A 45465-nucleotide genomic window follows, 5' to 3' on the forward strand; every position below is an offset into this window, starting at 1 on the left:
GCGTAGGAAGTCGGCCCGGCCGACTTCCTACGCCGCGCAGTGGTCGAGGCAAGGGGCGCCGGCGCCTGCACCGCCCCGGCCGGGATACTGCGACGCGCACGAACCCTTTCGGGGGAACCGATCGCCGAACCACCCACCGCCGTACGGCATCTGCGCTTTCCTGGCGCGCATGCCCATGCGCCCTCACGACGCGACGGCGACCGCAGCCGCCGTCGCGTCCCTGCTCCTGCTCCCGCTCGCGACCCCGGCCGCCGCCCGCACGGCGGCCGAGCCGACGACGTACACGCTGCGCAACACCAACACCGGGACCTGCCTGCAGCACATCTTCGGCACCATGCAGGTACGGCTCGAACCGTGCGAGGCGGTGCCCGAACAGCAGTGGGAGCTACGGCCGGAGGGGACGTCGCTGAATGTCGCGGTGTTCGACCCGGAGAAGAACACCCGGGGATGCGTGGCCATCGGCGACAACTGGAGCATCCACTACGGGCAGTGTCGCACCACCGAGGCCGCGTGGAGGATCGCCGACGGTGCTCACTCCCGGGTCCGGTCAGCGTCGGGCCTCAACGACAACGACCTCTATCTCACGGAAACCCGGTCAGGACACCTCCGCGCCACGCCCGGCGGCACCACGCCCTCCGCCGACTGGATCGTCACCGAGGTGCGCTGACCGGTCTTCCCGGCGCCCGGCGGGTCGCCCGGGCGCGCAGGACGCCGCCGTCGATCATGGGCAGAAGGCCGGAAGGCCGACACCGCCGCCTCGCCGGTCATCACCGGCCGGTGAAACCGCCCCCTGACTCCGCCCTCGTGCTCCGCCTCACCCACGGACCGCTCCAACACCCACACCCGAAGGAAGACCCGACATGACCCTCCCCCGGACCGCACCACAGGCGCCCCCGACCGACCCCATCACCCCGAAGGCCCGCATCTACGCGATGCTGGACACCGACGGAGACGGAGTCGCCTCCCGGCACGACTACTTCGTCCGGATCGAAAAGGCCCGGCAGGCGACCGGACGCGGCCACGACGACCCGCTGGTCATCGCCGCACTCGCCACGGGCGAACGTGCCTGGGCCGCGATGGACGCCAACGGCGACGGCGTGATGACCTACCAGGAGTACATCTCCTGGGTCGACGCCGAGAAGTTCGACAACATCTGCCAGTACGCCCTGGGCGCGCTGTTCGACCTCGCCGACGCCGACCAGGACGGCGCCCTGGACCGGCCACAGTTCACCATGCTGCGCCAGGCCCTGGGCAACCGGGCCGACAACGCCGACGCGGCGTTCGACGCGCTGGACAGCGACGGTGACGGGCGCGTCGGCCGCGGGGAGTACCTGGCATCGATCCGCGCGTACGTCACGGGTGACGGCTCCCCCATGGGCGACGCCCTGTACTGACCGCCCCCTCCCGCCCGGGGCCGGACCTGGCGGCAGGTCCGGCCCCGGTTTCTCGGGCGGCGCGCCGGCCGTGGAGGAGGACGGGCAGGGTGCGGTTGGCCAACGCCTCGGTGATGCGGGCGTATTGGGAGGGGGACGTGACGTCGGGGAGTTCGCGCACGGGGACGAAGCGCGCACCGAGCAGGCCGCTCTTGTACTGGGGCGGGACGGTGAGGGGGGTGTCGTCGCGGACGGTGCCGCCGTCGAAGACGGGGTTGAGGCGTTCCAGGTGGCGGTCGGCGGGGGTGAAGTCGACCACGACGATGTGGGTGAGCCGCAGGTTGAGGCCGGTCTCGGCGTGGAGGTGTCGGGCGGCGGCGCGGTGCGGGGGCTCGTTGGTGTTCGCGGCGCCGCCGGGCAGGATCATCCCGTCCATGTAGTCGGGGTTCACCAGCAGGACGTCGCCGCACCGGTTGCGCACGAGGACGAGACAGCCGAGCCGGGTCACCGGCGGCTTGGCGAGCAGGCGGGGGTCGCGCATCGGGGGAGCTCATTTCCTCAGTACGGCAAGGAGAAGGAGGGCGAGGCCCGCCCACCACAGCAGGCGGGCGAGGAGTTCAGTCGTCATACGTCAGGCGCTCGTAGCGCAGGCCCTTGCGCAGCAGGTCGACGATCCGCAGGAGGTCGACCGGGCGGGCGGTGGCGTGGAGGAGGTACTCGCACGTCAAACGTCCGCCCGCCCAGTCGACTTCGAGGGTGGGGAGGGTGACGCCGCCGAGGGCGAGGACGGTGGTCATTCACCCACATGGCAGTCCTCCTTACCATGCCGAACCGCAAGCTTCTCGCTTACGGCGAGATTGAGCAGCGTGGCTACATCGACCGCGATACCAAGTCAACTGCCGCGCTGGCCAACAGCTACGATCGGCTTGCGATCGAGGCCCTTGGTCAGGCCGAATCGCGAGCTTTCATTCGTGCGGCGAGGAGGGACTTGGAGTGGATGTCGACCTGACTGGCGCTTCCTGGCGGAAGAGTTCGTACAGCGGCGGGGGCGGCGGGAACTGCATCGAGGTCGCTGACGGCTTCGCCGCCGTCATGCCCGTCCGCGACTCCAAGGACCCCTCCGGCCCCGCTCTCCTCTTCTCCGCCGACGCCTGGCAGTCCTTCGTCGTCGCCGTCCGCGCGGGCGAATTCGACGCCCGCTGAGCGCAGTTACCGGCCCACCTCCCGCCCGCCGTCCCGAGGTGCCGGCCGCCCGACGGGCAGGTGGACATCACGGACGAGCGGCTACCAGCAGATCAACGACGTAGATCTCTTCCACGACCTCAGCGGGGAAAGCCTCCCTCAGGAGCCTGCGTTCCTCGGGGAGAAAGGCCCGGTTCGCGGCCTGGCCGAGGACAAGGAACGCCGAGCGACTGCTGATGTTGGCGAGGTGCGTGTCGAGGGAGACCTTGCGCTGCCAGCGGATCTGTCGGCGCGTGACCCGCAATCCGCTCAGCCCCGCGAGCCGGATGGCCTCGTTGTCATCAGGACGCACCGCGGAACGCGCGGGAACTCCACAGTGGTGCGCGATGCGCTCGTGCTGGGCGCGGATCCACGGCACGTCGAAGGCGGTGGTGTTCCACCAGATGGCCAGCGCGCCACCCGAGCACAGAACGCGCAGCGCCTCGGGGACCGAACGGCTGGTGTCGGTCCACTGCCATGACTGCGCGTACGTGAGGAGGTCACGCGAGGAATCGGCAAGCGGCAGGGCGTTGCCGTCACCCCGGACGACCGGCACATCCGGGAGCACCCGACGAAACTCGGCCGCCATCGCGTCACCGGGCTCGACGGCGATCACGTCAGCACCCCGCTCACACAGGAGCCTGGTCGCGATTCCCGTGCCCGCACCGATGTCCGCGACGCGGACGCCCACCAGCGAACGGCTCATGAACTCCTCGACGGCATCGAAGAGCGCGGGCGGATACGACGGGCGGCTCGCCTCGTACTGGACGGCCGCCGAGTTGAACGAACGAGCACGTGAGCTGGCAGTCATCTCCTCATCATGGTTCACGGACCAGGTGTTGGGCACCGAGCACTCATGCCGGTGATCGTTTCCGGTCACAGCGCCGGCGATCGCTCGTGCGTGGGAAGTCGGCGGGGCCGACTTCCCACGCACGGCAACGCCGGGCACTCCTCGGGCACGTCGGGGTGGTCCATCACCGGAACCACGCGTGGTGCCGTTCCTGCCATACCCGCACCGCCGCGCCGGCGGAGGCCACCGGCAGCTCCACCACGGCCTCCTCGCCCTCCCAACGCCCGTGCTGCTGGAGCGCGATGCCGATGAGCGCCAGCTCCGCCGCGTGGTTGCGCAGGACGTACTGCTCGGGTGTCTCCTCCCCCGACTCCCCCGGCTCCTCGCGTTCCCAGGCCGCCACGGCCGCCTCGGCCACCGCCCTCGGCAGCCGGACGGTGACGGGGGCCGTCTGGGCGTCGACGCACCGCCCGATCGCGGCCAGCACCTTGGTGTCCGCGCGGTACCTGTCGTAGTCCGCTCGCTCCTCTTGCCTCTCCTGGTCGTTCACCCTGCGAGGGTACGACGCCCGGCGTGGATCCGCTGGCGCAGGAAGAGGGCTGCCCGCTCCAGCGCCTCGTCCGCCTCGTCGAGGACGCCGGCGAAGGCCTGGAACACGTGCGGCACGTCGGCGGTGACGTCCAGGACGACGTCCACGCCGGCCGCGCTCGCGCGGGCGGCCATGCGGGTGGAGTCGTCCAGCAGCACCTCGTTGGTGCCGACCTGGATCAGCATCGGGGGGAAGCCGGTGAGGTCGGCGAGGACGGCCGGGCTGAGCAGGGGTTGGTGCGGGTCGGCTCCGGCGAGGTACATGGCTCCGGTGTGTTCGAGGGCCGCGCGGGTGAAGATCGGGTCGATGCCCTCCTTGGTGTCCGTGCTCTCGCCGGTGCGGGTCGCGTCCAGGCCCGGGGAGAAGGCCAGGATCGCGGCGGGCAGCGGCAGGCCGGCGTCCCGGGCGGCGAGACAGGTGGTGACGGCGAGACCCCCGCCGGCGGAGTCGCCGGCGAACACGATGGCCGCAGGGTTCTCGCCTCGGTCGAGGAGGGCGCGGTAGGCGCTCAGGGTGTCCTCGATCGCGGCCGGGAAGGGGTGTTCGGGGGCGAGCCGGTAGTCCAGCGAGTACGCGCCGAGGCCGGTCCTGGCCACGAGGTTGCCGGTGAGCGAGAGGGCGGTCTCGGGGGAGCCGAAGACCCAGGCGCCGCCGTGGAAGTACAGGATCGTCCCGGCGTTCGGGCCGCTTTCCTGCCCTTGCTTCGGCTCGACGCGCAGGGCGGGCCGGTCGCCGAGCGTCGTCGGTGCGGTGCGGATGCTGTCGTGGGGCACGATCATCTGGGCCATCAGCGCCCTGAATCCGGACCGGATCTCCTCGACGGACAGGGGCCCGTCGGGGCTCGGCTGTCGCAGGATCCCGTCGATGTGGATGCGCTGTTCCCTGCTCATGGGCACACTCCCGCCGCAAGTAGCTTCCCGTACACTATCTGCCGTGGAATATATATTGGACGACGACGGCCCCGCACCCGAATTCGACGCCGACTCCGGTCCCAGCCTCGGCCTCCCGGACCTCTTCGCCGACCTGGTCCGGTGCGAGACGCGCCTGTACAACGCCCTCAACGACCGCCTGCGCGAGGGGCACGGGATCGTCACCTCGCAGTACGAGTTCCTGAGCTACCTGCGCGACCACCCCGGGTGCCGGGTGGCGGACCTCGCCGCCGAGTTCGCCATCGGCGTCGGGGCGACCAGCAAGGGCATCGACCGCCTGGAGAAGCAGGGTTGGGCCGCCCGCCAGCCGAACCCCTCGGACCGCCGGTCCTCGCTGCTGGCCCTGACCGACGACGGTACGCGGCTCGTCGACGCGGCGGAGCGCACCTTCACCGGCGCCCTGGCCGAACTGCTCGGCGCCGCCCTCGACGGCCCGTCGGCGTCGGCGCTCGCGCGGGCCCTCGCGACCCTGCGGTCCGCGCTCGAACACGACCAGGTCGGCACGCCCACCGGCTGACCGCCACCCGGCCGAACCTCCAGGCCCGCTACCGGGACGAGTCGATGCGACGGGTCTCCTTGGGAATTCCTGATGCGCGCCGGATCCTTGATCGGGACGCGCCGCTCCTACCCCAGGCCCCAGCGGGGGCCTTCCATGGCGACCGGGAGTGATCGATCTCGACTGATCACTTTCTGACTTCACGTCAGACAGGACAGAGTTGACCGAACTTGCGGGCCTTTGGAGCCGGTGCCCGGCTCTCACGTGCCGTCGGCCACCGGCGTTCCCGCCGTCTGCCGGACGCCGGTTGTCAGACCCTGGCGCTAGCGTGCGGTCATGACGACCTCCCCCACCCTCGCGCCGTGGTCCGAGCAGGGCCTGGACCTGCTGCACCGCCAGAACACCCCCGAGCTGACCGAGCACCTCGGCGGGGTGGAGAGCGCCGAGCAGATCCAGCGCCGACACGAGCGCTACCTCACGCTCACCGGCGGGCAGATGTTCCTGCTCCTGCTCGACGGCGAGATCGCCGGCTCGGTCGGGTACTGGACGCACGCCTGGGAGGGCCAGGACGTCTACGAGACGGGGTACGCCGTGCTGCCCGGGCTCCAGGGCCGGGGCCTGGCGGTGCGGGCGCTGATGCTGTGCGCCGAGCGGGCCGGGCGCGAGGGCGCGCTGCCCTGGCTGCACGCCTTCCCCTCCGTACACCACGGCGCCTCCAACGCGGTGTGCCGCAAGGCGGGCTTCGAACTGGTCGGCGAGGTCGCCTTCGAGTACCCGCCGGGCCACCACATCCGCTCCAACAACTGGCGCCTGGCGCTGGCCGGCTGACGGCTGACGCAGGCGGGCCGCCGAGGCCTACGCCGCCGCGAGCAGCGGTGCGAGGTCGGCGGCCCACTGCGGGTACAGCGCGACCTTCTCCTCGTGCAGGGCGAGGATCTCGGCGGCCAGGGTGGGTGTCATGTCGTCGGACAGGTCCGGGCCGATGGCGATCCTGGACAGGTACGGCGTGATCTGCGGGTCCCCGGCCAGGTGCACCGGGTCGTGCAGGTAGCGCCGCAGGGCGTCCAGGTCGGCGATGCCCACGCAGTAGGCGTGGGTGAAGCCGTCCTGCTCCCCCAGGCTCTGGCCGACCGTCCCGAACGAGACCGACTCCACCGAGGCCGTACGGCGCATCACCGCGAGCACGTGCTCGCGCTGCTCCTCGGTGGGCACCGGCCGGGCCGCGCCACCGGCGCAAGGTCGCGGCCCGGGACACCCTCCTCGACGGCGACCGGCGGGTCTGCGCCGCCCGGCTGTGCCCGTGCGCTGCTATCGGTACCGCTTGCCTGCGCCCGGGTCCGTCGGTGTCGAGCGCCGGCGGGCCGTCAGGGCGCCCCGGGCGGGGCGCTGGGGTCGGGGGCGGGGCCGTCGGCGAGTGCGGCGAGGAGTACCACCGGCAGTTCCTTGTCCTCCTGGCCGACCGCCAGGCCCAGCCACCGCCCGCCGCCGGGCAGCGGCCAGACCCGCAGGGTGATCGCCGTGCCGCTGAGCAGGCCGAGCGGGACCGGGGACGGGTGGTTCGGGTGGTCCGGGCCGTAACCGGCGACCAGGTAGGACCACAGGTCGACGTCGTACGGCGACCCCCAGCGCGCCGTCAGTGGGGCGGCGAGGGCCTCCAGGTGGGCGTCGGCCACGTCGTGGGCCCGGTCGGCGGCCCGCCCGTCCTCGTCGTCCCAGAAGTCCTCGCTGGCGTGCAGCTCCAGCACCCGGTAACCCGGCCCGCCGTACCCGTCGTCGTCGATGACCTCCCGCTCCGGGTACGGATGCTCCCGGGCGAGTAGCTCGTCGATCCGCGCGAGGTGTCCGGGCCCGTCCGTGGTCATGGGCGCGAGTTCAGGGCCCGGCGCCGACAACGCCGGGGGCGTTCGGGGGTGTCGGGTTCACGAGGCCCTCTCGACGGGGGCGGGCGGTCGGGCCATCCTCGTGCCGAGCGAACCCCGCCCCCGTGTGAAGGAGCCCTTGTGGAGCCTCAGTTCGAGCACCCCACGCACTGCCCGCGGCTCGTCCTGGACCCCGCCGGGCGGGGGCGTGACGCCGAGAGCGCCGAGCTGGTCGCGCGCGGGCCGGCCACGCCCGTGGACATCCTGGGGGTGCAGGCGTGGGCGGTGGCCGACCCGGTGCTGCTGGAGGAACTGCTCAAGGATCCGCGGGTCTCCAAGGACGGCCGGCAGCACTGGCCGCGGTTCGCGCAGGTGGTGCCGAACTGGCCGCTGGCGCTGTGGGTGACGGCGCGCAACATGTTCACCGCGCACGGCGCCGACCACCGCCGGTTGCGGCGCCTGGTGGGCGCGGCGTTCGCGGCCCGTCAGGTCGCGGCGCTGGCCGAGCGGATCGAGGAGCTGACGGCCGCGCTGCTCGACGAGCTGGCGACGGCCCCGCCCGGGACGGCGGTGGACCTGCGCGAACGCCTGGCCCACCCGCTGCCGATCCAGGTGATCGCCCAGCTGCTGGGCCTGCCGGACGCGCTGCGGGACCGCTTCCGCGACACCGTCGACCGGGTCTTCGACACCACCCTCACCCCGCAGGAGTCCGCGGCCAACGCGGCGGCGTTCTACGCGATGCTGGACCAGCTGACAGCGGCCAAGCGCGAGCGGCCCGGGCAGGACATGACCTCGCTGCTGATCGCCGTGCGCGACACCGAGGGCGACGGCAGCGCGCTGACCGAGGAGGAGCTGCGCGACACCCTGCTGCTGATCGTCTCGGCGGGCTACGAGACCACCGTCAACCTGATCGACAACGCGGTGGCGCTGCTGCTCACCCACCCCGACCAGCTCGACGTGGTGCGGGCGGGCAAGGTCGGCTGGGACGACGTGGTGGAGGAGGCGCTGCGCCGCGAGGCGCCGGTGGCGCACCTGCCGTTGCGCTACGCGGTCGAGGACATCGCGCTGCCGGGCGGGGTGGTGATCCGTCAGGGCGAGGCGATCCTGGCCTCCTACGCGGCGGCCGGGCGCCATCCGGTGCGCTACGGGGACAGCGGCGGCGACTTCGACGTCACCCGGCCGGTCAAGGACCACCTGGCGTTCGGGCACGGCCCGCACTTCTGCCTCGGCGCGCCGTTGGCCCGGCTGGAGGCACGGACGGCGCTGCGGGCGCTGTTCGAACGCTTCCCGCGCCTGGCGCTGCTGCCGGGGGTGGAGCTGGAGCCGGTGGAGTCGCTGATCTCCAACGGGCACCGCTCGCTGCCGGTACTGCTGGGCGGGGAGGCGGCGGGCGCCTGAGGCCAGCGGCCGCACGGCGTGGGACTGCACGGCGCGTACCGCGCCGCGGCCTCACGGCTGGTCGCCGGCGCGCGCTTCGGTGGCGAGGCGGCGCCGCCCGGCGGCCCTACCGGCCCTCGTGGGCCACCCGGCCGAAGTCGGCGACGAAGGCGGTGATCAGGCGGGCGAACTCGGTGCGGTCCGAATCGGGCCAGTTCGCCATCGTGCGGGCGAAGACCTCGCGGCGGAACCGGTGGGTGCGCTCCACCTGTTCGCGGCCGGCGGGGGTGAGGGCGAGCAGGGTGCGGCGGGCGTCGCGCGGGTCGCTGCCGCGTTCCAGCCAGCCCTCCTCGACGGTGCGCAGCACCAGGCGGCTGGCGCGGGGCTGGTCGACGCCGAGGGCGGCGGCGACGTCGGTGACCGCGCAGGGGCCGTCGTGGGCCTCGACGGCGTCGAGCACGCCGAACAGCGTGGGGTCGATGCCCCGGGCGCCGCCGGGTGGGGCGATGCGGCCCAGGGAGCGGCGGGTCTGGCTGCGGCGGATGGCGACCATGGCGCGCTCGACGGCGGCGACGGCGTCCTGTTGCTGTTCCCGTGGGCTCTTCTCCTGCTTCGACATGCATGCCAGGTTACAACTGTTGTAAAAAGACATGCATTGAGGGGGATCACCATCATGGCCACCGACGTCTCCACCGCCCTGCCCAACGTCCGTGAGCAGCGCCCGCTCGGCTACTGGCTGCGGCACATCGACGGCGCCATCGAGCAGTGCATGGCCCGTCTGTTCGCCGCCGACGGCCTGCGCCGGCGCGACTGGCAGGTGCTCAACACCGTGGCCTGCGGACCGCTGACCGCCGCCGAGGTCGACGAGGCCATGGCCGCCTTCCTCACCGCCGACGAGCCCACCATGCGCCCTTACCTGGACGGCCTCGCCACCCGCGGCTGGGTGCGCATCGACCCCGGCGCCGTCGCCCTGACCGACGAGGGCCGCGCCGCCCACCAGCGCATCAGCGCCCAGGCCGCCGCGCTGCGCAAGCAGCTGACGGCCTGCGTGACACCGGAGGAGTTCACCACCCTGATGACCCTCCTGCAGCGCCTCGCCGCGCACCTCGACACCCTCACCGAAGCGGCGTAGCGCCGCCCACCGCGGCGAACCGGACCCACCGCGCGGGAAGTCGGCCCCGTCGACTTCCCGCATCCGTCGCGGTCTTTCGGCGGGAATCCCGCGTTTCTCCCGCCACCGGCGGTCGGTCATGCACGGTGGGGTCCGGGGGCCCGCGCGCGGCGGGCCGGAGCGGGAGGAGCGGACCGTGGCGTTCGCGGACTACCAGAACGAGATCTACCTCGACGGGCTGCGCGGGGTCGTGCCGCGGCTGCCGATGACGTACGCGGAGCTGGAGGCGCCGGCCCTGGCCGCGCTGCCCACCGCCGTCCGCTCGTACGTCGCGGGCGGCGCCGGGGACGAGCGGACCCAGCGGGCCAATGTCGCCGCGTTCGGGCGGTGGGGCCTGGTACCGCGGATGCTGGTCGGCGCGAAGGAGCGGGACCTGTCGGTCGACCTGTTCGGCCTGCGCCTGCCCTCACCGCTGTTCATGGCCCCGGTCGGGGTGATCGGGCTGTGCGCCCAGGACGGCCACGGCGACCTGGCCACCGCGCGGGCCGCCGCCCGCACCGGCGTGCCGATGGTCGCCTCCACGCTGACGGTCGACCCGATGGAGGAGGTGGCCGCCGAATTCGGCGACACCCCCGGCTTCTTCCAGCTCTACACGCCCACCGACCGGGAGCTGGCCGAGAGCCTGGTCCGCCGCGCCGAGGCCGCCGGGTTCAAGGGCATCGTGGTCACCCTGGACACCTGGATCACCGGCTGGCGCCCGCGCGACCTGGCCACCGCCAACTTCCCCCAGCTGCGCGGGAACTGCCTGGCCAACTACACGAGCGACCCCGTTTTCCGCTCCCGCCTCGCCGCGTCCTCCGAGGATGATCCGGGAGCCGCCGTGCTGCTCTGGGCGCAGCTCTTCGGCAACCCCCTCACCTGGGAGGACCTGCCGTGGCTGCGCTCGCTCACCGACCTGCCGCTGATCCTCAAGGGCATCTGCCACCCGGACGACGCGCGCCGCGCCAAGGACGGGGGCGTGGACGGCATCTACTGCTCCAACCACGGCGGCCGGCAGGCCGACGGCGGACTGCCGGCACTGGAATGCCTGCCCGGCGTGGTCGAGGCGGCCGACGGCCTGCCGGTCCTGTTCGACTCGGGCGTGCGCACCGGCGCCGACATCGTCAAGGCGCTCGCCCTGGGCGCCACCGCCGTCGGCGTCGGCCGCCCGTACGCCTACGGGCTGGCGCTGGGCGGGGCCGACGGCGTCGTTCACGTGCTGCGCTCCGTGCTGGCCGAGGCCGACCTCCTGATGGCCGTCGACGGTTACCCGGCCCTGGCCGACCTCACGCCGCAGGCCCTGCGCCGCCTCGGCTAGCGCGCCGACGCCCGGCAGGCGGGAGGCGGGAAGTCGGCCGCGCGGGAAGTCGGACGGGCAGACTTCCCGCGCGCCGGCCGGCGCTGGTCATGGTCGCCGAGGGCAAGCCCGCCCTCGGCCTGTTCCTGCCCGAGCTGGTCGGCGAGGCCGCCGGCCTGCCACTGCCGTGGCACAGGAGCGGCGCCCGCGGGCGGTGGCGCGCCCCTGTCGGATGTCAGGGACCGCCGCCGCGCCCGCGTTCCTAGGCTGGCGAGCACTGGCCCCGACCACACGTCAGGGCCGTCCCACCAGCAAGGGAGAACCACCCATGCGCAGGATCACCCGCGCCCTGGCCGTCCTCGGGATCGCCGCCGCCGCGCTCACCACCCTGGGCACCGGCGGCGCCGGCGCCGCCGACGGCTCCTGGGCGGGCTGCCCGTACGGCGCCGTGTGCGTCTACCCGCAGAACCAGAACCCGGCCTCCGCGCCCAGCGACGTGTACTGGAGCTACGGCGCCCACAACCTGAGCAACCAGAACGGCAACCACTGGGTGCTCAACAACCAGTCCGGCGGCGCCCACGCCCACCTGTGCCGCGGCTCGGGCGGCTCCGACTGCGTGTACGACATCCCCGCCCAGAAGGGCGTCTACTACGACCTGGGCCCGATCAACTCCCTCACCCTCGACCGGCCCTGACGGTCGGGGTCCGTCCGACAGGCCGGGGTGCCCGCCGTCCTCGGGGGAACGGCGGGCACCCCCGCACGTGCGGTCACCGCGCCCAGTGCGCGGTGAACCCCGCCCCCGTGCGGGAGACGTGCGCGGCGCCGGGCCCGGCGAAGTGCGCGGGGAGCACCAACTCGCCCTGGTCGGCGGCGCGTTCCAGCACCCGCAGCCGGGTGGCCGCCGCCTGCGCCTGGTCCAGGCAGAAGCAGCTGTTGCACGAGGGGTGCGCCAGCTGGACCGGCGAGTGCAGCAGGTCCCCCACGAACACCGCGCGCCGGCCCTGCGATTCCAGGCGCAGCACCGAGGAGCCGGGGGTGTGGCCGGGGGCCTCCTCCAGGACCAGGCCCGCGCCGATGCTGCGGGTGCCCGACCATGGGTCGCCCTGCCCGGCCGCCAGGACCGGGGCGACGCTGTCCGCGAAGACCTGGTCCCACTCGGCCCACCGTGCGGGGTCCACCGTGGCGTCGGTGCGGGCGGGGTGGGCGGCGGCCGGGTCGAAGAAGGCCCGGTCGGCGGCGGGCAGGTAGTAGACCGCGTTGGGGAAGGTCGGCACCCAGTCCCCGCCCTGGCTGCGGGTGTTCCAGCCGACGTGGTCGGCGTGCAGGTGGGTGTTGACCACCGCGTCCACGTCCTGCGGTCGCACCCCCGCCTCGGCGAGCAGTTCCAGGAAGCGGCCCCGGCGCTGGTGGAACATCGGTGTGGCGGGCCGCTCGCGGCCGTCGCCGACGCCGGTGTCCACCAGGACGGTCCGGCCGCCGCCGCGCACCACCCAGGTCTGCAGGGCGCCGACGTACGAACCCGAGGCGACGTCGTAGTGCTCGGGCGCCAGGTCGCCCACTCCGCCGCCGTGCCAGGCGTGTTCGGCGAGGTCGGGCACGATCCCCGCGGCCGGCCCGAACGGGCCCTGCCACTCCAGCACCCGGACGATCTCCAGGTCCCCCAGCTCGATCCGCTCCACGGTCGCCCCTCCAGCACTCGTCTGCCCGGCTCGTTGCCTACGCGTCGAGCCTAGGAAGCCGGGATGAGCCGCTCAATGCGCCAGCGGCTTGGCGGGATACGCGATCGGCTCACTACGATGGCCGGCATGGACGTGGTCAGTGACGCGATCGCCGCCGTACGGGTGGGCCGGCCCTCCTCCAACCGGCTGCGCACGGCAGGGCGCTGGGGCGCGTGGATCCCCGCCTACGCGGGCGCGGGCTTCCATGTGGTGCTGGCCGGCTCCTGCTGGCTGCTGGCCGAGGGCGGCCAGGCGGTGCGGCTGGGGGCGGGGGACGCGGTGCTGCTGCCACACGGCACCGGACACGCCCTGTCCAGTGGTGAACTGACGCCACGCCAGGCGAGGCGACTGCCCGTACTGGACGCGCTCCTCGACCGGCCGACCGGCACCGGCCCCGGCACCGGGCCCCAGGGGGACAGCACCCAGGGGGACGGCGCCGAGCTGCTGTGCGGCAAGTACCGCCTGGACCACGGCCTGGGCCACCCGCTGATGCGCGAGCTTCCGACGGTCCTCCACCTGCCCACCCGCACCGGCGAGCACCCCGAACTACGCGCGGCCGTGGACCTGTTGGGCGCCGAGCTGGCCGCCGAGCGCCCCGGCGGACGCCTGGCCGTGCCCGCGCTGATCGACCTGCTGCTGGTCTACCTGGTACGTATCTGGACCTCCAGGCCCGGCGCGGGCGGCTGGGGCGCGGCGCTGGCCGACCCGGTGGTGGCCGCGGCGCTGGCCGCCGTGCACGGGGACCCGGCCCGCCCGTGGACCACCGCCACCCTGGCCCGGCGCGCCGGCGTCTCCCGCGCCACCCTCACCCGCCGCTTCACCGCCCTGGCCGGCCGCCCGCCGATGGCGTACCTGACCTGGTGGCGGATGACCCGGGCCGCGGCCCTGCTGCGCCGCGGCTCCGAACCTTTGGAGACGATCGCCCGCCAGGTCGGCTACGGCAGCCCGTACGCGCTCTCGCACGCCTTCGCCCGCGAGTTCGGCACCACCCCCGGCCGCTACCGCGCCACCGAGGCCGCGCGCGGGAGCGCACCGGTCAGCGTTCACGAAGATGACGGGTAGCGGAGGATTCCCCCAAGGCTGGTTTTGCTTGGAGCAGGGTTCGGCCGACGAGAACTCGGCAGCGGCAACGTCCTGATGATGGCCATCGCCGCCGTCATCGGCGGCACCAGCCTCTTCGGCTGCCGCGGCAGCACCTGGTCGGCGCTGCTGGGCATCCTGGCCATCCAGTACATCACCACCGGCGCGATGCTGCTGGCGGCCGTCGTCCTCGACTCCCTGACCCGGCACACCCGGGGCGGGCGCCGGCCGCACCTGAGCCCGCCCATGCCCCGCTGCCCCGCCGCCTGAACGAGGCGACGGGGCCGGCGCGATCGCGGAGCTGATCAGCGCGGGCCTGGGCATCGGTCTGGTGCCCGGCCTGGTCCGGCGCACCGCCACCCGCCTGCCGCTGGTGTGGGTCGACGTCGGCAGTCCCCGCTGCCGCCGCACGCTGACCCTGTTCTGGCGCGTGGGCGATCAGCTGCCCGCCGCCGCCCGCCTGCTGTGCGAGGCGATCACCGACTGGGACTGGCCGGCGGGCGCGGACGCGGACGGAACCCGCCCGTGAGCGCGGGAAGTCGGCGGGGTCGACTTCCTGCGCTCACGGGCGGGCTGCCTGGGCGGCGCGGGCACGGCAGCCGACGAGGGCGTACTTGATCCGGGGGTCGGTTCCGGGTTCGGCGGCGAGGAGTTCACCGGCGCAGACGAGAGCGGTCCAGTACCGGGCCGGGTCGCCGACGGCGGGACGGGGGTGGGCGGCGGCGAGGGAGAGGTAGGCGGCGGTGAGGTTGCCGGTGGTGAACCAGCGGGCCAGGCCGTGCTGGTGGCCGGCGCGGATGCCGCCCATGGCGTCGACGGCGGTGAGGAAGAGGTCGATGACGCCCTGGTCGGTGGGGGTGGGGGTCTTGGGGATGTCGAAGACGCCGAGGGCTTCGAGGAGTTCGCCGGTGTCGGCCTCGGCGCCGGGGCGGGGGACGGCGAGGAGGGCGTCGTAGCAGTCGTCGAGGCGGCGGGTGGTTTCGGCGTGGGGGATGTCGAGGGCGAGGCACACGGCCCGCGCGGCGGGGAGGGGCTCGCGGGTGCGGCGGGCGAGGATCGCGTAGGTGGCGGCGGGGGTGTGACCGCGGTCGAGGGCGTGGCGGGCGAGGGTGGGAAGGGGAGGCAGCATCAGGGGGCGCGCTTTCAGACAGTGGCGGGGGTGAGGGTGGGGGCGATGAGGGCCCAGACGAACTTGCCGATGCCGCCGGCCCGGGGGCAGCAACCCCAGCGCTCGGCGAGTTCGTTGACGAGGAACAGCCCGCGGCCGCGCTCGTCGGAGGGGGTGGCGGAGCGGATGGAGGGCCGCCCGGTTCCGGCGTCGTGGACCTCGATGCGGAGGCGGTCCCCGCTGACGGCGAACCGGATCTCGATCAGGCGGTCGGCGGGCGCGCCGGAGTGCTGGACGGCGTTCGCGAAGAGCTCACCGAGGAGGAGTTCCGCGGCGTCGTGATAGCGGTCGCCGGTGGGCAGGGCGGCGAGGTAGGCGCGGAGCAAGTGCCGGGCGATGGGGGTGGATTCGGTCCGCGAGTCGAGGCGGGCGGCGAACGTACGGGGGCGGCGGGAGACGAGCATGAATGTGCACCTCAGGGGGCGGAAGGGGGGCGCGCAAAGGGAGCGCCTATTTGTGCTGCGCGCACAGCACCGCTCCGATGCGTAATGACTCGACTACTCAGGGAGCCCACTGTGACCTAGCATTGGCCATGCCTTCAACCTTTCGGACCAGAAGGGAAAGTCGCCAGCGATCATGAACCGCAAGGAACTTGACCCCGACTCCTCGCCCACCGCGAAGTTCGGCGTGCTACTCCGCGAGGCCAGAGAGGCGAGAGGATGGACGCAGGACCACCTGGGAGGGCTCATCGGCTACTCCGCCGTCCACATCTCCGCCGTGGAAACTGGGAGGAAGCCTCCAACCAGTCGGTTCGCGAAGAGAATTGACGGAGCCTTCGAGAGTGACAAGTTCGAACGCGAGTGGCGCCAGTCCGGACAGCGGATTCTGTTCGAGGGTTTCGATCAGTACGCGGCCAAGGAACGGGAGTCTGTGACCATTCGGATCTTCGAACTGGACATGGTGCCTGGCATACTCCAGCACCCGGACTACAGCACTGCGTACGAGATGGCGCCGGTTCTACGTGGTGAGGCCACACGGGAAGAGGCGGACAAGCGGCTCAACGTTCTGGCCGGACGCCAACGGCTGCTCGACCGTCCTGCGACGGTCCACGCGATTCTCGACGAGTCGGTTCTGCGGCGCCGGATCGGCGGATCGGAGGTCATGGCCCGTCAGCTCCAACATCTGGAGGAGCTGGCAGCCCGGCCCCACCTCATCCTGCAAATCGCCCCGTACACGCTTGGCGAGTCGCGCCCCTTCTCTCACTCCGTCACGTTGTTGACCCTGCCAACTCGCACGATGGTTGGGTACACCGAAACGCTGGGGCGGAGCATTCTGGAACGAGACTCCGAAGTCGTGGCCAGATGGGCTGGCCAGTACGATCGCCTTCAGGTCGATGCCCTCACGCGGCCGGACAGCGTGACCATGATCCGGGAGGCACGGAAGGACTATGAACGGCATGCACGGTGACCACCCGGCTGACGCCGCGTGGCGGAAGAGTTCCTACAGCAACGGGCAAGGCGGGTGTGTCGAGGTCGATGACTCGCGCCCCGGAACAGTACGCGACTCGAAGGACCCCCAGGGGCCGGCTCTGGTCTTCCCGGCCGAGGCCTGGATGTCGTTCGTCGCCGCCGTCCGCAGCGGCGAGTTCGGCGACGTCTGAACCGGAACCGGAGGTGGCAGGCCATGGCCAGACGTGACTACGTCGACGACCCGGACGCCCCCGAGGCGAACTCGCTCGTTCCCGTCGCGTCCGTCGTCGTGGTCGACGGCGCGGGCCGCGTCCTGCTCCGGCGGTGAACGCCCGGGCCGTTGACGGCCCGGGCGCGTAACGGAGTCGGTCAGGCGGGGCGGTGCGTCAGATCTTCCCGGAGAAGGTGTCGCACTGGGCCAGGTCGCCGCTGCGGTAGCCGGTGGTGAACCAGGCCTTGCGCTGGTCGGAGGAGCCGTGCGTCCACGCCTCCGGGTTGATCTTCCCACTCGCCTGCTTCTGGATCCGGTCGTCGCCCACCGCCGCGGCCGCGTCCAGGCCCTGGGCGATGTCCTGGTCGGTGAGGGCGGCGATCAGCGGACGGCCGGTGGAGGCCTGCGGGGTGGTGGTGGCGTGGTGCGCCCACACCCCCGCGTAGCAGTCGGCCTGCAGCTCCAGGCGCACCGAGGCGCTGGTGGCGCCCTGGCGGTCGTTGCCGACCTTCTGCATCTGGCCGGTGAGGGTCTGGATGTGGTGGCCGTACTCGTGGGCGACGACGTAGGACTCGGCGAACGGGCCGCCCTTGGCGCCGAAGCGGGTGGACAGCTCGTCGAAGAAGCCGAGGTCGAAGTAGGCCTTCTGGTCGCCGGGGCAGTAGAACGGGCCCACCGCCGAGGTCGCCGGCCCGCAGGCGGTGGAGACCCGGTCGGTGAACAGCACGGTCTGGGCGGGCTTGTACGCCATCTTGGTGCGGCGCGGCAGTTCGGCGCTCCAGAACTCCTGCAGGCTGTTGGTGACCGCCGTGATCCGGCAGTCCTGGCGCTTGTTGGCGTCCGCGCCGCTCTTGCAGGCCTGCTGCACCTCGCCGTCGGTGCGGGCGCCGGAGGAGGAGGTGGTGCCACCGCCGGAGGACAGGCCCAGCAGCTTGGGGTCCACGCCGAGCAGGACCGCGACCAGCACCGCGATCAGGCCCACGGCCCCGCCGCCGATGGCGACCTTCCCGCCCGGGATGCCGCGCCGGTCGTCCACCTGGGAGGTGTCGAGGTCGCCCTGGTCGTCGAACTGCATGCCCCTGCCTGCCCGCCTCTGTCGCTTTGCTGACGTTCTGTGCCGCCCCTGCGGCCCGCCCAGCCTACGGGCAGCGGCCCCTGACACGCCGCAGCCGAAACGTCACACCGAGGCGTCACACCGAGGCGCCGACCACCCGCAGCAGCTCCAGCCGCGAGGCGCTCTCGCTGCCGGCGGCGGCGGTGTGCACCAGCAGCAGCTGGTCCTGCCCGCCCGCGGCCAGCACCTCGCACTCCAGCTCCAGCTCCCCCACCACCGGATGCAGCACCCGCTTGCCCCCGCTGCGCCGCACCGCGACCTCGTGACGCTCCCAGTACGCGGCGAACTCCTCCACGGTGGCGAGGAGTTCGACGAGCAGCTCGGCCGCGCGCCGGTCCCCCGGGCGGGCCGCGTGCACCGCGCGCAGGGACGCCACGTGGGCGCGGGCCAGCGCCTCGTGGTCCTCGGGCGGGAACAGGGCGCGGCTCGCCGGGTCGGTGAACCAGCGCAGCAGCAGGTTGCGCCGATCGGGCGCCGGCGCGGCGAGGTCCCCGAACACGGCGGCGGCCATCGCGTTCTGCGCCAGCACGTCCCCGAGGTCGGAGACCACCTGCGCGGGCACATCGTGCAACCGGTCCAGGACCAGCAGCAGCCCCGGGCGCACATGCGTCAGCACGCTGTGACGGCGCGGCGGCTCGTGCCCGGCCAGGTGGAACAGGTGGTCGCGCTCGTCCTCGCTCAGCCGCAGCGCCCGGGCCAGCGCGGCCAACAGCTGCGGCGAGGGCTGCGGCCCGCGCCGCTGCTCCAGGCGCGCGTAGTAGTCCACGGACAGCCCCGCCAGCTGCGCCACCTCCTCCCGGCGCAGCCCGGGGGTGCGGCGCCGGGCCCCGGGGGCGAGGGCGACGTCGGCGGGGGTCAGGCGGGCGCGGGAGCGGCTGAGGAAGTCGGCGAGGGCGTCTCGGTCGATCATGCGTCCCAGCATGGCGCGGCCGGGGCGGTGGAGGCCAGGGATGACCGGTCCCCGGGTCGTACGGGGCCGTCCCGGACCGAGCTGACGGATGGTCTAGACATCCCACCGGGCTGAGGAGTCAAGCCCAGCAGCCGGTCGTCAGGCCTGGTGTGTAGGTTGCACGCATGGTCATGTACGGAGAGCCGGGAGCGGTCACGTGGGTGGAGTCCCTGGGAGGGCCGCTCATCGTGGTTCCCGAGGTCGTGTTGGAGACGTGGTCGGGATCGGCCGGGAACGGCGATGCCGTTGACGACTACGACAGGGCCTGCGCCGTCGAGGGCCACATCGGCTTGGTCCGGGTCGGCTCAGCCGAGGGTTTGGTCCTGGGAGACGAGCCCGCCTCGACGGCGTACCTGCCAGCGCGGGGCGTGTTCGTGCGTTGGTCGGCGGCGGAGTCCGAGGAGGCCATGCTCGGCAGAGTGGACGCGGCGATGCGTGCCGCGTCATGGGAACCGGAGCTGACCTGGCAGGTGCCGGGACCGGTCGTTCTGTTCGATTCGGCCTGGGCGGGTGAAGAGTGTCGCCAGCAAGATCACGTACGGGTCGACCTGGATGCCGGGGCCTATGCCGTTCGTGCGGCCTACGTCGAACCCGATCCGCAAACCTGGCTCACGCTGGTCGAGTTGCGCCGCCTCCTTGAATGATGTGTCCACTGAGGCGCCGGGGGCTCCGGTCTGGACAAAGGCCTCAAGGGCCGTAGGGTCGCTGGAGTCGCACCCGATGCCCACCAGGCCGCCACGCTTGCTCGGCTCCGCTGACTACGCACTAGGGTCGTCCCCCGTGTCTGATTCATCGTCGTATCTCACGACTACGGCCGACGCCTACGATTCCGTGGCCGTCCGCTACGCCGCACTCGTCCGGGACGGGCTCGCTGGCCTGCCGCTGGACCGCTCCTTCGTCACCGCGTTCGCCGACCTCGTGGCCGCCGCCAGCCCCGGCCCGGTGGCGGACCTCGGCTGCGGGCCCGGCTACCTGAGCGCGTTCCTGCGCGAGTCGGGGCTGGACGTCTTCGGCGTCGACCTGTCCCCGGCGCTGATCGACATCGCCCGCCGGACGTACCCGCACCTGCGCTTCGAGGTCGGCTCGATGGACGCGCTGGAGGCGGCCGACGGCGAGCTGGGCGGCGTGGTGTCCTGGTACTCGCTGATCCACACCCCGCCAGCCGAACTGCCCGCCTACCTCGCCGAGTTCCGCCGGGTGCTGGCACCGGGCGGGCACGCGCTGCTGGGCTTCTTCGAGTCCGAGGGCGCCCCGGTCACGCCCTTCGACCACAAGGTGGCGACCGCCTACCGCTGGCCGATCAACGCCCTCGCCGAGCTCGCGAACGGGGCCGGCTTCGCCGAGGTCGGCCGCATGCTGCGCGAACCCGGCGACGGCGAGCGCTACCGGCGCGGGCACCTGATACTGCGCGCCCGGTAGCTGGCCGGTCCGGCCGCGGCCGCGGGCCCGTCGGCCCCCCGGCCGGCGGGCCCGTGCGTGTCCGGGGTGCGGGGCGCCGGGCCGCCAACCGGGCGAGGCGGTGGGCGCGGCGGCATGGTGGCGGGGCCCGCGGGGTGCCGCGGCCGGACACTGGTGGGCCCGGCTACTGGCAGGAGTGAGCATGGACGAGCGCAGCCGCCCGAGTGCCGAGGGGGCCGCGGCCGCCGGTGCGGGGCGGGGGGCCGGTGATCGGCCCGGGGTGCTGGGCATCGCGCTCGCGGCCGTGCTGGCGTTCGCGCTCGCGTCGGGCTCGTGGCAGTGGTTCTCCACGTATTTGGGCGTGACGCTGCTCGCGGTGATCTTCTCCCTCGCCGGGGTGCCGGTTCGCACGCCCGGTGCGGGGTCCGCTTACGTGCGGAACCTGACGGCCTACTCGCTGGTCGTGGGCCTGTGCGCGGCCATCGCCGTGGCCCCCGCGATGCAGCGCTGGGCCTGGCTGTTCCCGATGCCGGAAACCCGCAGCGCGTGCGCCCACCTGGGCGACTACGCGGCGCTCCGCGCGCAGGCCGCGTTGGGGGACCTCGCGGGCCGTGGCGGCGCCGCGCTGGTGTACGCGCAAAATGAGCAGAGTCGGCAGGCCGTCGACGGCTGTCTGTCGTCCACGACGACGCTGTGGCTGCCGGTGTACGGGTTCGGGGCGGCGCTGCTGACCGCGTTCGGTGTCTGGCTGGTGGGCCGGGCCCGCGCGGGGCGCGGGGCGGCCGCGAACCGGTGACCCGGGGCGCGTCCGGGGGGCGGCCCGGCCGCGGGCCGGTGGCGGTAACCAGGGATCGGCGATCCCTGGTTCGACGGGTCTCTGCCGCCCCCGCCCCGGCGCGGGCAGGCTGGTGGGCGTCGACGAGGGCAACACCCACAAGGGGGACGGGAATCATGACGCGGATTCTGGTGACGGGCGCGACCGGTTCGGTGGGGCGGCGCCTGGTGCCGCGCCTGGTGCGGTGGGCCGGGGCCGAGGGCGCTTCGGTGCGGGTGCTGGTGCGCGACGCGAAGCGGGCGCGGGGCCTGGGCGAGGTGGAGACGGTGGTCGGGGACCTGTGCGAACAGGCGGACCGGGCACGGGCGTTGGACGGCGTCGAGGTGGTTCTCAACGTGGCGGCGGCGCTGCGCGGGGTGGCGGACGAGCAGGCCTGGGCGGTCAACCGGGACGCGGCGGTGGCGTTGGGCCGTGAGGCGGCGAAGGCCGGGGTGGCCAGGTTCGTGCACACCAGCACCAACCTGGTGTACGGGCGGGGCCTGGGCCGCCCGGCGGTGGAGCGGGACCGGCTCGCGCCGCACGAGGCGTGGGGCGCGTACGCGCAGTCCAAGGCGCAGGCCGAGGCGGGTCTGCGCGAGATCGGGGAAGAACTGCCGCTGGTCATCGCCCGGTTGGCGTTCGTGTACGGCGAGGGCGACCCGCATCTGGCGCAGTCGCTGCACTGGGCCGGGAACTGGCCCGCGCACCAGCGTCTGGCGGTGGTGCACCACGCGGACGTGGCGCAGGCGCTGTGGCGGGCGGTGGTGACCCCGGGTATCGAGGGCCGCACCTACAACGTGTCGGACGACGCCCCGCTGACCGCCTGGGACCTGCACGCGCTCAACGGCCTTCGCCACCCGGGCGGTTCGCAGCAGGTGGAGTTCGACCCGTGGGAGGGCCAGGTGTCCACCGCGGCCGCGCGCCGGGACCTGGGCTGGCGCCCGCTGTACCCGTCGGCGTGGGCGGCGGCGGAGGCCGGCGCCCTGTAGGCGCCCGGCCCGGCCCCGCCGCCCGGGAGGACGGCGGGGCCGGGCGGTGGGGCTCACCCGAGCGAGGGCGCGGGCGCGTAGCCGGCCGGGCGGGTGGTGAAGGTGCCGCGGCCCTGGGTGCGTCCGCGCAGGCGGCCCGCGTAGCCGAACAGTTCGGCCAGCGGCACCAGCGCGCTCACCTGCGCCGCGCCGTCGCGGCCCAGGGCGGTGCCCTGGACCTGGCCGCGGCGGGCGGCCAGGTCCCCCAGCACCGCGCCGAGGGCGTCCTCGGGCACGGTGACGCTCACCTCGGCGAGCGGCTCCAGCAGCTGCAGCCGCGCCGAGCGCAGCGCCTCGCGCAGGCCCAGGCGGGCGGCGGTGCGGAAGGCGAGCTCCGAGGAGTCCTTCGGGTGGTTGACTGCTCCCCCGGCTGAAGCCGGGGGATTCCGGCTTCCGTCGGGAGGATTCCTGACTCAGGCTGCCCTTCGGGACAGCGTCCCGGCGGGTCTTCTACCATCAACGTCAGCCGGGTTCAGACCTGCCCGGACGAGTATCACGTGGGCGGAGTTCTTGTCCCGTGGGGACGTGGCTCCGCACGCGGTACAGGTGTAGGTGCGCTCTCCCAGCGGCAGTGCGTGCTTGGCTCTCGCTCCGCAGTGCCCGCAGTCCATCGTGGTGTGCGCGGGGTGGACCAAATGCACGGCCCTGCCGTGCTTGCGGCCCATCTCGATCAGGGCCGTCTTCGTTGCGCCGATGGCGGCGTCAGCGGCCTTCTTGGCCATGGTGGACTTGGCGAGGAACTTCGGCCGGAAGTCCTCAATGGCGAGTGTGTCATGGTCGCGGACAACGTTCTTCGCCCACTTGCGGGCGGTGTCCTGACGTTGCCGGGACACCTTCTTGTGGAGCTTCGCGGCCTGCCGCTTCGCCTTCCGGTAGCCCTTCGACCCGGGCTGCCCCATCTTCGGCTTCCGACGTGACATCCGCCGCTGATACTTCGCCAGCTTCTCAGCGGCCTTCTTCCCGTGACCGGGGTGCGGAAGATCGTGCAGGTCGCTGGTGGTGGTCGCGGTCTCCTTCACGCCCCAGTCGATACCTATCGCCCGACCCGTGGCCGGCAGCGGCTCGATGGTCGCGGGAGCGACGAAGCTCGCATACCAGTGGCCGATGCTGTCGCGGTACACCCGCACCGCCGTCGGATCGGCCGGCATCCCGCGCGACCACACCACCGTCAGCACGATTCCGCCCGCGAGGTGCAGGCGCGCCCGTCCTTGATCCGGAAGCCTCGCCGCGTGTAGTTCAGCGAGGGTGGGGATTCGCGATGCCGCCCCGGCCTGAAAGCCGGGGGCATCCTCCAGCCTCTCTGGTGAGGCGGCCCGTGGAGGCCGCGCTCGCCTTGAACGCCAAGGCGGTGAGCGACTGCTGCGGGTCGGCGCCGCGCTGCCCGCCCTGGCCGGCGACCGCCCAAGTGGGCGCGTGATCGGCATCGCCGACTGACCATCAGATTTGGTCCGATGAAGGGCTTGTACGAGCGCGCAGCGAGTCCGGGTTCAGACGGTGGCGGCACTGTTCCGGTGCCGGCCGCGCAGCGGGCACCGGAAGGGCGGGGACACCAGGATCACCTCGTAGCGCGACGCAGGAGAGGGGGCGGCGGCGCTGTGCTTCGGCATGGCCGCCCTCCCCCTCTCGCCTTGCTGTCGTCGTCACGGTCGTCCGCGCGTCGGGCGCGGCTGCGTGGCGAGTGCAGGGAAGGCGGGTCCGGGGCCGCGAAGGGTTTTTCGGCGCGGCTTTTTACGGCGTGTGGAAGCGCAGGACCGGCTGCGACCAGCCGTCGTCGCGCAGCCCGGCGTCGAGGGCGGTGCCGATGGCGCGTTCCTCGTAGCGGAAGTGGGACTCGATGATGGCGGCCAGTCCGTCGAGTTCGCGTCCGATCGCCTCCAGGTCGGCGCCGGGTGTTTCGGCGGCCTGTTCGGCGAGTTCGCGCACCCGGGCGAGGATGTGGGCGATGAAGCCGTGGTCCTCGACGAGTTTGGCCACGGTCGGTGCGAGGTCGGGCCGTTCGCGTACCAGGGCGGTGAACAGGCCGTCGTCCTCGCCCTGGTGATGGTTGGTCAGGGCGGCGCAGAAGGCCAGGCAGTGGGTGAGGAGGGTGTCGTCGGCGTGTGTGCGGCGGCCGAGTGCGGCGCGGACGTCGGTGAGGCGGCGGCGCAGTTCCCGGTGGGCTTGGGAGAGTTGGAGACCGAGGGCGGCGGTTCGGCCGTCGAGGGGGGAGGCCACGGGTGGGCGGTCCCTTCGGTTGCGCACCTCCATGCCTGGCGCGGTCCGCCACCGGCACGCGATGCTGCCCGCCATCCGATCACGGCACCCGCCGGCGCGGCAAGCCCGGCCGCCCTGCCGTGGCGGCCGCCTCGGCCCGGCGCGGGGGGCGTGCGGGGCGTGGGCGCCCGAGCAGGATCCCGGCCGCCACCAGCGCCAGCCCCGCCCCCTGGCGCGCCCCGAAGGCGTCCCCGTCCAGCGCGGCGCCCAGCAGCACCCCGGCCAGCGGGTTGAGCAGTCCGAGCAGGCCGACGGTCGCGGCCGGCAGGTGGCGCAGTCCCGCGAACCAGCAGGCGAAGGCGAGGGCGGTGGCCACCAGGGTGACGTAGCCGAAGGCGAGCAGGGTGGGGCCGTCCAGCGGTGGCGGCGCTCCCTCGACGGCGGCGGCCAGCGGCAGCAGCATCAGGCCGCCGGCGGTCAGCTGCCAGGAGGTGGCGGCCAGCGGGTCGGCGCCCTCGCGCCAGCGGGCGGAGAGCACGTAGCCGACGGAGGAGACCAGCATCGCGCCCGCCGAGGCCGCCAGGCCCGTCCAGCTGATGGCGCCGAGCGGTCCGAGCAGGGTGAGCGTCACTCCCGCGAGGCCCGCCACCGCCCCGGCCAGGTGGGCGCGGTGCGGGCGTTGGCCGGCGAGCGCCCAGGCGGTGAGCAGCATGGCGAGCGGGGAGGCGGCCATGACGGTGGCGGCGGCGCTGGTGGGCAGGAGTTGGGAGGCGAGGTAGAGCAGGACGAAGAAGGCGGCGGTGTTGAGCAGTCCGAGCAGGGCGCTGCGCCTCCACCAGGGGCCGTGGGGGCGGCGGCGGGCGAGGGCGAGCAGCAGCAGGCCGGCGGGCAGGGCGCGCAGGGTGGCGCCCCACAGGGGGTGGTCGGCGGGCAGGTAGGCGTGGGTGACGTAGTAGTTGGCGCCCCAGGCGAGCGGGGCGAGGGCGGTCGGCAGTACCCACCGCACATTGGCTTCCATGGAAGACAATATATCTTCCCGGGAAGCTACTGGGGTAGGGTGGGCCCATGAAGCACTCCGAGGACGAGGACCACGCCGACCGCGTCACGCCGGTCCAGGACGAGGACCGCGCCGACCGCGTGGCGCTGATCCAGGCCGAGTGGCGGCGCGAGCGCCCCGACCTCGACGTCTCCCCGCAGGCCGTGATCGGACGCCTGCACCGCCTCGCCGCCCGCCTGAGCGCCGAGCTCACCCTCGTCTACCAGCGCTACGGCCTGGGCGAGGGCGAGTTCGACGTGCTCGCCGCGCTGCGCCGCGCCGGCGCCCCCTACGAGCGCGCGCCCGGCGAGCTCGCCGCCCACACCATGGTCACCACCGGCGCGATGACCAAGCGGATCGACCGTCTGGAGCGCGCCGCACTGGTCACCCGCCGCACCGCCGAGGACGACCGGCGCGCCCGCGTGGTCGCCCTCACCGACGCGGGACTGCGCCTGATCGACGAGGCGTTCACCGCCCACATGCGCAACGAGCACCGCCTGCTCGCCCACCTCGACCCCGAGGAGGCCGCCGCCCTGCAGGCGCTGCTCACCGCCTGGCAGCACCGCCTGGACGGCGCCGGGCCCGGGCGCCCTGCCCCGTGACGCCCGCCCGCTGCGGTGGAGCGGGGGCCCACCGCGGCGGGCGGGGTGGAGCGGCCCGATGTCGACGTGCGCTTGCCCGCGATCCTCGACTACCGGCAGCGGGTCCGCACAATGTGACCCATGACCAGCAACCCTCCCCCGCCCGACCCCGACCCCGACCACCTGGGCCAGCCCGTCCCGCTGCCACCGGGTTGGGAGAACCCGCAGGTCAGGGCGGACCGGCGCCTGGTGGAGCTGCTGCAGGAGCTGCGGGTGCTGCAGACCGGCGTGCAGATCGTGTTCGCCTTCCTGCTCGGCGTCGCCTTCACCCCGCGCTTCGCCGAACTCAGCGACGCCCAGCAGGACATCTACATCACCACCCTGCTGCTGACCGTGATCGCCGCCGCCGTCCTGGCCACGCCCGTCGCCCTGCACCGGGGCCTGTACCGCCACCCCGGCAAGGCCCGCATCGTCGACGTGTCCGCCCGCATCGCCCAGGCCGGCCTGCTGCTGCTGGCCACCGCCCTGACCGGGGCCGTGCTGCTGGTCCTGGACGTCGTCCTCGGCACGCCGGTGGCCGTCGCGATCGCCTGCGTCGTCGGGCTGGTCTTCGCCGCCCTGTGGTTCGTCCTGCCCTGGGCGGTGCGCCGCGCCACCCGCGACTGGCCCTGACGCCCCGTTCCCGCCGCCCCGACCGCACCGGTGCGTGGACGGGTGCGGGCGCCGGCGCGGGGACCGGGCCGCGGGCCGGGCAGGCGCGCGCCCCCGCACCCCCCGCCCCCGGCGCCCGGCAGCGCCCCGAACCGTCTACCGTGCCCGTATGCACACCTGGGACGTCCTGCTCATCGGCGGCGCCTCCGGCCTCGGCAAGAGCCGGGCCGCCGCCCGCCTCGCCGCGCAACGCGGCGCGTTCACCGTCGAGTTCGACGACGTGGTCGCCGCACTGCAGGCCGCCACCACCGCCGCGACCCACCCCGGCCTGCACCACTTCTCCACGCCGCAGGACGGCCCGGACACCTCCCCGGACACCTCCCCGGACGCGGACCGGGTACTGGAGCTGCAGATCGCCACCGCCCGCGCCCTGGACGACGCCCTGCTCGGCGTGGTGCGCAACCGCCTGAGCGTGGACGTACCGGCCGTCGTCGAGGGCGACTACCTCACACCGGCCGCCGCCGCCCGCTGCGCGGCCGAGGCCGAGCGGTGGGGGCGGCGGGTGCGGGCGCTCTTCCTGCACGAGGCCGACCCCGAGCGGATCAGCGCCAACTACGCCCACCGCGAGCCCGACCGCGGCCCCCAGAGCGAGCGCGCCGCGGTCAGCGCCCGCTACTGCGCCTGGCTCGCCGGCCAGGCCCGCGCCCACGGCCTGCCGGTGGTCGACTGCCGCCCGTACGACACGCTGGCCGAGCGGATGGCGGCCGTGCTGGCGTGAGCGGCCGCCGTGGCGTCAGGAGCCCTCAGGAGCCCGCCGGGGCGTCCTCGATGTCACAGATCAGCCTGGTGCTCAGGTCGCTGTGCACCGCCGGCCGGGTGTGCCCGGTGTCGGGGCCGGCGCCCCAGGTGAGGGTGACGGTGGTGAACAGGTGCCCCGCGCCGGAGTCGTGGTAGCGCGCCTGCCAGCGGGTGGGCACGTCCTGGCGATCACCGCGCCCGCGCCGAGCAGGTCCTGCGGCGCCCAACGCCGTCGCGTCCGGTGCCGCTGATCGGCGGCGCACGCCGAACGGCGGGTCCGTCCTCATGGACGGCCCCGCCGTCAGGCGCGGGTCGCTCGGGCTACCAGTGGTCGTGGCGCTCGCAGCGCTCGTCGTGCTCGTGGCGCTTGATCCTGGTGGGGTCGGTGGCGGTGTGGCTGGTGGGGTCGCCGCCTCCGAGGGCGGTGACGCGGTTCGTCACCTCGTCGCGGGCCTCGCAGGAGACGTCGACCTTCAGGGTGATGGGAGGGTAGCTGCTTCCGGCGGGCAGGACGTCGCTACGGGTGCAGGTGAGGATGTCCAGGGTGCAGTTCCATCCCGTGCCGCTGATGCTGTCGGCCCTGAGCCCGGGGGGCAGGGTGTCGTACACGGTGACCGTGCTGCCGTCGGTCGGGGCGGACCCGACCGCGTTGCCCACGGTGATGGTGTAGATGCCGTCCCGTCCCTGGGTGAAGTGCTTGGTGTGGGTCTTGGCGATGGTCAACGACGGGAGCGTGTAGGAGATGATCACCTGGCCGCTGTGGTTCGCCGTCCCGATCGTCGACAGCGCGAAGCTCGTACCGGTACCCGTGGGGGTGGCGAAGCTGCTGCCCCCACCCGCGCCACCCCCACCCGCCGAGGTGCCCCTGAGGTTGACGGCGCCGCTGCCGCCGCCCCCGCCGCCGAAGTAGCCGCCCCCGCCGCCGCCACCACCAGCGATGGCCGTGGCGGCGCAGCCGCCGTCGAACCTGCCCCCGGCGCCGCCGGTGCCGACCGTGGCACCGGCGAACCCGGTCCCCGGCGCACCGTTCGTCACCGAACAGAGTGGAACGACGCCGGAGACCCCGCCGGCGCCCCCGGTACTGGTGGTGGTGCTGCCGCCGCCCCCGCCCTGACCCGGCGCGGCCCCGGGGCCGGTGGCACTTCCCGCGGTACCGCCGGTGGCATCCGGCGTCGTCCCGCCGTTGCCTCCGTTGCCTCCCGTGGAGCCCGCTCCGGTGCCGCCGGAGGCACCGCCGCCGCCGGCGACCACCAGCAGGGAGCCGCCCGTGCTGACGCTGGAGGCCCCGCCCCCGCCCGGACCTTCGAATTGGAAGCCGGTGAGCGGGAAGCTCCCGCCCGGGGCGCCGCCGTTGAACCCGCCGGCACCCGCCGTGCCGGTGCCGTTGCAGCCCTTGCCGCCGGTGCCGCCGACGTTGACGGTGAAGGTCGTCGGTGCGGTGGTCTGCGGCAGGGTGGTCACCACCCGCGCGCCCGTCCCACCGGTGCCGGTGACGGAGCAGGGGGTGCCGGTGTTGTCGGCGCCACCCGCGCCGTCCGCGGTGATCGTCACCACCGCCGCCGCCGGAACCGTCAGGGTCTGCGACGCGCCGGTGAAGGTGAAGGTCTGCGACGGATCGGCCCCTTGCGCCTGCACCGGCACGTCCTCCATCGGCGCGGCGGCCACCGGTGCGGCCGTGGCCGCCAGCAGCGCCATCCCGGACAGCAGCGCGCCCCCCACCGACACCAGCCCCACACCGCGCTCCCCGCGCCGTCCTCCCGGGCCGTCCGGATCGAACGCGACGACGTCACGCACCGGGGCCGTGTCACCGGCCAGGGCCCTGTCGAACACGGCCGCGGGTCGCTGACGGCCGACCCGGTACCACGGCAGATCGCCCTGTGCACGCGTACGAGCACTCATCCGCGGGTTCACCTCTCCTCACAGCAAAGCGCCCCGCACCCCTCACGCGACAAGGCGGACGTGCGACAGGGCACCTGACGGGAAATCATGACAAACCACAGTAGATACCGCGATCCGCTCACTTCGAGGGAGCGAGGTGATGGGAAGTCCCGTGTGTCGCGACGCCCCGCGCGAGCCGGCGGGGAAACCGGCATCCGACCAGGCCACCGCCTGATCCCGGCCCCCTTCCCGGCCCCGCCTCATACACCTCCGCCGGCGCACCGCCGGCCCCATCGGCGGCCTCGCCCGCCTCATCCGCGAAGCCGCCCTCACCGCGGTCCTCGACGGCACCGCACGCATGCGGCCCTGTGGAGGGAGGGACACACCGGCGTCGCCGTCCTCACCCGAGGAAACCGCGCCGCGGCCGGCCGGGCCGGCGTGTACGGGGGCGTGGTCCAACCCCTCGCCGGGTACAGTGCGGGAAGGCCGAGTCGGGGCAGAGTCGTGGCCTTCCCGGCCTTCCCAACCTTCCCGGCCTTCCCCGCGGGGGGCGTTCCCGGTGCCGGGCCAGGGTGTCGGCGCGTGTGGAGAACGGCCCGGCCTGCCCGGCCTGCCCGGGCGGGCACGGCGTCGGCGCCTCACCGGGCTGCGACGGTCCGGGCGCGGGATCCGGATTCACGCCGTCGACGTCCTCGAAGCCGAGGATCGGTCAGCCGGCCCCGGCCCGCGCCGTCCGCAGCGGCGCCGGAGGGTTCCCCCTTGTCCATCGGTCGGCGGCGTGCCCGCGCCGGGGACGCCCGGGTGGCGGGGGGCGGCTGGTCAGGTGCCGCTGTCCTGCTGCCGGTGGTCGTAGTCGGCGCGAGCGGCGAGGACGTGGGGCATGTGGGTCTCGGCCCAGTCCTTGATGGAGCGTACGAGCGGCAGCAGGTCGTGCCCGAGCGGGGTGAGGGCGTAGTCGACGCGGGCGGGGACGGTGGCGGTGACGGTGCGCTGGAGCAGGCCGTCGCGTTCCAGGGCGCGCAGGGTCTGGGTGAGCATCTTCTCGCTGACGCCGGCCAGGCGCCGGCGCAGGTCGCTGTAGCGCTGGGGCCCGTCGGCGAGGGCGTTGACGGTCAGGCTGACCCACTTGTCGCCGATGCGGTCCAGGAGTTGGCGGGCCGGGCACCGGGCGAGGTAGGCGTCGTAGTGGGCCCGTGCGGCGGCGCGGCGCTGGGCGGCGGTCGTGGTGGGCAACTGACGCTCCTCCCCTGGGGGTTGGTTACGCACCTTGGGGTGCGTTCTTCCCGGCGGGAAGCAACTCTCCCTAAGTTGGGCGGTGTTGTCGAGTCCTTGAAGGGGTGTGGGCGGTATGCGTGCGGTGGTGGTGCGCTCTTTCGGCGGGCCCGAGGCTCTGGAGGTGGCCGAGGTGGCGCTGCCCGGGGTGGGTGCGGGTCAGGTGCGGGTGCGGGTGGCGGCGGCGGGGGTGAACCCGGTGGACGCCCTGACCCGCGCGGGGGTGCTGGCGCGGGCGGGGCTGATGGCGGTGCGGGAGGTGACGGGCATCGGCTGGGACGTGGCCGGGGTGGTGGACGCCGTCGGGGACAAGGTGACGGGTTTCGAGCCCGGGCAGCGGGTGGTCGGGCTGCGCGACCGCCTGGACGTGGACCTGGGCGCCTACGCGCAGTTCGCGGTGCTGGACGCGGGCGCGCTGGCCCCGGCCCCGGCCGGGGTGGACTTCGCGCGGGCGGCGACGCTGCCGCTGAACGGTCTGACCGCGTGGCAGGCGCTGGACCTGCTGGACCTGCCGGCGGGTGCGAGCGTGCTGGTGACGGGCGCGGCGGGGGCGGTGGGCGGCTTCGCGGTCGAGCTGGCGGCGCTGCGCGGCCTGCGGGTGGTGGCGGTGGCCGGCGCCGGGGACGAGGCGCTGGTGCGCTCGCTGGGCGCCGAGTGGTTCGTGCCGCGCACGGTGCCCGATGTGGCGGCCGCGGTACGGGAGTTGGTGCCGGGCGGGGTGGACGGCGCGCTCGACGCGGCGCTGCTGGGGGTCACGGCGCTGGGGGCGGTGCGCGGACGGGGGGTGTTCGTGGCGGTGGCGGGCGGCAGCGAGCCGGTGGGGCTGCGCGGGATCCGGGTGGCGAACGTGTGGGTGAGCGCGGACGGCGCCGCGCTGGAGCGGCTGTCCGCGCCGGCCCAGGAGGGGCGCCTGACCCTGCGTCTGGCGGGCACCCTGGCGCTGGAGCGCGCCGGCCAGGCGCATGAGCGCCTGGCCGGGGGCGGGCTGCGGGGGCGGCTGGTGCTGGTGCCCTGAGCGGGTCCCTTCGGGCGGTGCGCCGGCCGCGGCAAGGCACGGGCGGCGCCGCCGCCGGCCGTTTTGTGTCCGCGTGTCGCCGCCGGGGGTGGGTGTGGTGATCAGGAGGTGGCCGTCGGCGGGAGGATCCGCACGGTGGACTGGGCGCCGCAGCTGGTCGTCCCCCGGAACGGGATGGCGCCCTCGTTGACGAACACGCACGGGCTCAGGTGCGTGGCACCGGTCGCCGTGGTGGCGTCGTAGGAGACGCGGACCCGGGTGACGGTCGTCTTACCCGCGCGGATGCCCGAGTCGCGGCCCTGGAGGTAGACGCCGGCCGGGTCGTCCGGGATCCCGTCCGACACCTTCTCCACCACGCGCCACGAGCCGTCCGCGTCGCGGACCTGGACCGTCGCGTGCGGGTCGGTGAACAGGACGTTGCCGAGGTTGACGTAGTCGGAGGGCGTCGAGTCGTCCAGGACGGCGTCGAACTCGATCGGGTCACCGCCGGCGACCGCCGTGTCCGGCACCCCGGAGAGCGACGTGGTCAGCGACTCGGCCTTGATCGTCTCGCTGTCCTGGGCCAATGACGCCCAGGAGCCGTCGAGTGCGACCACCCCGGAGTGCAGCGTGAGGGACTGGAAGCCGCCGTTGGACGCCCCGTCATGGGGCAGGCCCATCGGGGCGCCGATGCGCAGGGTCAGGGCGAGCTTGCCGCCGGCCGGGACGCTCACGGCGTCGGGCTTGTCCAGCAGTCCGCTGTAGGTGACGTTGTTCGCCCCCTGGTGGTACTCCAGCGGAAACGCCTTCCAGGTGCCGTCGGCCGGGTCCTTGTAGTCGATGGTGATCGCGTGCTCGGGCGTGCCGAGGTCGCTGGTGGTGTCGAGTTCCAGGCCGTACCTGGCGCTCTGGGTCCCCGTGTTGGTGATGGTCTCGGTGAACTCGACCGGCTGGCCGGCGAATCCGATCGAGGCCGGGGCCTCGACGGCGAGCGTGGCCTGCGGCGCCTCGTCCGCGAAGGCGGCGGGTGCGGGCAGGCCCAGTGCCCCGCAGAGCACGGCGGCCCCGACGGCCGCGGTGGCCACGGCGCGACGGCGAGCGCGACGGATACGGGCGATGGACATGGTTCCCCCCTGGAACGTGACTGCGGGAAGGCCGAAGAACGGCCCGGAGCGTGGCTCGGTGATCGATCGGGTCGGCGAGCGGGCCCGCGCGCCGGGAGCACCGTGCTCCCGAAGCGGCCTCTCCCGCCCTGCCTCTCACCCTTGAAGACGTGTGGAACGCCCCGGGGTTGCAGGTGGCTTCGAGGAATTTTTCCGGGCCGGGCGATCCGTACCGGCGCACGGGCCAACCGGCTTTGGTGACCATCGGATGAGGACCCCGACCGCAGCGCCCGCTTCGGGGCCGCGCGGATCACCGGAGCACGTGCCGTGGCCGACAACGACGCCCGCGCTCGCTGCCGGCGGTCGGCATCCGGGGACAGGCGCGGCCCATCGCCGCAGGCCGCCCGCACGCCCCGCGGGAACACCTGGCGCACACCCGGGCACACGAGGGCGCGCCCCGCCCTGACCCGCCGTCAGGCCGGAACGGGAGCCGGCGCCTCCCCCGTTCAGGCGCGGGCCAATTCGGCGTCGGCGCGCTCGGTGATCAGCGCGAGCACACGGCCGGCGACGGCGAGGTCCTGGGCCGGGATGCCGGCGTACAGGCGGGCGGAGACCGGGGCGATCTCGGCGCTGGTGCGCTCGTGGAGTTCCCGTCCGGCGCCGGTGAGCCGCAGGGCGGCGCCGTACCACGGGCCGGCCTCCAGCAGCCCGGCCGCGGTCGTCTCCTCGATGAGGGCGCGCACGCGCTCCCGGTCGGCCTTCAGCGAGCCGGTGATGTCGGCGAGGAGTTCCTCCCGGCCCAGGCTCCCGCCGGCGGCGGTGACGGCCCGCAGGGTGACGCTCTGCTCGAAGGTGGCGCCGTGGCGGGCGAGGACGCCCTCCAGGAGGGAGCGTCCGGCGTAGTGCGCCAGTGCGATGGCGCGGGGACTGAGGGGGGCGGGTGCCGTGGCAGTGGCAGTGGCGGTGGGGGTGGGGGTGGCGGTGGCGGTGGGGGTGGCGGTGGGGGTGGTCATGACGGGTGCTCCTCGTCGTTCTCGGTGGGCGGATCAAGAGGCACGTCGAGCAGGATCGCCAGCTCGCGGGTGAACTCCCTGGCACGCTGGCCGTGTTGGCCGCCGAGCGGCTCCAGCAGCTGGTCCAGCAGGCCCTGGACCAGGGTGATCGCGCGGGCGGTGACGTCGCGTCCGTGCCCGGTGAGCGTCAGCTGCATGGCGCGCGGGTCCCGCGGGTCCCGGGTGCGGGCCACCAGCCCCGCGCCCTCCAGGGCGCGGGCGAGCTTGGAGACGTACAGCGGCTCCAGCCCGGTGTGGTCGGCGAGGCGGCGCTGGCTGGGCCGCTGCCCGGATCGCGCCATGCCGTGGAGCGACCCCAGCAGCGCGTACTGCGCGTGGGTCAGCCCCAGTGGCGCGAGCGCCCGGTCGACGGCGACCCGCCACTTCATGGACAGGCGCCAGACCAGGAAACCGGCGGTGGCGTTGTCGGCTGCTGAACCCATGACAGATACGGTACATGGCTACTATGTCCATGGCTACTGTTTTCGCGGGCGCCCGGGGCGCCACGGCGACCGGAGCGGGACGCCGCGGCGGCCGGCGCCCCGCGCCCGGTCGGGCAGCGGCGGTCGAGCCGGCCGGCGTCCCCCTCGCGCGGCTCAGGCCGCCAGGGCCTTGGCGAGGCCGTCCAGGGAGTGCAGGACGTGGATGCCCTCGGCGACCGGGGCACCGGAGGCGGTGCGGTCGAGCCAGAAGGCGGTCAGGCCGGCACGGTGGGCGCCTTCGGCGTCGAGGGCGTAGTTGTCGCCGACGTAGGCGACCTCGTCAGGGGCCAGGCCCAGGGCGGCGCAGCCGGCGTGGAAGATGCCGGGGGCGGGTTTGGGCTCGCCGTGCTGGTCGGAGCAGACGAGGACGTCGGCGACGTGGTCGAGCAGGCCGATGGCGTGGAGTTTGCGGCGCTGGTGGTCGGCGTCGGAGTTGGAGACGATGCCGAGCCGGTAGTGGGGGGCGAGTTCGGCGAGCACGGGGGCGGCGTCGGGGAAGGCGGCCCAGGCGGCGTCACGGTGGGCGGCGTAGCCGGCGAACCAGGCGGCGGCCTGGTCGTCGGTGAGGTGTTCGGCGCCGGCCTGGCCGAGGTCGGCGAGGAACTGGCGGGTGCGTTCGTGCTGCTGGCCGCGGAAGGTGATCTCGCGGGCGAGGAAGCGGGCGTACTGGGTTTCCATGACGGCGCGCCACCGTTTGAGCGCCGCCTGCGGGGAGGGGAAGCGTGTGAGCAGGTCCGTCTCGCGCAGGTGGGCGAGGATGCCGGCCTTCTCGGAGCCGGAGTAGTCGAACAAGGTGTCGTCGACGTCGAAGAGCACGCCCCTGATCGGCATGGACCGTCCTTTCCGTTTCCGTGCGTACCGGCAGACCCTACGCGGCGCGGCCCGCGGCCCCGGCCCCGGCAGCGGCAGCGGGGGCGGGGGCGGCGGGGCGGCCGAGGCGGTGCGGGCCTGACAGGCCGTACGGGGGGGGCGGCGCTCCGGGCCGCACACGGGCCGGCGCCCCGGGCCGCACAGGGGGCGGTGTCCCGGTCCCGTACGGCTTCGCGTCCGCGCCGGCCGCGCCGGCCGCCTCAGGCGCCCAGGACCTCGCCCACCAGGGCCCGGGCCTCCTCCTGCACCCGGGCCAGGTGCTCCTGCCCCAGGAACGACTCGGCGTAGATCTTGTACACGTCCTCGGTGCCCGAGGGCCGGGCGGCGAACCAGGCGTTGTCGGTACACACCTTGAGGCCGCCGATCGCCGCCCCGTTGCCGGGCGCGTTCGACAGCACGGCAGTGATCTTCTCCCCCGCGAGCTCCCCGGCCGTGACCTGCTCGGGCGCGAGCCGGGCCAGACGGGCCTTCTGCTCACGGTCGGCGCCGGCGTCCACCCGGGCGTAGGCGGGCTCGCCGTGGCGGGCGGTCAGCTCCCGGTAGCGGGCGCTGGGGGTGGTGCCGGTGACGGCGGTGATCTCGGAGGCGAGCAGGGCCAGCAGGATGCCGTCCTTGTCGGTGGTCCACACCCCCCCGTCGCGGCGCAGGAAGGAGGCACCGGCGCTCTCCTCGCCACCGAAGGCGATCGAGCCCTCCAGCAGGCCGTCGACGAACCACTTGAAGCCGACCGGGACCTCCAGCAGCCGACGGCCCAGATCGGCGGCGACGCGGTCCAGCATCGAGGAGGAGACCAGCGTCTTACCCACCGCCGCGTCGGCGGGCCAGTCGCCGCGGTGGCGGTAGAGGTAGTCGACGGCCACCGCCAGATAGTGGTTCGGGTTCATCAGGGCGCCGTCGGGGGTGACGATGCCGTGCCGGTCGGCGTCCGCGTCGTTGCCGGTGGCGATCTGGTACTCCTCCCGGCGACCGATGAGGGAGGCCATCGCGGACGGCGAGGAGCAGTCCATGCGGATCTTGCCGTCCCAGTCCAGCGTCATGAACCGCCAGGTCGGGTCGGTGACCGGGTTGACCACCGTCAGGTCCAGACGGTGCGACTCGGCGATACGCGCCCAATAAGCCACCGACGCCCCGCCGAGCGGGTCCGCGCCGATGCGAAGCCCCGCCGCCCGCACCGCGTCCAGGTCCAACGCCGAGGGCAAGTCCTCCACGTAGGCGCCCAGGTAGTCGTAGCGACCGGTGGTGGCCGCGGCCAGGGCCCGCGCGTAGGGAACCTTCCTCACCCCGCGCAAGCCCTCGCGGATCAACTCGTTCGCGCGGTCCTGGATCCAGCCGGTCGCCTCGGACCCGGCAGGGCCACCACTGGGCGGGTTGTACTTGAAACCGCCGTCACGCGGCGGATTGTGCGAGGGCGTCACCACGATGCCGTCCGCCAGCGCCCTGGGACTGCGCCGGTTGTGGGCCAGGATCGCGTGCGAAACCGCCGGAGTGGGCGTGTAGCCGTCGGCGGCATCGATCAGCACCTGCACACCGTTGGCCGCCAGCACCTCCAACGCCGTCACCTTCGCCGGCTCCGACAGCGCATGGGTGTCCGCCCCCAGGAACAGCGGCCCGGCCACCCCCTGCTGCGCCCGGAACTCGCAGATCGCCTGCGTGGTCGCGGCGATGTGGTCCTCATTGAACGCCGCGTCCAGCGAGGAGCCCCGGTGCCCCGAAGTCCCGAACGCCACCCGCTGCGCCACCTCCTGCGGATCCGGCCGCAGCGCGTAGTACGCCGTCACCAGCCGCGCCACGTCCACCAGGTCACCAGGCTGCGCCGGCTGCCCGGCCCGTGCGTGTGCCATCCGTCTTCTCCCGCCGAAAAAATCCGAAACTCGCGATCCGTCCACTGCCCCCGCGCTCACCGATCGTAGCCAGAACGCGACCATGCCCCGAACCCCACGGGCGGCTCCCGGGGCACACGAGGCCGATCCGCTCCACCCGCCCCGGCGGCCACGAGGCCCGCCGGACCGCCCCAGTCCAGGCAGACGCCCCGGTCCGGGCGGGTGGCCGGGTCCGGGCAGGCGCCCCGGTCCGGGCGGGTCCGGGCGAGCGGCCGGGTTCAGGTGGGCGGCCGGGTGCGGCCGGGTCCGGGCGAGCGGCCGGGTCCGGGCGAGCGGCCGGGTCCGGGCAGACGGCCCGGGTGCGGCCGGGGCCGGGCAGACGGCCCTGTCGGCAGACGGCCCGGTCCGGGCGAGCGGCCGGGTCCGGGCAGGCGCCCCGGTCCGGGCGGGTCCGGGCGGGTGGCCGGGTTCAGGCGGGCGGCCGGGTGCGGCCGGGTCCGGGCGAGCGGCCGGGTGCGGCCCGGTCCGGGCAGACGGCCCTGTCGGCAGACGGCCCGATCCGGGCAGACGGGTTCAGGCGGGCGGCTGCTCGCGGCACCCGTCGAGGTCCGACGCGGTGAAGCCGACGGCGAACTGCGTCACCCGGTACTCGGCCAGGCCCTCGCGCGCGAACGGGTCGGTGGCCGCCAGCGCCTCGATGGCCGCCCGGTCCTGCCCCGCCGCCAGGATCACCCCACCCTCGCGCCGCACCTCGCGCCCCGCGGCCAGGAACACCCCCACCCCGAACCGCCCGCGCAACCACTCCACATACCGCGGCAGCACCTCGTCGATCCGCCCCAGACCAGCGGTGTACGTCAACTCCCGTACGAACAAGCGGCCAGGCCAGACCCTCCCGCGCACCGGCGCCCCGACGCACACGCGACGCCCGCAACCAGGTCACCACCGCGGCCCGGGCGCGGCTCGGCGGCGGCGCGTTCCTGCCGCGCCGCACAGCAGCGGGGCGAGGCCCGAGACAGGGGCGCGCGAGGGCGGATTCGAACCGCCACAGCCGAAGCGGGGGCTTTACAGGCCCTTGGGCTCTCCACTGCCCAGCTCACCCTCAAGAGGCCGTCAACACCCTTGCTCCACACGAAGAATCCGCAGAAATACGCGGAAATACGCGGAAATACGCGGTGCGGTGGCGCGGTGCCTCAGCGCGCCCGGGAAAGGACGGCGGCGACGCGGGGCGCGGACGGGAAGCGGCGATAGCCACGGCCATGGGCGGCTCGGGCTGCTACGGCGTTCATGGCGTACTCCCCTCCTTCACTGCGCGCGGTGTGCGGCGCTTGTCCGCGACCACTGTCGCGCGGCGCCCCTTGGGGGTGCAACGGGTTTTCCCACCCGGGCCCCGGGAGGGTGCCGACCCCAATCCTGCCAGGTCAGGCCAGGGTTTCGGTAGGACCTAGCGCACCCCGGTTTCACCTTGCCCAGGCCCCTTGGCGGGGCGCACACTCGTGCAACATCCCATCCCCCTTCGCGGCCCACGCGCCGCCGCCCGCTTTCCCGGGCGGCCGGCGCGCGATCCGTCGCGCCCCGGTGCCGTACGGGGGGTGGGTGGACGGATGGTCAACGACGAAGGGGGACACGGGACATGAACGTGCACGCGGACCTGGTGCTGAAGGCGCGGGTGCGGCTGATGAGCCACAACGACCGGATCCTGGACGGGGAGGAGGGCCTGTGGGTCTACCGGATCCTGTTCACGGTCAGCCCGCGCGCCTACGCCTTCAAACTGGCCTTCGTCCTGCGGGAGCTGAGCGAGGTCAGCCCGCGGGTGGCCCACCTGCCCGAAGCCCGGCGGGCGCTGCTGGAGGAGGCCCGGGCGGCCAGCGCCCACATCCCCGCCGACGCCCCCGCCTACCAGCGCCACATGTGGGACCACACGATGGCGGACCTGCGGCAGATCGAACGGCGCCTGGGGCAGGCGGGCCAGTGACGCGTGCGCACGAGGATCCGGTGCCGCGGGCCCGGGCGCGACTGCCGAGCCGGCAACAACCGCCCCCCGCCCGGGCCGCAGGCCCGGTGGGGTACCGGGCGCCGTTCACGGCCGGCCCGCAAGTGCCGGTGGAGAAAGTGCTCCGCTCACTCGCCGAACCGCGGCGGCGGGCGGGGCGTGCGGGGCGGGCGGGGCGGTAGGTGGTCGCGGGATGGTTGCGCGATGGTTGCGGTACAACAATCCCTATATGACGACCGATCGGAGAAATTCTGATATGAGCAGGTCAGGACTGTCCCGCCGCGCCCTGATCGCCGGCGCCGGCGCCGCCGTCGTCGGCTGGAACACCGCCGCCCGCTCCTGGGCCGCCGAGCCCGGCGCGCAGGTCGCCGAACTTCCCTCGCTGGACGGGACGGTGACACTTCAGGGCGAGGGGCTGGAGCGGTTCTGCGGTGACTTCGGGCACCTGGTCACCGCCGCGCCCCGCGCGGTGCTGCGGCCCGGCTCGGTGCTGGACGTGCAGAAGACGCTCGCCTTCGCCCACCGCCACCGCATCCCGGTGGCCGTCAACGGGCAGAGCGGCGACGCGGCGGTGGTCGGGCAGGGCGGGCTGGAGTCGCACTCCAACTACGGCCAGGCCAACCCCCGCGGCGGCATCGCGATCGACGCCCGCGGCCTGGACAAGATCGTCTCGATCCGGCCCGGGCAGGCCGTGGTCGAGGCCGGCGCCACCTGGGCGCAGCTGACGGACGCGGGCCTGGCGCAGGGCTGGGTCCCGCCGTGCCTGACGGACTATCTGCACCTGTCCGTCGGCGGGACGCTGAGCGTGGGCGGCATCGGCGGGGCGGTGCAGCACTACGGCATGCAGGTCGACACCGTGCGGGAACTGGAGGTGGTGACCGGGACGGGTGAGCTGGTGACGGCCTCGCGGGAGCGCAACCGGGAGCTGTTCGAGGCGGTGCTGGCCGGCGGCGGGCAGGCGGGGATCATCGTGCGGGCCACGCTGGCGCTGGTGGCGGTGCGCGAGCGCTCCACCGTGTTCACCCTCGCCTACGACGACCTCGACACCTACCTCGCCGACCAGGAGCGGGTGCTGGCCGACGGCCGCTTCGACCTGCAGGTCGGCAACGTGGTGCGCAGCGCGGACGGGCGGCGGTGGCGGTACACGGCGGAGCTGGTGGCGTACGGGGAGGCGGGGCGGGCGGTGGACCGGCAGGCGCTGCTGGCGGGGCTCGCTCCGGTGGCGGGTGAGACGGCGGTGGTGGAGCAGAGCTGGCGTGAGTACGCGTTCCGGGTGGACGCGTTCGCGGGGTATCTGCGGGCGGCGGGGTTGTGGGCTCTGCCGAAGCCGTGGCTGAGCCTGTTCCTGCCCGCCTCCAGCGCGCGGGTGTTCATGGAGGAGGCGGCGCGGGTGCTGACGGCCGCGGACCTGGGAGCGGGGCTGCTGCTGTTCTACCCGTACGCGCGGCAGCGGGTGAAGGCGCCACTGGCGGTGCTGCCACAGGAAGCGGTGGGCTGGCACTTCGACCTGCTGGCGTTCCCGGGGCCGGGGGCCGATACGGCGGGGATGCTGGAACGCAACCGGCGACTGTACGAGCGGGCGGTGGAACTGGGCGGGAAACGGTATCTGATCGGAGCGGTGCCGGGGATGACGGGGACGGACTGGCGGCGGCACTACGGGGGGTTGTGGGAGCAGGTGGAGCGGGCGAAACGGCGTTTCGACCCGGCGGGGATCCTGACACCGGGCCAGGGCATCCACAACGCCTGACACCGGAGCAGGGCACCCACGACACCTGACGCCAGAGCAGGGTGTCCACGACGCCTGACGCCGGGTCCTGGCGCCCGTGTCGGGGGCTGCCCGGGTGTCCGGGCGGCCCCTGGGCGGCCCCTGGGGGGCACCTGGGGGGCGGCTGGGGGGCGGCTGGTCTGTGCCCGGGCCGTCGTGCCCGTCACGACGTGGCCCGGCGAGTGGCGTGGTGGCGGCGGGTGGTGGTGGGGGGTGGGGGCCGTGGTGGGAGTCGGCGTCGGTGTGCGGGCGTGCGCGCCGGCCGGGTGTCGGGCGCGCCGTGTCCTCACGGTGCGTGCTTCCTTCGCCGGGCGGGGGCGGGCGCGCCGTGTCCTCACGGTGCGTGCTTCCTTCGCCGGGCGGGGGCGGGCGCTAGCGGGCCAGGCGTCCGAGCAGGGCGGATGCCGCGGCGATGCCCGCCAGGGTGGCGGCCGCGAGGACGGCGAAGTCCAGCGGCAGGTGGGAGGGCGTGCCGATCAGCAGGCCGCGCAGGGCGTCGACCTGGTAGCTGAGCGGGTTGGCCTTGCTGACGGCCTGGAGCCAGCCCGGCATCAGGTGGAGGGGGTAGAGGGCGTTGGAGCCGAAGAACAGCGGCATGGTGATCGCCTGGCCGATACCCATCAGGCGGTCGCGGGTGAGCACGATCCCGGCGATGGCCATCGACAGGCAGGAGAAGAACGCCGAGCCGAGCAGCACCACCGCCACCACGCCGAGCAGGCGCAGCGGGTTCCAGGTCATGGCGACCCCGAGGGCGGCGGCGATCAGCACCACGACCACTGCCTGCAGGAGTGCCTTCACGCCGGCGGCGAAGGCCTTGCCGGTGACCAGGGCGGCGCGGGGGGTGGGGGTGACCAGGAGTTTGGTCAGGACCCCGGAGTCCCGCTCCCAGATGATCATGATGCCGTAGAAGATCGCGATGAACATCGCGGACTGGGCGATGATGCCCGGTGCCAGGTAGTCCAGGTACGGGATGCCGCCGGTGGGGATGGCCTTGAGGCGGGTGAAGGTCTCGCCGAAGATCAGCAGCCACAAGGCGGGCTGGACGGCCCGGGTGTACAGCTCGGTGCGGTCGTGGCGCAGTTTCTGCAGTTCCACGGCGCACATCGCGCTGACGCGGGCGGGGATCAGACGCCAGCCGGTGCGGGCGCGCGGGGGCACCAGCAACAGATCCATCCGCGCTGCCGGGGCGGGTACGCCCGCGGGGGGTTCAGCCGACGCGGCCTGCGGTACGGCGGGTACGGCGGACATCACCGAAGTCTCCTTCCGTGGCGTCGGCCAGGTCACGGCCGGCGAAGTGGCGGAACACGTCGTCCAGCGTGGGTTCGTCCCCGCGGGGGCCGTCCCGGCGGGAGTCGTCCGGACGACGGGAGTCGTCCCCGCGGGAGTCGGCCCGGCGGGAGTCGGCCCCGCGGAGGTCGTCCCGGCGCGGGTCGTCCCCGCAGGGTTCGTTCCGGCTGGGGTCGCTTGGGCGCAGGCGGTCCTTGAGTTCGGCGGGGGTGCCGAGCGCGCGGATGCGACCGCGGTCCATGAGGGCGATGCGGTCGCAGTGGCGGTCGGCCTCGTCCATGTAGTGGGTGGTGACCAGGACGGTCATACCGGTGGCCTCGCGCACGGCGTCGATACGTTCCCACACCCCGGTACGGGCGATCGGGTCCAGGCCGATGGTGGGTTCGTCCAGGACCAGCAGACGCGGAGCACTGACCAGGGCCTGGGCGAGTTCGAGACGACGCACCATACCGCCGGAGTACGTGGCGGCCATACGGTCGGCGGCGTCGGTGAGGTCGACGGCCGCCAGGGCCTGGGCGACGCGTTCGGCGCGTTCGACGCGGGGGACGTCGAAGACGCGGGCAAACAGGGCGACGTTCTCGCGTCCGGTCAGCCCGGCGTCGGCGGACAGCTGCTGGGGCACGTAGCCGAGCAGGCGGCGCACCTGCATGGGGCGGCGGGTGGCATCGTGGCCGAAGACGCGCACCATGCCGGCGCCGACGGGCAGCAGGGTGGTGATCGCGCGGATGGTGGTGGTCTTGCCGGCGCCGTTGGGGCCGAGCAGGCCGAACACCTCGCCGGTGTGGACGGTCAGGTCGATGCCGTCGACGGCGCGGGTCTGGCGGCCTTTGCCGCGGCCGTGGCGGAAGGTGTACTCCAGGCCCCGGCACACCACCGCGTCCTGGCCGGTTGCGTCCATCACCCCTCCTCGGGCAGGTCGCGCAGGCCCCGGGTGAGGGAGCGCAGCGCGGGCACGGCGGCGGCCAGCGCCGCCCGCTCCTGCTCGGGCAGGGCCGCCACCAGCTCCCCCACCAGCGCCCGGCGGCGCGAGCGCCAGGCCTCGATGCGCTCCTTCGCCTGCCCGGTCGCGTACAGCAGCGCGGCGCGCCGGTCGCCGGGGTCCGCCTCGCGCCGCAGCAGGTCCTGCGCGACCAGCTGGTTGACCAGTGTGGACACCGAGTTCCCGGCCAGGCACAGCTCCTGGGCCGCGTCCGAGACCCGCAGCCCGGGGCTGTCCGTCACCAGCCGCAGCAGCTCCACCTGCGCCCCGCGCAGGCGGGGCTGTTCCAGGCCTTGGCGCAGCCGGCGTCTGAGCATGCGCTGGATGCCGACCATCAGTGCGGAGAACTCCTCCGCGAGGGCGGTGTCGGGGGTGTCCGGAGCCTCGGTCGCCATACCCCCGATTTTAGCTCTCAGTGAGAGATATGTGTCGAGGGTCGGCCCCTCGCCGTGCGGGGTCCTCCCGTCCCCGCGGTCCGCGACCGCCAGGCCAGGCTGGTGGCCATCGCGGTGCGCCTGGGCGTGGCCCGGCCTCGTCCGTCACCGCCGTGCCCGGCGGCGGACTCGACGCCCGCCGGCCGCGGTTCCACGACCCCGCCACCCCGGCTGCGAGGCGGCGGGACCCGCTTCCACCGCTTCCACCGCTGCCCCGGCCTACGCGCGGCCGGCGTTCGCGGCCCCGCACAGGGCCTCGTCGACCAGCTTGCTCTGGGCCTGTTCCACGCGCTGGACGTCGTCCGCCGATTCGGCGAGGACGCCCGACAGCGAGACCGTGACGCTGTGCCGGCCGTCGGCGGTGACGCCGGTGGCGGTGATCCAGCCGGCGTCACCGCCCTCGTGGCCCCACTACACCCCGCCACAGGACAGCGGGCGGGAGAAGAGTCCCAGCCCGTCGCGGGCGCCCGGCATGAGCTCCTCGAAGTCCTCGCTGATCGGGATGGTCCGTTTCATCTGCGCGAGCTGCGCCGGCGCCAGGAGCCGGCCGCCGAGCAGGGCGCGCAGGAACAGGTCGAGATCGGCGGTGGTGGACACGAGCCCCGCCTCCCCGTTGGTGCCCGGTCCGACCTGCTCGGTGACGTCCACGAGCGGCTCGCCGGCCGTGAACCTCTGACAGGTCCGGGCGTGCGGCTGGGGCAGCGTGGGTGAGGTGCCCGGCCAGAAAGTGTGATCGAGACCGAGCGGGCGCGCGATGCGGTCCCTGACCTCCTCGTGCCAGGGATGCCCGGAAACCCTCTCGATGACCATGCCGAGCAGGACATAACCGGTATTGGAGTACTTCCAGTGCGTGCCGGGCTGGAAATCGGGACGGTGGCGCATCGCCCGGGCGACGGTCTGCTCGGGGGTGGAGGTGTCGTACCGGTGCCGGTAGAAGTCCGTGGCCGAGGTGTAGTCCGGGTAGTCGTCGTGGATACCGCTGGTGTGCTGGAGCAGGTGGCGGACGGTGATCGCGCGGCCGTCGTTGCCGTTGGCGGACACCACACCGGGCAGCCATCGCTCGATCGGGTCGTCCAGGCGCAGCCGGTGCTCGCCGACGAGTTGCAGGACGGCGGTGGCCACGAACGCCTTGGTGACGCCGGCGATGCGCGCGTAACCGTCCGGGGCGACCGGCCGGCGCTGCGTCAGGTCGGCGACACCGCCGGTGACGGTCAGGCTCCGGCCCTGGGAGGAGACCAGGCGGGCCTGCACTCCCGTCACGCCGACCGCGATGATCGCATCGACGTCGCGCTGGAGCCGGAGCTGGAGCCGGGCCCAGGCCCGGTCGCCCGGCCCGCGGGCAGCCCACGCGCCGGGCGCACCGGTGGTGGACAGGGTCACGGCCACGAGGGCGGCCAGTGCCAGGTTCCGCCGCACGACGAGGCCGCGCCGCCGTGGTGAACGCGTCTGTGGAGTCGTCATGGGCGTTGACACTAGGTGCGGCCCGGGCGCGCGGACGCTACCGCGCGCTGGCGGGAAAACAGGGTAGTGGGCTGTAGTGCCGGGCCCGGCCGCCATGACGCAGACTTGCGCGAATGAAGCACCCGAACCACCGCCACGGGACCGGTCGGCTCCGCGCGATGTGGCGCGCGCTGGGCTATCTCCTGACGAACCTGTTCACCGCCGCGCTCACCCTGTTCGCGCTGCCCGTCCTCGCCGTCCCCACGACGGCGCGCGCCTGGGCGTCCTGGCATCGCCGCCGCGCCGACCGACTGCTGCGGCGCACGTGTTCCGGCCCCGTCCAAGCCGGCACGTGGCGTGTCCTCGGGTGGCTGTGCACCCGCACCGTCAGCGGTGCGGTGTTCGGGCTCCTCGCGGTGCTGTGCGCGGGCAACGCGGTGGCCACCGCCGTCACGGTGCCCCTGTGGTGGGCACCGCCCGCCGACACCCGCGCGGGCGGCTTCGCCGCCGGTGTCCCCCTGTCCGGGTGGGGCACCGCGTTGACCCTGGGGAGCGCACAGACCGTCGTCTTCGCGGCCCTGACGTACCGGCCGGCCCCACCGCTGGCGCGCCCGCACGCCCGGATCTGCACGCAGTCGCTGTCGCCCTCGGCCACCGAGCGGCTGACGCGGCGGGTGGAGACGCTGACCCGGACACGGGCGGGCGCCATGAGCGCGCACGGCGCGGAACTGCGCCGGATCGAACGCGACCTGCACGACGGCACCCAGGCCAGGCCGGTGGCCATCGCGGTGCGCCTGGGCGTGGCCCGTGAGTCACTGGGCGAGGACCCCGAGCTGGTGGCCAGACTCCTGGAGGAAGCACACGAGAGTA

53 protein-coding genes, 1 tRNA gene and 4 pseudogenes are annotated in these 45465 nt (G+C 73.9%); 27 read left to right on the plus strand and 31 right to left on the minus strand.

Annotation, left to right across the window (positions count from 1 at the left end; all coding sequences use genetic code 11):
- Positions 1 to 169 precede the first annotated feature (169 nt).
- Together ACFVWU_RS29130 and ACFVWU_RS29135 are read left to right on the plus strand one after the other, a co-directional pair.
- The gene (locus tag ACFVWU_RS29130; RefSeq protein ID WP_387626466.1) at positions 170 to 667 is read left to right on the plus strand and encodes a hypothetical protein; all 498 of its coding nucleotides are present in this window, start codon (positions 170 to 172) and stop codon (positions 665 to 667) included.
- A 193-nt stretch (positions 668 to 860) separates the two neighbouring features.
- Positions 861 to 1394 (plus strand): EF-hand domain-containing protein, encoded by a 534-nt coding sequence (locus ACFVWU_RS29135; protein WP_387626468.1) that lies wholly within the window; start codon positions 861 to 863, stop codon positions 1392 to 1394.
- Here the strand turns inward: ACFVWU_RS29135 and ACFVWU_RS29140 are convergent.
- Positions 1354 to 1914: an NUDIX domain-containing protein gene (locus ACFVWU_RS29140; protein ID WP_387626470.1), complete on the minus strand. Its 561-nt coding sequence runs from the start codon at positions 1912 to 1914 to the stop codon at positions 1354 to 1356. The two genes, ACFVWU_RS29135 and ACFVWU_RS29140, sit on opposite strands and share 41 nt — an antisense overlap.
- A gap of 76 nt (positions 1915 to 1990) precedes the next feature.
- Entirely contained in the window at positions 1991 to 2170 is a 180-nt protein-coding gene (locus ACFVWU_RS29145) for a hypothetical protein (protein ID WP_387626472.1), read from the minus strand.
- A 26-nt stretch (positions 2171 to 2196) separates the two neighbouring features.
- On the opposite strand from ACFVWU_RS29145, the gene ACFVWU_RS29150 reads away from it, so the two are divergent.
- Positions 2197 to 2382: a hypothetical protein gene (locus ACFVWU_RS29150; protein WP_387626474.1), complete on the plus strand. Its 186-nt coding sequence runs from the start codon at positions 2197 to 2199 to the stop codon at positions 2380 to 2382.
- A complete protein-coding gene (locus tag ACFVWU_RS29155) occupies positions 2367 to 2576 on the plus strand; it encodes a DUF397 domain-containing protein (RefSeq protein WP_387626476.1) in 210 nt (69 codons plus the stop codon). Before ACFVWU_RS29150 ends, ACFVWU_RS29155 begins: the two co-directional genes overlap by 16 nt.
- Positions 2577 to 2643: 67 nt before the next feature.
- On the opposite strand, the gene ACFVWU_RS29160 is transcribed toward ACFVWU_RS29155, so the two are convergent.
- The 3 genes from ACFVWU_RS29160 to ACFVWU_RS29170 form a co-directional block, all read right to left on the minus strand.
- A complete protein-coding gene (locus ACFVWU_RS29160; RefSeq protein WP_387626563.1) occupies positions 2644 to 3405 on the minus strand; it encodes a class I SAM-dependent methyltransferase in 762 nt (253 codons plus the stop codon).
- Positions 3406 to 3568: 163 nt separating this feature from the next.
- Positions 3569 to 3934 (minus strand): hypothetical protein, encoded by a 366-nt coding sequence (locus tag ACFVWU_RS29165; protein ID WP_387626478.1) that lies wholly within the window; start codon positions 3932 to 3934, stop codon positions 3569 to 3571.
- A complete protein-coding gene (locus ACFVWU_RS29170) occupies positions 3931 to 4863 on the minus strand; it encodes an alpha/beta hydrolase (protein WP_387626480.1) in 933 nt (310 codons plus the stop codon). Before ACFVWU_RS29170 ends, ACFVWU_RS29165 begins: the two co-directional genes overlap by 4 nt.
- Positions 4864 to 4996: 133 nt before the next feature.
- Between ACFVWU_RS29170 and ACFVWU_RS29175 the strand changes: the two genes are divergently transcribed.
- Complete coding sequence (locus ACFVWU_RS29175; RefSeq protein ID WP_387626565.1) at positions 4997 to 5419, plus strand: MarR family winged helix-turn-helix transcriptional regulator; 423 nt, start codon at positions 4997 to 4999, stop codon at positions 5417 to 5419.
- A gap of 315 nt (positions 5420 to 5734) precedes the next feature.
- Positions 5735 to 6226 carry a GNAT family N-acetyltransferase gene (locus ACFVWU_RS29180; protein WP_387626482.1) on the plus strand — a complete coding sequence of 164 codons (492 nt, stop codon included), beginning with the start codon at positions 5735 to 5737 and terminating at the stop codon, positions 6224 to 6226.
- Between the two features lie 27 nt (positions 6227 to 6253).
- Here the strand turns inward: ACFVWU_RS29180 and ACFVWU_RS29185 are convergent, their stop codons facing one another.
- Both ACFVWU_RS29185 and ACFVWU_RS29190 read right to left on the minus strand, forming a co-directional pair.
- Positions 6254 to 6610: a Dabb family protein gene (locus tag ACFVWU_RS29185; RefSeq protein WP_387626484.1), complete on the minus strand. Its 357-nt coding sequence runs from the start codon at positions 6608 to 6610 to the stop codon at positions 6254 to 6256.
- A 152-nt stretch (positions 6611 to 6762) separates the two neighbouring features.
- Positions 6763 to 7260 (minus strand): hypothetical protein, encoded by a 498-nt coding sequence (locus ACFVWU_RS29190; RefSeq protein WP_387626486.1) that lies wholly within the window; start codon positions 7258 to 7260, stop codon positions 6763 to 6765.
- Between the two features lie 138 nt (positions 7261 to 7398).
- Between ACFVWU_RS29190 and ACFVWU_RS29195 the strand changes: the two genes are divergently transcribed.
- Positions 7399 to 8655 (plus strand): cytochrome P450, encoded by a 1257-nt coding sequence (locus tag ACFVWU_RS29195; RefSeq protein WP_387626488.1) that lies wholly within the window; start codon positions 7399 to 7401, stop codon positions 8653 to 8655.
- 106 nt (positions 8656 to 8761) lie between these two features.
- Here ACFVWU_RS29195 and ACFVWU_RS29200 read toward each other — a convergent pair whose 3' ends face one another.
- The gene (locus tag ACFVWU_RS29200) at positions 8762 to 9253 is read right to left on the minus strand and encodes a MarR family winged helix-turn-helix transcriptional regulator (protein ID WP_387626490.1); all 492 of its coding nucleotides are present in this window, start codon (positions 9251 to 9253) and stop codon (positions 8762 to 8764) included.
- Positions 9254 to 9307: 54 nt separating this feature from the next.
- Between ACFVWU_RS29200 and ACFVWU_RS29205 the strand changes: the two genes are divergently transcribed.
- The 3 genes from ACFVWU_RS29205 (at position 9308) to ACFVWU_RS29215 (ending at position 11775) form a co-directional block, all read left to right on the plus strand.
- Positions 9308 to 9766: a MarR family winged helix-turn-helix transcriptional regulator gene (locus ACFVWU_RS29205; RefSeq protein ID WP_387626492.1), complete on the plus strand. Its 459-nt coding sequence runs from the start codon at positions 9308 to 9310 to the stop codon at positions 9764 to 9766.
- A 175-nt stretch (positions 9767 to 9941) separates the two neighbouring features.
- Positions 9942 to 11102: an alpha-hydroxy-acid oxidizing protein gene (locus tag ACFVWU_RS29210; protein ID WP_387626494.1), complete on the plus strand. Its 1161-nt coding sequence runs from the start codon at positions 9942 to 9944 to the stop codon at positions 11100 to 11102.
- Positions 11103 to 11409: 307 nt separating this feature from the next.
- On the plus strand, positions 11410 to 11775 hold the full coding sequence (locus ACFVWU_RS29215; protein WP_387626496.1) for a hypothetical protein: 366 nt from the start codon (positions 11410 to 11412) through the stop codon (positions 11773 to 11775).
- A gap of 73 nt (positions 11776 to 11848) precedes the next feature.
- Here the strand turns inward: ACFVWU_RS29215 and ACFVWU_RS29220 are convergent, their stop codons facing one another.
- A complete protein-coding gene (locus ACFVWU_RS29220; protein WP_387626498.1) occupies positions 11849 to 12760 on the minus strand; it encodes an MBL fold metallo-hydrolase in 912 nt (303 codons plus the stop codon).
- Positions 12761 to 12886: 126 nt separating this feature from the next.
- On the opposite strand from ACFVWU_RS29220, the gene ACFVWU_RS29225 reads away from it, so the two are divergent.
- From ACFVWU_RS29225 to ACFVWU_RS29235, 3 genes and pseudogenes are all read left to right on the plus strand, one after another.
- Positions 12887 to 13861, plus strand: a complete 975-nt coding sequence (locus ACFVWU_RS29225; protein WP_387626500.1) for an AraC family transcriptional regulator — start codon at positions 12887 to 12889, stop codon at positions 13859 to 13861.
- Positions 13862 to 13897: 36 nt separating this feature from the next.
- Positions 13898 to 14149: pseudogene (locus ACFVWU_RS29230) on the plus strand (hypothetical protein); the annotation flags it as partial.
- A gap of 22 nt (positions 14150 to 14171) precedes the next feature.
- Positions 14172 to 14408: a LysR substrate-binding domain-containing protein gene (locus ACFVWU_RS29235; RefSeq protein ID WP_387626567.1), complete on the plus strand. Its 237-nt coding sequence runs from the start codon at positions 14172 to 14174 to the stop codon at positions 14406 to 14408.
- Between the two features lie 33 nt (positions 14409 to 14441).
- Here the strand turns inward: ACFVWU_RS29235 and ACFVWU_RS29240 are convergent, their stop codons facing one another.
- Positions 14442 to 15008, minus strand: coding sequence for a hypothetical protein (locus ACFVWU_RS29240; RefSeq protein ID WP_387626502.1), 567 nt, complete (start codon positions 15006 to 15008; stop codon positions 14442 to 14444).
- Between the two features lie 14 nt (positions 15009 to 15022).
- The gene (locus ACFVWU_RS29245) at positions 15023 to 15451 is read right to left on the minus strand and encodes an ATP-binding protein (protein ID WP_387626504.1); all 429 of its coding nucleotides are present in this window, start codon (positions 15449 to 15451) and stop codon (positions 15023 to 15025) included.
- Between the two features lie 172 nt (positions 15452 to 15623).
- On the opposite strand from ACFVWU_RS29245, the gene ACFVWU_RS29250 reads away from it, so the two are divergent.
- The 3 genes and pseudogenes from ACFVWU_RS29250 to ACFVWU_RS29260 all read left to right on the plus strand — a co-directional run.
- Positions 15624 to 16454, plus strand: a complete 831-nt coding sequence (locus ACFVWU_RS29250) for a Scr1 family TA system antitoxin-like transcriptional regulator (protein ID WP_387626506.1) — start codon at positions 15624 to 15626, stop codon at positions 16452 to 16454.
- On the plus strand, positions 16444 to 16647 hold the full coding sequence (locus ACFVWU_RS29255; RefSeq protein ID WP_387626508.1) for a DUF397 domain-containing protein: 204 nt from the start codon (positions 16444 to 16446) through the stop codon (positions 16645 to 16647). Before ACFVWU_RS29250 ends, ACFVWU_RS29255 begins: the two co-directional genes overlap by 11 nt.
- A gap of 23 nt (positions 16648 to 16670) precedes the next feature.
- Positions 16671 to 16781, plus strand: a pseudogene (locus ACFVWU_RS29260) (NUDIX hydrolase); the annotation flags it as partial.
- A 61-nt stretch (positions 16782 to 16842) separates the two neighbouring features.
- Here the strand turns inward: ACFVWU_RS29260 and ACFVWU_RS29265 are convergent.
- The gene (locus ACFVWU_RS29265; RefSeq protein WP_387626510.1) at positions 16843 to 17742 is read right to left on the minus strand and encodes a neutral zinc metallopeptidase; all 900 of its coding nucleotides are present in this window, start codon (positions 17740 to 17742) and stop codon (positions 16843 to 16845) included.
- A 115-nt stretch (positions 17743 to 17857) separates the two neighbouring features.
- Positions 17858 to 18688: a helix-turn-helix transcriptional regulator gene (locus tag ACFVWU_RS29270; RefSeq protein ID WP_387626569.1), complete on the minus strand. Its 831-nt coding sequence runs from the start codon at positions 18686 to 18688 to the stop codon at positions 17858 to 17860.
- Between the two features lie 167 nt (positions 18689 to 18855).
- On the opposite strand from ACFVWU_RS29270, the gene ACFVWU_RS29275 reads away from it, so the two are divergent.
- The 4 genes from ACFVWU_RS29275 (at position 18856) to ACFVWU_RS29290 (ending at position 21931) form a co-directional block, all read left to right on the plus strand.
- Positions 18856 to 19374 (plus strand): Imm21 family immunity protein, encoded by a 519-nt coding sequence (locus ACFVWU_RS29275; RefSeq protein ID WP_387626512.1) that lies wholly within the window; start codon positions 18856 to 18858, stop codon positions 19372 to 19374.
- A gap of 76 nt (positions 19375 to 19450) precedes the next feature.
- Positions 19451 to 20149, plus strand: a complete 699-nt coding sequence (locus ACFVWU_RS29280; RefSeq protein WP_387626514.1) for a class I SAM-dependent methyltransferase — start codon at positions 19451 to 19453, stop codon at positions 20147 to 20149.
- Positions 20150 to 20330: 181 nt separating this feature from the next.
- Positions 20331 to 20924, plus strand: coding sequence for a hypothetical protein (locus ACFVWU_RS29285; RefSeq protein ID WP_387626516.1), 594 nt, complete (start codon positions 20331 to 20333; stop codon positions 20922 to 20924).
- Positions 20925 to 21079: 155 nt separating this feature from the next.
- Positions 21080 to 21931, plus strand: coding sequence for an NAD-dependent epimerase/dehydratase family protein (locus ACFVWU_RS29290; protein WP_387626518.1), 852 nt, complete (start codon positions 21080 to 21082; stop codon positions 21929 to 21931).
- 53 nt (positions 21932 to 21984) lie between these two features.
- Here ACFVWU_RS29290 and fusA read toward each other — a convergent pair.
- The 4 genes and pseudogenes from fusA to ACFVWU_RS29310 form a co-directional block, all read right to left on the minus strand.
- Positions 21985 to 22323 (minus strand): annotated as a pseudogene (gene fusA / locus ACFVWU_RS29295) (elongation factor G); the annotation flags it as partial.
- Positions 22324 to 22383: 60 nt separating this feature from the next.
- A pseudogene (locus ACFVWU_RS29300) lies at positions 22384 to 23231 on the minus strand (RNA-guided endonuclease InsQ/TnpB family protein); the annotation flags it as partial.
- A 467-nt stretch (positions 23232 to 23698) separates the two neighbouring features.
- Positions 23699 to 24184, minus strand: coding sequence for a hemerythrin domain-containing protein (locus tag ACFVWU_RS29305; protein ID WP_387626520.1), 486 nt, complete (start codon positions 24182 to 24184; stop codon positions 23699 to 23701).
- Between the two features lie 79 nt (positions 24185 to 24263).
- A complete protein-coding gene (locus tag ACFVWU_RS29310) occupies positions 24264 to 25181 on the minus strand; it encodes a DMT family transporter (RefSeq protein ID WP_387626522.1) in 918 nt (305 codons plus the stop codon).
- 47 nt (positions 25182 to 25228) lie between these two features.
- Here ACFVWU_RS29310 and ACFVWU_RS29315 point away from each other — a divergent pair, with 47 nt between their 5' ends.
- From ACFVWU_RS29315 to ACFVWU_RS29325, 3 genes are all read left to right on the plus strand, one after another.
- Complete coding sequence (locus tag ACFVWU_RS29315) at positions 25229 to 25801, plus strand: MarR family winged helix-turn-helix transcriptional regulator (RefSeq protein WP_387626524.1); 573 nt, start codon at positions 25229 to 25231, stop codon at positions 25799 to 25801.
- Positions 25802 to 25921: 120 nt separating this feature from the next.
- Positions 25922 to 26452: a DUF6328 family protein gene (locus ACFVWU_RS29320; protein WP_387626526.1), complete on the plus strand. Its 531-nt coding sequence runs from the start codon at positions 25922 to 25924 to the stop codon at positions 26450 to 26452.
- A 148-nt stretch (positions 26453 to 26600) separates the two neighbouring features.
- A complete protein-coding gene (locus tag ACFVWU_RS29325) occupies positions 26601 to 27209 on the plus strand; it encodes an AAA family ATPase (protein ID WP_387626528.1) in 609 nt (202 codons plus the stop codon).
- A gap of 25 nt (positions 27210 to 27234) precedes the next feature.
- Here the strand turns inward: ACFVWU_RS29325 and ACFVWU_RS29330 are convergent, their stop codons facing one another.
- The 3 genes from ACFVWU_RS29330 to ACFVWU_RS29340 form a co-directional block, all read right to left on the minus strand.
- Entirely contained in the window at positions 27235 to 27408 is a 174-nt protein-coding gene (locus ACFVWU_RS29330) for a hypothetical protein (RefSeq protein WP_387626530.1), read from the minus strand.
- Between the two features lie 142 nt (positions 27409 to 27550).
- A complete protein-coding gene (locus ACFVWU_RS29335; RefSeq protein ID WP_387626532.1) occupies positions 27551 to 29128 on the minus strand; it encodes a hypothetical protein in 1578 nt (525 codons plus the stop codon).
- Positions 29129 to 29926: 798 nt separating this feature from the next.
- The gene (locus ACFVWU_RS29340) at positions 29927 to 30340 is read right to left on the minus strand and encodes a winged helix-turn-helix transcriptional regulator (protein WP_387626534.1); all 414 of its coding nucleotides are present in this window, start codon (positions 30338 to 30340) and stop codon (positions 29927 to 29929) included.
- Positions 30341 to 30455: 115 nt separating this feature from the next.
- Here ACFVWU_RS29340 and ACFVWU_RS29345 point away from each other — a divergent pair, with 115 nt between their 5' ends.
- The gene (locus ACFVWU_RS29345) at positions 30456 to 31394 is read left to right on the plus strand and encodes an NADP-dependent oxidoreductase (RefSeq protein ID WP_387626536.1); all 939 of its coding nucleotides are present in this window, start codon (positions 30456 to 30458) and stop codon (positions 31392 to 31394) included.
- Between the two features lie 101 nt (positions 31395 to 31495).
- Here ACFVWU_RS29345 and ACFVWU_RS29350 read toward each other — a convergent pair whose 3' ends face one another.
- The 7 genes from ACFVWU_RS29350 to ACFVWU_RS29380 form a co-directional block, all read right to left on the minus strand.
- Positions 31496 to 32497 (minus strand): hypothetical protein, encoded by a 1002-nt coding sequence (locus ACFVWU_RS29350; protein WP_387626538.1) that lies wholly within the window; start codon positions 32495 to 32497, stop codon positions 31496 to 31498.
- Between the two features lie 485 nt (positions 32498 to 32982).
- Positions 32983 to 33489 carry a MarR family transcriptional regulator gene (locus ACFVWU_RS29355; protein ID WP_387626540.1) on the minus strand — a complete coding sequence of 169 codons (507 nt, stop codon included), beginning with the start codon at positions 33487 to 33489 and terminating at the stop codon, positions 32983 to 32985.
- Positions 33486 to 33971, minus strand: coding sequence for a MarR family winged helix-turn-helix transcriptional regulator (locus tag ACFVWU_RS29360; protein WP_387626542.1), 486 nt, complete (start codon positions 33969 to 33971; stop codon positions 33486 to 33488). Before ACFVWU_RS29360 ends, ACFVWU_RS29355 begins: the two co-directional genes overlap by 4 nt.
- 153 nt (positions 33972 to 34124) lie before the next feature.
- Positions 34125 to 34841: an HAD family hydrolase gene (locus ACFVWU_RS29365; protein ID WP_387626544.1), complete on the minus strand. Its 717-nt coding sequence runs from the start codon at positions 34839 to 34841 to the stop codon at positions 34125 to 34127.
- A gap of 239 nt (positions 34842 to 35080) precedes the next feature.
- Positions 35081 to 36721, minus strand: coding sequence for a phosphoglucomutase (alpha-D-glucose-1,6-bisphosphate-dependent) (gene pgm, locus ACFVWU_RS29370; protein ID WP_387626546.1), 1641 nt, complete (start codon positions 36719 to 36721; stop codon positions 35081 to 35083).
- Between the two features lie 552 nt (positions 36722 to 37273).
- Entirely contained in the window at positions 37274 to 37558 is a 285-nt protein-coding gene (locus tag ACFVWU_RS29375; RefSeq protein WP_387626548.1) for a YciI family protein, read from the minus strand.
- 161 nt (positions 37559 to 37719) lie between these two features.
- Positions 37720 to 37799 (minus strand) — tRNA-Tyr (locus tag ACFVWU_RS29380).
- A gap of 531 nt (positions 37800 to 38330) precedes the next feature.
- On the opposite strand from ACFVWU_RS29380, the gene ACFVWU_RS29385 reads away from it, so the two are divergent.
- Together ACFVWU_RS29385 and ACFVWU_RS29390 are read left to right on the plus strand one after the other, a co-directional pair.
- Entirely contained in the window at positions 38331 to 38672 is a 342-nt protein-coding gene (locus ACFVWU_RS29385; protein ID WP_387626550.1) for a hypothetical protein, read from the plus strand.
- Positions 38673 to 38946: 274 nt separating this feature from the next.
- Entirely contained in the window at positions 38947 to 40437 is a 1491-nt protein-coding gene (locus tag ACFVWU_RS29390; RefSeq protein ID WP_387626552.1) for an FAD-binding protein, read from the plus strand.
- A gap of 390 nt (positions 40438 to 40827) precedes the next feature.
- On the opposite strand, the gene ACFVWU_RS29395 is transcribed toward ACFVWU_RS29390, so the two are convergent.
- From ACFVWU_RS29395 to ACFVWU_RS29410, 4 genes are all read right to left on the minus strand, one after another.
- The gene (locus ACFVWU_RS29395) at positions 40828 to 41703 is read right to left on the minus strand and encodes an ABC transporter permease (protein ID WP_387626554.1); all 876 of its coding nucleotides are present in this window, start codon (positions 41701 to 41703) and stop codon (positions 40828 to 40830) included.
- Positions 41663 to 42640: an ATP-binding cassette domain-containing protein gene (locus ACFVWU_RS29400; protein WP_387626556.1), complete on the minus strand. Its 978-nt coding sequence runs from the start codon at positions 42638 to 42640 to the stop codon at positions 41663 to 41665. The genes ACFVWU_RS29395 and ACFVWU_RS29400 overlap by 41 nt, the downstream gene beginning before the upstream one ends.
- Complete coding sequence (locus tag ACFVWU_RS29405) at positions 42640 to 43116, minus strand: MarR family winged helix-turn-helix transcriptional regulator (protein WP_387626558.1); 477 nt, start codon at positions 43114 to 43116, stop codon at positions 42640 to 42642. The genes ACFVWU_RS29400 and ACFVWU_RS29405 overlap by 1 nt, the downstream gene beginning before the upstream one ends.
- A gap of 450 nt (positions 43117 to 43566) precedes the next feature.
- Positions 43567 to 44616, minus strand: a complete 1050-nt coding sequence (locus ACFVWU_RS29410; RefSeq protein ID WP_387626560.1) for a serine hydrolase domain-containing protein — start codon at positions 44614 to 44616, stop codon at positions 43567 to 43569.
- A 113-nt stretch (positions 44617 to 44729) separates the two neighbouring features.
- On the opposite strand from ACFVWU_RS29410, the gene ACFVWU_RS29415 reads away from it, so the two are divergent.
- Positions 44730 to 45465: histidine kinase (locus ACFVWU_RS29415; protein ID WP_387626562.1), on the plus strand; the 736-nt coding region annotated here is incomplete at its 3' end.

This window comes from Kitasatospora sp. NPDC058190 (assembly GCF_042883685.1).
GTDB lineage: Bacteria > Actinomycetota > Actinomycetes > Streptomycetales > Streptomycetaceae > Kitasatospora.

Coding starts and splice junctions, on each gene's coding strand:
- ACFVWU_RS29130 (WP_387626466.1), top strand. CDS start 170: ATGCCCATGCGCCCTCACGACGCGACGGCGACCGCAGCCGCCGTCGCG.
- ACFVWU_RS29135 (WP_387626468.1), top strand. CDS start 861: ATGACCCTCCCCCGGACCGCACCACAGGCGCCCCCGACCGACCCCATC.
- ACFVWU_RS29140 (WP_387626470.1), bottom strand. CDS start 1,914: ATGCGCGACCCCCGCCTGCTCGCCAAGCCGCCGGTGACCCGGCTCGGC.
- ACFVWU_RS29145 (WP_387626472.1), bottom strand. CDS start 2,170: ATGACCACCGTCCTCGCCCTCGGCGGCGTCACCCTCCCCACCCTCGAA.
- ACFVWU_RS29150 (WP_387626474.1), top strand. CDS start 2,197: ATGCCGAACCGCAAGCTTCTCGCTTACGGCGAGATTGAGCAGCGTGGC.
- ACFVWU_RS29160 (WP_387626563.1), bottom strand. CDS start 3,405: ATGACTGCCAGCTCACGTGCTCGTTCGTTCAACTCGGCGGCCGTCCAG.
- ACFVWU_RS29170 (WP_387626480.1), bottom strand. CDS start 4,863: ATGAGCAGGGAACAGCGCATCCACATCGACGGGATCCTGCGACAGCCG.
- ACFVWU_RS29180 (WP_387626482.1), top strand. CDS start 5,735: ATGACGACCTCCCCCACCCTCGCGCCGTGGTCCGAGCAGGGCCTGGAC.
- ACFVWU_RS29190 (WP_387626486.1), bottom strand. CDS start 7,260: ATGACCACGGACGGGCCCGGACACCTCGCGCGGATCGACGAGCTACTC.
- ACFVWU_RS29200 (WP_387626490.1), bottom strand. CDS start 9,253: ATGTCGAAGCAGGAGAAGAGCCCACGGGAACAGCAACAGGACGCCGTC.
- ACFVWU_RS29205 (WP_387626492.1), top strand. CDS start 9,308: ATGGCCACCGACGTCTCCACCGCCCTGCCCAACGTCCGTGAGCAGCGC.
- ACFVWU_RS29215 (WP_387626496.1), top strand. CDS start 11,410: ATGCGCAGGATCACCCGCGCCCTGGCCGTCCTCGGGATCGCCGCCGCC.
- ACFVWU_RS29225 (WP_387626500.1), top strand. CDS start 12,887: ATGGACGTGGTCAGTGACGCGATCGCCGCCGTACGGGTGGGCCGGCCC.
- ACFVWU_RS29240 (WP_387626502.1), bottom strand. CDS start 15,008: ATGCTGCCTCCCCTTCCCACCCTCGCCCGCCACGCCCTCGACCGCGGT.
- ACFVWU_RS29245 (WP_387626504.1), bottom strand. CDS start 15,451: ATGCTCGTCTCCCGCCGCCCCCGTACGTTCGCCGCCCGCCTCGACTCG.
- ACFVWU_RS29250 (WP_387626506.1), top strand. CDS start 15,624: ATGAACCGCAAGGAACTTGACCCCGACTCCTCGCCCACCGCGAAGTTC.
- ACFVWU_RS29255 (WP_387626508.1), top strand. CDS start 16,444: ATGCACGGTGACCACCCGGCTGACGCCGCGTGGCGGAAGAGTTCCTAC.
- ACFVWU_RS29265 (WP_387626510.1), bottom strand. CDS start 17,742: ATGCAGTTCGACGACCAGGGCGACCTCGACACCTCCCAGGTGGACGAC.
- ACFVWU_RS29275 (WP_387626512.1), top strand. CDS start 18,856: ATGGTCATGTACGGAGAGCCGGGAGCGGTCACGTGGGTGGAGTCCCTG.
- ACFVWU_RS29280 (WP_387626514.1), top strand. CDS start 19,451: ATGCCCACCAGGCCGCCACGCTTGCTCGGCTCCGCTGACTACGCACTA.
- ACFVWU_RS29285 (WP_387626516.1), top strand. CDS start 20,331: ATGGACGAGCGCAGCCGCCCGAGTGCCGAGGGGGCCGCGGCCGCCGGT.
- ACFVWU_RS29290 (WP_387626518.1), top strand. CDS start 21,080: ATGACGCGGATTCTGGTGACGGGCGCGACCGGTTCGGTGGGGCGGCGC.
- ACFVWU_RS29310 (WP_387626522.1), bottom strand. CDS start 25,181: ATGGAAGCCAATGTGCGGTGGGTACTGCCGACCGCCCTCGCCCCGCTC.
- ACFVWU_RS29315 (WP_387626524.1), top strand. CDS start 25,229: ATGAAGCACTCCGAGGACGAGGACCACGCCGACCGCGTCACGCCGGTC.
- ACFVWU_RS29320 (WP_387626526.1), top strand. CDS start 25,922: ATGACCAGCAACCCTCCCCCGCCCGACCCCGACCCCGACCACCTGGGC.
- ACFVWU_RS29325 (WP_387626528.1), top strand. CDS start 26,601: ATGCACACCTGGGACGTCCTGCTCATCGGCGGCGCCTCCGGCCTCGGC.
- ACFVWU_RS29335 (WP_387626532.1), bottom strand. CDS start 29,128: ATGAGTGCTCGTACGCGTGCACAGGGCGATCTGCCGTGGTACCGGGTC.
- ACFVWU_RS29345 (WP_387626536.1), top strand. CDS start 30,456: ATGCGTGCGGTGGTGGTGCGCTCTTTCGGCGGGCCCGAGGCTCTGGAG.
- ACFVWU_RS29350 (WP_387626538.1), bottom strand. CDS start 32,497: ATGTCCATCGCCCGTATCCGTCGCGCTCGCCGTCGCGCCGTGGCCACC.
- ACFVWU_RS29355 (WP_387626540.1), bottom strand. CDS start 33,489: ATGACCACCCCCACCGCCACCCCCACCGCCACCGCCACCCCCACCCCC.
- ACFVWU_RS29360 (WP_387626542.1), bottom strand. CDS start 33,971: ATGGGTTCAGCAGCCGACAACGCCACCGCCGGTTTCCTGGTCTGGCGC.
- ACFVWU_RS29365 (WP_387626544.1), bottom strand. CDS start 34,841: ATGCCGATCAGGGGCGTGCTCTTCGACGTCGACGACACCTTGTTCGAC.
- pgm (WP_387626546.1), bottom strand. CDS start 36,721: ATGGCACACGCACGGGCCGGGCAGCCGGCGCAGCCTGGTGACCTGGTG.
- ACFVWU_RS29385 (WP_387626550.1), top strand. CDS start 38,331: ATGAACGTGCACGCGGACCTGGTGCTGAAGGCGCGGGTGCGGCTGATG.
- ACFVWU_RS29390 (WP_387626552.1), top strand. CDS start 38,947: ATGAGCAGGTCAGGACTGTCCCGCCGCGCCCTGATCGCCGGCGCCGGC.
- ACFVWU_RS29395 (WP_387626554.1), bottom strand. CDS start 41,703: ATGTCCGCCGTACCCGCCGTACCGCAGGCCGCGTCGGCTGAACCCCCC.
- ACFVWU_RS29400 (WP_387626556.1), bottom strand. CDS start 42,640: ATGGACGCAACCGGCCAGGACGCGGTGGTGTGCCGGGGCCTGGAGTAC.
- ACFVWU_RS29405 (WP_387626558.1), bottom strand. CDS start 43,116: ATGGCGACCGAGGCTCCGGACACCCCCGACACCGCCCTCGCGGAGGAG.
- ACFVWU_RS29410 (WP_387626560.1), bottom strand. CDS start 44,616: ATGACGACTCCACAGACGCGTTCACCACGGCGGCGCGGCCTCGTCGTG.